This window comes from Vibrio sp. R10-SG-ISO4 (assembly GCF_059834135.1).
Window position 1 is genome coordinate 1 of sequence record NZ_JCBDHJ010000018.1, and the last position, 56605, is coordinate 56605.

Genomic DNA, 56605 nt, shown 5'->3' on the forward strand with positions numbered 1-56605 from the left:
ATAAGGCCACTTCAACGGGAAAGCATCACACAGATTGGGCTTTGAGAGAGAAAAAAAATCGGGAGTTGGGCTTAGCCGGCGAATTAGCAGTCATCGAAAGCGAAAAACAGAGGTTGATTGCCTCAGGTAGACCAGACCTTGCGGAAAATATTTATCACATAGCTTTGGTGCAATCGTCAGCTGGTTATGATGTTCGTTCTTTTGAAACTGATGGTACTGAACGTTTCATTGAGGTTAAAACAACGACTCAAGGTAAGAGTGCACCGTTCTACATTTCATCAAATGAGGTTTCTGTCTCTAGTAAACTTGGTGATAGATATTGGATTTATCGTCTGTATGATTTCCAGCCTCAAAACAAAACAGCGGGTTTTTATACTCAGAAGGGGGCGGTTGAAGAACATTTTGAGTTAGTTGCAGAAAGCTATCGTGCTTTTATGAAGTAAGTAAGTCGCTTCATGTTGCCACGTTAGAGAGACTCTTGTGGCGACATGAAGCTCTACAAATCCGTGTACTTTTTTGAGGTCCCAAATGACTTAGATATAGGGTACTTTTCTGCATTTTTAATGAGCTTTAAATTTGCAGCTTCAATGAGATCTATGTTGGTAATATCCGATATACGTAACAAATACAAAAAGATATCTGCAAGCTCTTCACTTACGCGTTCGAGTTCGTTGTCAGATAAATTGTTGCTTTTTTCTTCTGTAATCCATTGAAAAATCTCAACGAGCTCGCCGACTTCAACCGATAAAGCCATAGAAAGATTTTTAGCACTATGGAACTGGTTCCAGTCTCTATCATTCGCAAACTGACGCAGTTTCGCTCTAAGATCTCCATGACTCAGAACGTCATTCTTAATGTTCTTTGGCATAGTAACTCACCAATTGTTCGAGTTCGATGTGGATGCCTCGTTCTTTGAGAGCGTTTTTTCTTTCATCAAAAAATTGTGCGATTAATGGAATCGTATCAGCGTGATGTGAGTGATGAAACATGCTGTGGCAATTTGGGCAAAGTGAAAGAATATTCTCAGGAACATCCAAGCTCACGTCAAATTCGTCCTGTCGTTCCATGGGAACTAAATGGTGAGCTTCGACAAAATTTTCTTTGGTTACTCTAGAGGTAAATGTCACATGCTCTCGGTTTCGTTCACACTTGAATTCAGCTGTCTCAATAGCCTTTCTTGCAATATGCCCTTTTCTTGGCCAACCACCTCTTCCGCCTCCATTGCTCTCTGGTTTTTGAGGAGGGGGAATTGGCCCATCTTTTAGTTGAGCTGCGCAAGCTACCCCTACGGAATTTTGATAAGTTTCCTCATCTTCGGATGGGAGGGCACTTAATCTTAGTTTAGACTCTATGTCTTCAATCTGATGAGGATGTTGGATACTTGGAAATGGAGCACGCTTTTTTCCTGCCGCAATTACACTTAAGTGGAAGTTATAATTTGTATCACCAACAGCCCAGATCAGGTCTTTAGCTTCGTGAGTTGGAATCCACTTGAACCTATGTTTGAAGCTGACAGGTTTCTTTTTGGGGTCATACTCGTCTGGTGATGGCCACAACTTGTAGTCATCAACATAAAAATCACTAGTGATCTTGCCAAGAATAACTTTGTCTATTTGAAACTTAAAATCAGAAACGAAATCCTCGGTTAAAGCCTCATCGGGGTACATGGGGTATTTATGCTCGGTGAAAGCTTGATGATTTTTTTCCATGTATTTTCTATTTTGTGTGCGAACGCCCACGAGAAACACAACATAATCTCCAGCTTTGATTTCTGAATGAACACCACCGGTTCTTGTTCCCCAAGTCAAATTCTGCTTGGCAATAGAAAGATTTCTTTCGCTCACATCATCATTTTTTAGAATAATTGTCCAAGCTCTTGCCATTCTTATTAACCTAGTAAAGTTTTATAATTGATACTATTCTTATGAAATTAAAGGAAAAGTAAACACTTAATCTTTAGTTTACTTTACATACGGCGATTGATTTAACAGTCGCGCTAGACGGTTAAATCACTTTCTATTTTTGCCAATGGCGCTTAACAGTGCTCAAACTTATGCTTAAGCGCCTTGCGGTTTCCGACTGGGACAAGTTCAGCTCTTGGCATGCATGAATTTTTGCCGCACTTTTACTACCTTTTGGCCGTCCTAGCGTTTGTCCATTTGCTTTAGCTCTTTTGAGACCTTCGCTTGTACGTTCTTTAATGCGCTCTCTTTCAAACTCGGCGAAGGCAGAAAACATTTGCAGCATTAGTTTACCTTCTGCGCTGGTGAGATCTCGAACCGGTAGATCAAGGCTGACAACTTTTATGCCGCGTTCACTAAGAAATGTGATGGTCTGTTGGACATCAATGTTGTCACGACCCAGACGATCGAGCTTGAGCACGATTAGCTCATCTCCTGACTCTAGTCTGTCAATCAGCTTTGCGAACTTTGGACGCTCTATCGCTTGAACCGAGCCACTGATTGTTTCTTCTATAATCCGGTGTGGTTCTATCTGGTATCCGTTACTTAGAATAGCCTGCACTTGATTTTCTTCTGTCTGCTTCGCTGTTGATACTCGGCAATAGGCAAAAGTTCGTCCGGTCATAGCTGTGCACCTATGGTTCAAAAAAGGTGGTGTCATTATCTCACTTAGGTCAAAAAAGTAAACCCTATTTTTTTGACCTAAAAATGCGAGGGTGTTGACTGGTGTCACAAAACGATTGTTTTTTGCTACCCGTCAGTGCAGTGATGGCATACAGGGCAGGGTAACGTGACTAGTTCGCTTAGGTTGGTTTCGTATGGTAGGTTTCACTTGGGTGGTTCATTTATTGTGCGCGTAGGAGTAAATTCTCTCGTTGTTTTTGTTTTGTGAGATCTTCTATCTTCGTTCAAAGTGTCGTAGATGGCGTGAGTGGAGATGCCGGAGCAAATCCACTCTGCTTATGTTGGTGAAGATTATTGCTTTATTTTTTTGTAGACGATAACAAAACCGTGCATAACAGCTTCCCACTGTTCGGCGTGTTGTTTCATTACTTTACTTAGTATTTTACCGATGCTTAACGCTGCTTTCTTTTTGGCATCGTTGGGTGAGAGACCTTTATTTAGAAGAAACTGATACGGCTCACACATATGAGGTAGCAACCAAAAAGATTCATCTCGCACACATAAGCGCTCCAATGTGCTACTGCGTGCTACATCTGAAAGTGCGGCCAAAATAGAATAATACGTTGCGCTTGTCATATTTTTTGACATGTTTTTCTGTCCTTATTGCATTGTTAATGCAAAGAAATCTCCGGCATTAGAATGTAATGCAGTGGGGAGGATAGGTTTATTTACTGGTGAAAAACATGATTTTCGCTCTGGTTTACTCCAGTCAGACTCGAGCGGTCTTGATGCTTTGAATGGTGATTTTCGCTCTGGTTTACTCCAGTCAGACTCGAGCGGTCTTGATGCTTTGAGTGGTGATTTTCGCTCTGGTTTACTCCAGGTAAGGTGACTACCCTACTCGGCAAAGAGTAAACGTTTAGAGTTGTGTTATCAAGTCTGTTGTTAGCATAAGGTGCCCCGGAAGTAGGCATATACTCAAATAGAACCACGGCTTTGGCAAAATATAAAAAAGCTGCGAAGAAATAAATCTCGCAGCTCGTAAGTAGGCTGACTAGTGATTTAGCTATTGAACCCGTATAGCCCAGACCTCTGTATAGGCTAGGGTAGCCATTTCAATGGTTCGGTTTATTACATCTTGGTTATCCCACTTGCCAGTATAGGCATCAATAAACTCCTTAACTTGGGCGAAATTAGAACGCTGGTAGATCGGCAGTTTGTCATCAATAGCGCGATCGGCTGCCTCTTCGTTTAGCTTTTGTGCTAATGGCAGTAGGTTGCCAACCAAACCTATTTCACTTGGTTCTCCATTCGCCTGTGGAAGTATATGCTCAAGTGTTATGTCTTCTGGTGTAAGTTCATTGTTAGTTTTTTTATACATTTCAATTTTGCTTAAAATGTATTGAATAACCTTTTTATCCTTGGTGTATCCCTTGTAGAAAGAGAGTTCTTTAAACTTATCTTCAAACGTTGTTGGATCAGGAACTCGTTCTTGTAAGCGCTCTCTTAAAGTCTTAAGGGCTGCTTTAGCAGCACGCTTGTCTTTTGCGTCTTGTAGATCGCGGGCAGCCTTTGAATAACTGCCTTCGACACCTGAAGGCCTCAGTGAACATACGGCATTGAACTTGAAGTGGAAGTTCTCTAAGAATGTCAGGGTGTCCTCAAGGTCGACTCTCTTTACAATGCCTCGCTTTTTAGCCTTTAGAAGACTTAGTAGGAAAGGCCGTTGTTGAGCTAGCCCAAATGTCTTAAATGCAGACAGCGTATTGTAAATGTGCCGATCTTCTTTTTGTTTAAAGTCCTCAGCTAAAGGTGAAGATATCTTCACATACAGCTGGGCATCTTGATGTAGTTCATCGATAAAGGATTTCGCATCGATCTGACCTTTAGCCCATAGCTGTTTAAAGTTCTTGTAGACATTCTCGGCGCTAACATAGGAGTATTTTGAGATCCACCAATGCCGCACAAATGTCTCTAGACTTCCTACCCCGTCACGGCTTGAAATTACGTTTCGAATCGATTTCCAGGTAGTTTTCGCGTCATCATCTGGGTGAACACCATTCAGTTCTTTGAACAGTTTATTTTTGATCAGGTCAACAAAGCTTAAGTTCATGCCTCTGGCATTCAAAGTTTCAAATATGGTATATGCTTCCTCTTCCTCAGTTACAGTGATGAAAATCACCTTTAGGTATTTTACCACCTGATCACGAAGTGCTTTAAGGTAAGCCTCATAGTCAGTATCGGAAAGTGTTTTCTTACCGATAATTTCGGCGGTAGCCTCTCGACTAGTTTGCTGATAAAACTCTTTGTATGAGGCTAATAATGTACGTTCTTCAATTGACTCAGGTTGAATCGTCGCTTTGTCAATGTGTTGGATTGACTTTTGAAAAAAAGGTTTCGGTGTTTCATTTTCTAACTTGAAATAGTAGTTGCCATCGTCATCCTTACCGGCGATGTAGTTATCGTATATGGATTCCGCTATTGCCTTCTTTTTGATCTCTAAAAATCGGTCACATAATACAGACAACAGAATGGTTATCGTAGTTAAACGCTGCTGACCATCTACGATCTGGAGGACTGACGATCTGTCATCACCAACCAGTACTAGAGCACCGATGAAGTACTCTTCATGTGAATAGTTACCGTTCTCATGCTTAATGTTGATAACGATGTCGTCCCAGAGCTCTTTAACTTGTTCTTTGTTCCAGGAGTATTCGCGCTGAAATCTCGGTACAACGTATTTACGTTTCACTGAGAACAGATCGGATATCGTTCTTGTGTATGCGTGTAGTTCCATGTGTTGCCTTCTGACTAAAATGAAGTTTATCTATTAGTGTTAATAAGTTACCGCAACTTATACTAGCCGTTTCGAACTCGATTAGGTAGATAAATTCAAGACAACGTAGTACTGTCTCATCAGGTTATGTACTGCTTATACTAACTATCCAACTTCGTGGTATATCATTACCAAGGCTCTAAATCTCCTTATCGGTAAGAGCAAAAAAGGTGAGCACTGAGCCGGTCAGAACGGGTTCATTAATGGCTTGTTGGGGTTCTTTCATAGCGTGTACCCTGTTGTGTTGTGTTGTGTTGTGTTGTGTTGTGTTGTGTTGTGTTGTGTTGTGTTGTGTTGTGTTGTGAGCAGTGCCATGTGGTCATACTCGACACACGTTCTATTGACTCTACTTGCCTGAATTTTGAAATTTCATCCCGCACTCGATCACGGTTTCTTACCAATGAAGCCGATATTTCTAGGACTTTCGTTTTTGACCGGTGACTGGCTTACTCACCTGATGAGCTGTTGTTAAGTCGCTGTGAGACACGCAGGACGTGCTTTCAACACTCGATGGTTATCTTGTAGTCAGAGCCGTCTTCGCTCATAGAGGGGCTTACAGCGCGCTTGGTTAAACGTTCAGTCTTCACGTCATCAGTGATGTCATTTAATAGTTGCTTGTAATACTGATAGCGTGTCTTCGACAGCCGCATCAGATCACGGTTCAGGTAGTAGTTGTGGTCTTGCTTCATCAGGTAGTTGCAAACACGAATGGCATCCTTATGTGTGGGGACGTTTCTCATCACTGACTGGGCTTTGCCCCTGACGTGTACGTAGTCTTTACCGCCGGACAATTTGAGTGCGTGTTTGATGTGCTTCTTCTTCAAACCCTTGTGGACAAGAAGAAAGTGAAAGTGCTCAAACTCCTTCTCTGTGGTTTCTTCCGTGAGGAACATCATTGGTGGCTCTTGGTTGACCTTGTCAGCGATAGCCTTCAGGTTGCGGTTGATGCGTGCTCTCATCCAGTTCAGCGGCTTCTTCTGCTTTCGGTATTCTTCACGGATACTATCTGACATATTTAGTGTCACGTGGTGAATGTGATAACCGGGTAGTGTTATTGCTGCGTCTGCTACCATGATGCTCTTATCGTAGCGACTGGTCTCATCCCACTCTGGTAATGACCTACGGGTATTGCGTAGACGAGGGTAACCACTTCTATTACCCATAATAACTAGGTGACGTACCAGGTGTTCGAATTTTTCACCCTGATGCCTGCCCGCGAGGCCAGATATCACAAGCAGTAGGCGCGTTCTGGCTTCACGCAGCGATTCCAGTGTGTTTTTACAAATTTCCGGGATCCGTGTGCTCTTTATTCGTACTGCCAGTGGTGTCTTTCTCTGCTCGGTCTCACACCACTCACGCTGCTGACTGACTAGCAGTTCAGCGCGCTTGATGAAAATGAGCTCTGGGCGAATCGTGAATGTTTTGTGTTCAGATCCTGCCATGATATAATTACGCATGTATCAGGTACTTCTATCAACTGTGGTACATCAAGAAGCCAGCGTTGCCGCGCTGGCTTTCGTTTATCTAATCGACGGTAACACCCATCGCTTTCGCTTCTTCATCCTGCTGTGCGCGTATTTCGTCTATTTGCTCTGGCAGCATCTCGGTCACAACCAGCTCCGGCAGCTCTTCAACGTCCATTGATGGTGCTGACATCGCCAGTATCGCGCGCAGGTTATCGGTACTGAGTTTGTGTGCCGTGGCAACGCTTGACAGGACTCGTGCCTTCGCTCCAGACTCCTTCAGGTTCGTGGGTGTCATACCTTTGACTTGTTCAAGCAGAGTAGCGACCTCCTCCCTGAGACTGGCAGCGATAGCCAGATCATCGACAATCAGTGATGCAAGCTGCTTCTTGGCGAAATCACTCGATAGTGCGGAGTGCAATGACTCTGAAGCTGCGGTGACCAGCTCTGCATGGTGCTTACCCGGCTTTACAGACGGATCATCCGCGATGCGTTTCACCGTCGACAGACTCACACCCGCCTGACGGCTGGTTGCCGCTTTGCTGAAGCCTGCCTCTAGGTAGGCAATGACCTGTGCTTTGATGGCAGGGGAGATACGCATACTCATCCATACCTCCTACTTCGACATTGCTGCGAGCTCGGCAAGCATGTCATCGAACTCAGGGTCGGTACTATCAGCGCTACCGCCTGAAGAACTGAGCATCGCTTTGGCTTCGTTAAACAGCTCTTTCACCAGATCACGTTCCTCTGTGAGCTGTTTGAACTTTGATGTTGCATGGGCAATGTTGGTCTCCTTTTCGACAAGCAGCATCCCGAGCCGGATAAACATTCTGACCACCTGTGAGTCGGTAAGCTGGTAGTAGTTGCCCCATAGCTTGACGACTTCCAGGTACTCTTTGCTGATGCGGACGGTTTTAGTGCTCATATTGGGATACCTCGCTTAGTGTTGTAGTGCGGTTGTTTGGTCAAAAGAATTCATGCAGTGGAAATCTAGCTCTGCATTGATGGCTTCAAGGTGCTGGCTTTGCAGTGAGTAGTGCTTACTTTCACCATCGAATAGCCACTCCAGATCACTGAGTTGTTCCATTTCGGGGGTGATGGTTTCAGCGGTGATTCCGGCATCTTGGTAGGCGGCAAGTCTGAACACACTGGCGACGTGATTTAGCCTCTCCATTACGGTTTCATCGCATCGCCACGTATATACCGACGGTGGCAACAAAGGGCTGTGAATCAGCTCACCTTGCTTGTCGACCGAGAAGTGCCTCAGTTCGATGAGTTCGGTGGTTGTGGTATCCACAACCGTCATGATTAGATGCTTGTAGCGCCCATCGTAGAAAATGTTTAGGCTTTGCATAGATTGTTACTCCCTAATGGTTGATGGTTTCTTTCTCTTCTTAAACCGGTTGTAGTGGACAGCGCGGAGGTCAACCTGAAGATCAGCGTTGTCCAGAGCTTCTTTCATGTCGTGAAGGCGATCGGTGAGAGCCTTCAGCGGAATACGGTCACGGTGGTTGTAGTCAAAGGTGGTTACATCACGCCATCGTTCAACATCAATTCCGTAGGTCTTTGCGAAATCGAGTCCGTGACCGACGATGTTCTTAATGACCTCTAGTGTCGTAGGTTCACCGGTTCGGTCCAGCTTGGTATGCAGCAGAGACGTCACCGTATTGTGGCGAAGACTGTGAAAGCTAAGGCGCTCTTTATCACTGGTACTTTCGACTCCCATACGCTTCATGTAGCCGTTTTCAGGTACGTTGAAAAAGCGGCCAATGGTGTCACTGTATTTCGACTCTTTGGTTTTAAGCTTCATATCCGGGAATAGCCGGTTGGGGTGCTGGCGGTGAGGGCGCTGGATGCACTGCTCCCGGTAATCGAGTAGCCCAGCCTCAATCAAGCGTTGGGGTATTGGGAAGAAGCGTGCTCCTGCTTCGCTTTTGGTCTCGTCGATATTGATACACCAGAAGCCTTCTATCTCCACGAAGTCGTTGATCTCCAGTTCACCGATCTCGCTTGAACGCATGCCGGTTGTCAGGCCAATTAACGGTACCCAGAAATGCCAATCCTTCGGTTGCTCCCTGCTACGCTTCACATCACTGTAGAGATAACCATCGATAAACAGGGTGGTGAGCTGTTCAGGTGAGAAAGGGATGGCCTCCTTCTTCGTCTCTTTCTTGCGCTTTTCAGAAGTTTCCAGCATGTCGCTCAGATCTTCCTGAAAGAAGCGCTTCTTCTTTGCCCAGCGAAATAGCTCTCTAGGGTGCTTAAAGGTACTGCTGATCCCTTCACCTGATAGCTTATCGCCTTCAAGGATGTGAATGTTCTCCCTGAACCAGTCAGGCCGTTGGTGTTTGTCCTCTGGATAATCAAAACCCTGTTTTTCGAAATTCTTGGGGATAAGGTGGATCACATCTGAGTAGTGGTTGATGTGCTCGTGCGTCAGTTCACTCAGTGGAATACGGTAACCTACGATATCAAGAAAGCGATACAGGTAGTTCCGGCGTGCTTTTTTGGTCTTTTCCTTGTTAGTGCTGTCGGCCTGCTCGAAGGCTAGGAACTGTTCAACCAGCGCTTCCAGCGTGATCTCACTGTTACTTAGAACCCCGACGGGTGTGGCTGGAATGGTTGCTGGATTTGTGGATGCACGCTCTTTGTATGCAGCGGCAACGCCTCGGTATTGCTCAGCTCGCGCTTTTTCTTTGGTCAACGCTTGTGCTTGCTCTTCTTGCTGCCTTTTCAGCGCAAGGCGCTCTTTACGCAACTGATAAATGACGTCATCACGTTCATTGAATTGGTCATAGAAACGTTGCTTCTGCTTCCATTCCTGGATCTTGTTCTTTAGGTTTTTACCGACCTCACTCATTTCGCTAATCCCTTGTTTGTCATGAACTATAGAGTGCAATGACAGTATCAGAATCCGAATGGATTGATATAAGTCGAGATAACGGTCCAGAGCGATTTGTGAGTTTTTCGTTGCGAGTGAGATACGGATCTCTTTTGGTGCGCAGGGAATAGAACGGATACTCAATGGAAAGACCATCCGGAAGTAATACACGTGGTAGCGATTTTGAGTGAGGTAGGGCAGTTTGTTCACCATTGGATCACCTATTTGGCATACCCGATAGCGACAATTAGATACAAAAAAAGCCTGAAAAATCAGGCTTTTATTGAACGTTTGGTGGAGCTGGCGGGAGTTGAACCCGCGTCCGAAAATCATTCATCTTTGGTACTACATGCTTAGTCGATCTTTAATTTCGCCACCCACCTGCGAACCGACACGCGAATGAATGACTAACCTGAATTATAATTCGCCGTTCATCTCTCAGGTGGGAGAATCCGGGCTAGCGCGTTTGGGTTTGATCCCTCGTTGGTCCCCGTCTTACGTGCGGAAGCTAGGGCGAGAGAGCTCTCAGCAGGGTATTAAGCTGCTAGTGCGTAGTTTTCGTCGTTTGCGACTATTTTTTTGCGGTTTGTTAACGAGGCCTACCGCACCTCGGCATGCACCTTAGACTGCAAAATTCCCGTCGAATCCTGAATCAGCCCCAAGGTTGTTGATGCATAGTACCAGATTAGTGATGCCTGTCTAGCACTATGCGTTTAAGTGGTTAAGATTAGCGCAGCGCGCTTTTCATTACTCGAGCTTTTTGACGCTGCCAGTCGCGATCTTTGATGTCATCACGTTTGTCGTGTAGCTTTTTACCTTTTGCTACGCCGATTTTCATTTTGACCCAAGATTTAGACCAGTAGAGAGACAAGGCGATAAGCGTCATGCCTTCACGGTTGATGCGTCCGGTTAAGTTGTCGAGCTCTCGACGGCTCATAAGTAGTTTTCGCACACGAGTCGGGTTCGCCACTACGTGTGTCGATGCCTGATTTAGAGGAGTGATCGTCATTCCACTCACAAAGGCTTCACCGTTACGCATAAATACGTAACTTTCTGAAATATTGGCTTTACCTTGGCGAAGGGCTTTCACTTCCCACCCTTGTAGCTCTAGACCTGCTTCGATCTCATCTTCGATGAAGTATTCGTGGCGAGCCTTTTTATTGAGCGCGATGGTATTGCTACCCGCTTTTTGTTTTGAGTTTTTCTTTGCCATAATACGGTCATTATAAAGAGGGTTGAGTGCTTAGCAAATCCCTTTGTTTGCGCTGAGTGCAAATAAAAGTAAAATTATCGCCAGCTTGATGCCCAAGCTTAGTCGTAAGGAGTCAATATGAAGCAAGTCAGTCGCTCAGCGCTGGTATCTTTTAGTGCAGAGCAGATGTATGAGTTGGTCAATGACGTGGCGAGTTATCCCGAGTTTCTTCCAGGCTGTTCCGGTTCTCGAGTGATTGAAGAGAGCCAGGATGCCATGGTAGCGTCGGTCGATGTGTCTAAAGCGGGTATCAGCAAGACATTTACTACCTCAAACACGTTGCGCTTTGGCGAGGCGATCATCATGAATTTGGTCGATGGCCCATTCAAAACCTTGAAAGGGGGGTGGTATTTTACACCGCTGGATGAGCGAGCCTGTAAAGTAGAGCTTAAGTTAGAGTTTGAGTTTTCCAGCAAAATGATTGAGATGGCCTTTGGTAAAATCTTCAATGAGTTGACGAGCAATATGGTCAATGCTTTTACCGCAAGAGCGAAACAGGTTTATAACTGCTATGAGTATTGAGTCTGATATGATCCATGTTGAGGTGGTGTATGCGCTACCCAATGAGCAGCGGGTCTACACTTTGGTGGTCAACAAGTCGATGACGGTTGAGGAAATCATCAAGCAATCTGGCGTTTTGGAACGCTATCCCGATATTGACCTAACAAAAAATAAAGTTGGGGTGTTTAGTCGCAATGTGAAGTTGGATGCGACTGTCCGAGACAAAGATAGAATCGAAATTTATCGACCTTTATTAGCGGACCCGAAAGAGATCCGACGCAAGCGAGCAGAACAAGCCAAAGCGGCCGGAAGCGCAGATCCAGTGACAGGGGGCAAAAAGAACCCGCTTAGGAAAGAACAGGCCTAATCAAAAAACGCTGACATCTTGTCAGCGTTTTACGTTTTTGCGCGAATAGCGCCTCAACGAATAGGCACTTTATTAATTGATACTTTCAAAAAAATCGTCACTGGCGGTGAAGTCGCCAGTCACATCAACCAACTGACCATTGCCATTGAAGTTGACCACTAAGTTTTTCTGAATCGAGTCATGGTGGCCTTTTGTGTGATGGTAAATATAGTACCAAGTGTCAGGGTAGCCATTTTCAACCAACATCGGTGAGCCCATCACATAACGTACTTGCTCTTTGGTCATACCGAATTTAAGTTTTTCTACCGCTTCTTGCTCAACATAGTTGCCCTGGTTGATGTCAATGCGATACACCAGCTTCTCTAATAATGAACAGCCAGTCAGGGTTGTGATCGCGAGTGGTAATGCGATAAGCCACTTAGTTAGTTGCATACGAGTATTCTTACTGCAGAGGGTTCTAAAACTGAGCCGATAATAAACAAGCTTGCTTGTAATGTAAAAAGCTCATCGGCATTTGAACTGTTTCAGACCATGATTTTTGAATTAGGTTGCAAATTCGAGCCAAAATTCCTGAGCTAGGGAACTTTGGCTACCTAACCTGAGCGCGATCTATTGTTGAGTCACCCTAAGCGGCGACTAGGAGCTCTTTTGCATTGGCTAAGGTTGAGTCGGTAATTTCACTTCCACCTAACAAGCGGGCAAGCTCGCTAATGCGCTGATTGCGATCGAGAACACGCATCTGTGTCTCCGTTTTACCTGCTTTAGTGTTTTTGGCAACAAACAGTTGCTGGTGACCACATCCGGCAACCTGCGGTAAGTGAGTCACACAGAGAACCTGGGTAGATTCGCCTAATTTTCGCAGCATTTTACCGACTACAGCGGCGGTTGGCCCACTGATACCGACATCCACTTCATCAAAAATGAGGCTTGGTGTGTCGACTTTCTGCGCGGTAATGACTTGAATGGCTAGGGAAATGCGTGAAAGTTCCCCCCCAGACGCCACTTTGGCAATCGGTTGAAGTGGTTGGCCGGGGTTCGTTGAGACTAAGAAGCATACTTGGTCGAGGCCAAGTGGTGAAGGATGCGCCGTATCACTGACCACATCGATACAAAACTTCGCTTTTTCCATACTCAACTCGTGCATGCTGGCTGAAATCAGCTTGTTGAGCTCTTTGGCGTATCGTGAACGTGATTTACTCAGTTTTTCTGCGTGCTCGACAAAAGTTGCAAAAGTCTGGCTCACCTCATTTTCCAGTTGCTCGAGTTTTTCATCGGAGCAGTCTAGCGCGTCGATTTGTGCCAACAACTCTTGGTGATGTTGATATAAAGCTTCAGGCATCACATGGTGTTTACGTGCGATAGACATCACTTTGGAGAATCGCTCTTCTACATAAGCCATGCGCGCAGGGTCAACGTCAATATTGTCGAGGTAGTTGCGAAGCTCATTGTTGGCTTCTTCAATCTGAATCAGGGCTTCCGCCAGCATATTAGGCAGTGCAGCCAACTTATCGTCGAGTTCTGCAAGTTGAATCAAGGACTGACTGGCTGATTGGAGAATACCAAGCGCATTAACTTCTTCACCTTCGTAAATAAGCTCAATGGCTTGTTGGCAGGTGGTGGCGAGCTCTCCGCTGTTGGAGAGGCGTTTGTGTTCTTGTTCGAGCTCTTCATATTCTTCCTCCCCTAGAGAGAGTTCGTTTAACTCTTTAATTTGGTATTCAAGCAACTGTTTTTGCGCAAGGTTAGCTGCGCTATTTTCTTTAAGTTGCTTGAAATGAATGTCCGCCTGACGCCAGAGTTGGTAAGCATTACGAGTGCTTTTGAGCAAGTGTATATGCCCAGCGTACTGATCGAGCATGGCGAGTTGGTGCTCAGGTTTCATCAATTGATGATGCGCGTGTTGGCCATGAATATTGATCAGCAGTTGTCCGAGCGACTTGAGCTGAGAGAGAGGGACTGGGCTACCATTAATGAAGGCTCGTGAGCGGCCTTCTTTGCTAATGATACGACGCAAAATGCAGTCGCTCCCATCGAGCAGGTCGTTATCTTCTAGCCATCGTGTTGCGTGAATATTGTTTTCTAGTGAGAACGCGGCACTGACTTCCGTTTTATCTTCACCTTGGCGAACCATGCTGGCTTCCGCTCTGCCACCAAGGCATAAGCCGAGCGCATCGATCGCAATGGACTTGCCTGCGCCCGTTTCACCTGTGATGGTTGTCATTCCTTTAGAGAGTTCAAGTTGTAGAGATTTTACAATCGCAAAATTATTCACACTTAGATGAGCCAGCATTTTTAGCACCTGTTTAAATGAACAATACTGTATAAGAAAACAGTATATACTGTTTCTTTATACAGTAAAGATGGTGGCAACAAATTTTGTGAGGGCGATTAAAAAAGGTTGATGTGTGTACATCAACCTTTCAAGTGTTCATCTCTATTTAGGGCCGCTTGTTAGAAAAGCTTGCTGGACCAGCCCAGTTTGTTTCTCAGCACATGATAGTAGCTGTATTCCGTTGGGTGGATAAGTTTCAGGACGTTCGGGCTTTGATAAATATGGATTTCATCCCCCGGTGAGACGGGCAACGATACTTGGCCATCACAACTGACTTCCTGTGTGCCTCGGTTATCAGGCGACACCAGTAGCTTGATACGCCGTTTTCCGTCAACGACCAAAGGTCGACTCGACAAGGTATGGGGAAACATAGGGACAAGCGAGATAGCGTTGAGACTAGGCGACAGAATTGGTCCGCCTCCAGAGAGAGAATAAGCTGTAGAGCCGGTCGGCGTTGAGACTATGATGCCATCCGCACGCAGAGAAAACGCGAAGCTATTATCGATATAAACTTCGAATTCAATCATGTGCGCAATTTGCCCGGGGTGAAGTACCGCTTCGTTTAGCGCAGCGTTGTGGCTTTTAACTTGGCCATGACGATGGACTTCCGCTTCAAGTAAAAAGCGCTCTTCTTCAATGTAGTCTCCCGCTAGCACGGTTTTCAGCGCAGCTTGAAAGTCTTCGGGATTCAAGTCCGTCAAAAAGCCGAGATTTCCTCGGTTCACACCAATGACGCGCACGTCAAAGCGTGACAGCACACGAGCGGCGCCTAGCATGTTGCCGTCACCACCAACGACAATCGCCAAGTCTGCGACGTTACCCAGCCGAATCAAACTGGCGAAATCTTGTTGCGGTAGGTCATCTAAGATCTCGCTGAGGCGATCATCGATAAGAACCTGATAACCTTCTGATCTTAACCAAGTGTACAGTTCTCGGTGCGTTTGGATAGCCTGCTGATCTCTGGGCTTACCAATGATAGCGATCACTTCAAAAGGTTTTTTCATAAGTTTTCCGCACTAAATAGGCTTGAATCGACAATCTACATCCCCATAATAATGGCAAGTTAGCTAATTGTGCGAATTTTTTGTATTTGGTGGTGGCAAACTGAGCCGTTAAGTACAAAGAACATTGAATTCTGGAGAGACCATGAGCAACGAAGAAAATAAGATTAAAGAAGAAGAGCTTGATCAAATCATCGAAGAAGCGGAAAAAGCCGAAGCGGCAGCACAAGAAGTGGAAGCTGAGCTTGAAGAGATGGGTGATGAAAAAGACGCGAAGATTGCTCAACTAGAAGCGGCGCTACTGACAAGCGAAGCGAAAATTCAAGAACAGCAAGACGGTGTATTACGTGCGAAAGCAGAAGTTGAAAACATGCGTCGCCGTACGGAAACCGAGATCGACAAAGCGCGTAAATACGCATTGAATAAGTTTGCTGAAGAGCTGCTACCGGTGATTGATAACCTAGAGCGTGCGATTCAAGCGGCAGACGGTGAGAATGAAGCGGTCAAGCCGATACTTGAAGGTGTTGAACTGACGCACAAAACATTTGTCGATACCGTGTCTAAGTTTGGTTTGAAAGAGATCAACCCAGAAGGTGAAGCGTTCAACCCTGAGCAGCACCAAGCGATGTCCATTCAGGAAAGCCCTGATCATGAATCGAACACGGTGATGTTTGTGATGCAAAAAGGGTATGAGTTGAACGGACGCGTGATTCGCCCTGCCATGGTGATGGTAGCGAAGTAAACCGAAATGGTAGCGAAATTATCGCGACATCATGTGCGATAGAGTAGCGAACAAAGCGAGGCTTCGGCCTCGCTTTGTTGTTTCTAAACAAAAATTACGATTTTTTTCATTTTGTCCCTTGAAAAGGTAATTCCAGACCTTATCTAAGGGGCATAGAGAAGCAAACATGATTATTTTTGTTTGTGAGCAAGGGTTGAAACCCGATTCTCCATCCCCACATAGGGGATATAGCACAACGAAAATAGAATTTATTCGGAGATAGCCTGATGGGTAAAATCATTGGTATTGACTTAGGTACTACTAACTCTTGTGTTGCTGTATTAGACGGCGACAAACCACGCGTGATTGAAAACGCAGAAGGTGAACGTACTACTGCATCGGTAATTGCTTACACAGACGGCGAGACATTGGTTGGTCAGCCAGCGAAACGTCAAGCAGTTACTAACCCTGAAAACACGCTATTTGCAATCAAGCGTTTGATCGGTCGTCGTTTTGAAGACGAAGAAGTTCAGCGCGACATCGAAATCATGCCATACAAGATTGTTAAGGCTGATAACGGTGACGCTTGGGTTGAAGTGAAAGGCCAGAAAATGGCAGCACCTCAAGTTTCTGCTGAAGTTCTGAAGAAAATGAAGAAAACAGCGGAAGACTTCCTGGGTGAAGAAGTGACAGGTGCGGTCATCACTGTACCGGCTTACTTTAACGATGCTCAGCGTCAAGCAACCAAAGATGCAGGCCGCATTGCAGGTCTAGAAGTAAAACGTATCATCAACGAACCGACAGCGGCAGCGTTGGCATACGGTCTAGACAAGAAAGGCGGCGATCGCACTATCGCGGTTTATGACTTAGGTGGTGGTACGTTCGATATCTCTATCATCGAAATCGATGAAGTTGAAGGTGAGAAAACGTTCGAAGTTCTTGCAACCAACGGTGATACTCACCTAGGTGGTGAAGACTTTGATAACCGCCTTATCAACTACCTCGTTGAAGAGTTCAAGAAAGAGCAAGGCATCGATCTTAAGAAAGATCCTCTAGCGATGCAGCGTGTGAAAGAAGCGGCAGAAAAAGCGAAGATCGAGCTTTCTTCGACTTCTCAAACTGACGTAAACCTACCATACGTGACAGCGGATGCGACGGGTCCTAAGCACATGAATGTGAAAGTGACGCGTGCGAAACTAGAATCTCTAGTTGAAGACCTCGTTCAACGTTCACTTGAGCCACTAAAAGTCGCACTAGCGGATGCGGATCTTTCAGTGAATGAAATCACTGACGTTATCCTAGTCGGTGGTCAGACTCGTATGCCTATGGTTCAGAAGAAAGTTGCAGAGTTCTTCGGTAAAGAAGCTCGTAAAGACGTAAACCCTGACGAAGCCGTAGCTATGGGTGCTGCTGTTCAAGGTGGCGTACTTGCGGGTGACGTGAAAGACGTACTGCTACTTGACGTTACACCTCTGTCTCTAGGTATTGAGACAATGGGGGGCGTAATGACTAAGTTGGTTGAGAAGAACACCACTATCCCAACCAAAGCGAACCAAGTTTTCTCAACAGCGGAAGACAACCAGAACGCGGTAACCATCCACGTTCTTCAAGGTGAGCGTAAGCAAGCGATGTACAACAAGTCTCTAGGTCAATTTAACCTAGAAGGCATTCAGCCTGCGCCACGTGGCATGCCACAAATCGAAGTGACTTTCGACCTTGATGCGGACGGTATTCTACACGTGTCAGCGAAAGACAAGCAGACTGGCAAAGAGCAGAAGATCACTATCCAAGCGTCTGGTGGTCTAAGCGATGAAGACATCGAGAAAATGGTTCAAGAAGCAGAAGCGAACAAAGAAGCGGACAAGAAGTTCGAAGAGCTAGCGACTGCACGTAACCAAGCGGACCAAATGATTCACGGTACTCGTAAGCAAGTAGAAGAAGCGGGTGATGCGCTTCCAGCTGACGAGAAAGAGAAGATTGAAGCCGCGATTTCTGAGCTAGAAACAGCACGTAAAGGCGAAGACAAAGAAGCGATCGACGCGAAAGTTCAAGCACTGATGACTGCGGCTCAGAAACTGATGGAAATCGCTCAGCAGCAAGCTCAAGCGCAAGCACAAGGTGGCGAGCAAGCAAGCAGCGACGCTCAAGACGATGTGGTTGACGCAGAGTTCGAAGAAGTCAAAGACGACAAGAAGTAATTCTTGATTCGGACTTAACTTAACTATGATGCGGGCGTTTGAGGAGACTCTTACGCCCGTATGTTTGTACATTATGTCCATCTAACTAAAAGTGTCTTTTTGGTGTGGGATCGCTAAAATCCAGAGCCATTAGTTAGGTAGATATAACACCAAGCGGTGTTGACCGTTTGCAGTAATAAATTTGGTGACGAGAAACATGTCAAAACGTGATTTTTACGAAGTATTAGGCGTAAGCCGCGATGCATCAGAGCGTGATATCAAAAAGGCGTACAAACGCCTAGCGATGAAATTCCACCCAGACCGTAATCAGGGTGATGACAGCGCTGCAGATAAGTTTAAAGAAGTAAAAGAAGCGTACGAAGTTCTGCTCGATCCACAGAAGAAAGCCGCTTATGACCAGTACGGCCATGCAGCCTTTGAACAAGGCGGTATGGGAGGCGGCGGCTTCGGTGGCGGTAGTGCCGATTTCGGTGACATCTTTGGCGACGTGTTTGGTGACATCTTTGGTGGCGGTCGTCGTGGCGGCGGTCAAGCTCGCGCTCAGCGTGGCGCTGATTTACGCTACAACATGGAATTGACGCTTGAAGAAGCCGTACGTGGTGTGTCGAAAGAAATTGAAGTTCCTACGTTAGTCCATTGTGACAGCTGTGAAGGAAGCGGCGCGAAGAAAGGCACATCACCTGAAACATGTGGTACTTGTCATGGTCATGGCCAAGTTCAGATGCGCCAAGGTTTCTTTGCGGTTCAACAAACCTGTCCGACCTGTCACGGTAAAGGCAAGATCATTAAAGACCCATGTAATGTGTGTCATGGTCAAGGTCGTAAACAGAAAAGCAAAACCCTTAACGTTAAGATCCCAGCCGGTGTGGATACTGGCGATCGCATTCGTCTTTCAGGTGAAGGTGAAGCGGGAGAGATGGGCGCGCCAGCGGGCGACTTGTATGTACAAGTACACGTGAAAGAACACCACATCTTTGAGCGTGATGGTAATAACCTCTACTGTGAAGTGCCTGTGAGCTTTGCTATGGCAGCGCTCGGTGGTGAGGTGGAAGTCCCAACATTGGACGGCCGAGTGAGCCTTAAAGTGCCAACGGAGACACAAACTGGTCGTATGTTCCGTATGCGCGGCAAAGGCGTAAAAGGTGTTCGTGGTGGTGGTATTGGCGATTTGATTGTCAAGCTTGTGGTAGAGACGCCAGTGAACCTCAGTGCCCGTCAAAAAGAGCTACTCAAAGAGTTTGAAGAGTCTTGCGGTGGCGAAGCGGCGACCAAGCACAAGCCGAAATCAGAAGGCTTTTTCAATGGTGTGAAGAAGTTTTTCGATGACTTGACCAGCTAACGCACAAGCTGAATTCAAAGCGGTAACACAGCAAAAAAGGTAGGAAACCGAAGGGTTATCCTACCTTTTTTACAATGTGCAAGCGAAGGTGTTACAAAAACATCAGTAACGTTAGCGCAACACCGACACTCAGCCAGTTCAACTGGTTTAATGACATAGTCTTATCCGAATGTAACGCTGTAATAATGAATTTTTATGTGGCCAAACCCAAAGCGATGGGAGTTCGTCAGTGGCGCGAAGGCAACGATTTAAATCTTACTGTCTCAATATTACGATTAAATTACATACAGACGATTTTTTATGCAGCCTTGCTCAATAGTCGATCTAAGGCTCGGCTCGATAGTAGACGTTTTAGCCACCAAAGCACTCGCGTTGGTGTGGTTATTCTGTAGCGGATTTTGGGTTTATTGGACTCCAATGCATGAACCACAGGCGCAATACAGGCAGAGGCGGGAAGAGCATAGCGGTTGCTTGAAGTATCGTTGCCAAGTCTTGCTAATTGTTGCTCATAATGCGCACGATGCGCGCTCTCTTCCACCTTAATCCAGCGTTGAAATGCCACCAAGGCGTTGGCGCGAAACTGCGTCTCTATGGGACCTGGTTCGATGAGGCTGATGTGAATGTTGGTGTCGGCCAGTTCCAGTCTGAGTGTGTCTGTCCACCCCTCAAGAGCAAACTTGGAGGCGTTGTACGCGCCGCGATATTTCATCGCTGCAAAGCCAAGTACCGAGCTGTTTTGTACGATTCGCCCAGCGCCTTGCGCTCTCATTATCGGCAGAGCCAAAGAAACAAGATGATGCCAGCCAAAAAAATTGCTTTCAAACTGGGCGCGCAGGGCTTCTGTCGGGAGATCTTCCAATGCCCCAGGTTGACCGTAGGCCCCATTATTGAACAGAGCATCAAGTCGGCCGTTGCTTAATGCTAAGGCTTCATGAAAGCCTGTTTCGATACTTTGTGGATCAGAGAGATCCAGTTGCACCGACAGCAACCCTTCCTGTTTCAATCGCTCGACGTCTTGTGCTTGACGACAAGACGCGATGACTTGGTATCCTCGCTGATGAAGGGCGTGGGCAACCGTATAGCCTATGCCGCTCGAGCAGCCTGTAATCAAAATGTGTTGAGTCATGTTTGTCGTATTTATGATCCGTTGTTAGCGCCCAACGGGCTGCAAAAGGTGTTTGAGGGCGGGCTCAAGTCGTGAATATTGGAAAGTGAAGCCCAGTTCGGTGAGCTTTTTGGGTTTCGCGCGGATGCTATCAAACAGTAAGGTCGCACTCTCGCCCATCACCAGTTTCATTACCCATGCCGGTGTAAAAAGCACATGCGGCCGTCGCAGGCAACGAGCCAGCGTCTGACTAAACAGAGTATTGGTGACAGGGTGAGGCGCAGTGAAGTTGAACACGCCTTGGGCATGTTCGGTATCCAACAAGTAGACAATGGCACGCACCATATCCATCAGGTGTATCCAAGGCATATACTGCTTGCCAGTACCTATTGGGCCGCCTAATCCGAGGCGATAGGGGGGCAGCATTTTCTGCAGTGCCCCACCATCAGGACCAAGTACAATACCTGTTCTCATCAAACACACTCGCGTGTGCTGAGATTGTGCGCGCAGAGCGATCTGTTCCCAACGTGCACAGACTTGATGAGCGAAATCGTCATTGCTTTGCACTTGCAGACTTTCGTCAAACGGATGCGCTTGTTGGTCACCGTAGTATCCCACCGCAGAGCCACTGAGAAATACCGAGGGCGGCGCGGTGCTTGCGTGAATCAAGGCGACTAACTGCTCTGTCAGTTGCCAGCGACTCTCACAAATTAAGGATTTTTGGGTGTCAGTCCAGCGTTTGTCGGCAATGGGCTCTCCGGCTAAATTGATGACGGCGTCGAAGGGATTGAGATCATGAAAGTCGTCCAAACTGTCGATGAAGGAGAGATTGCCTTGTTTTAGGTGGGCGAGGACTTGCCGAGCGCGCGAGGGAGATCGGGTCAATACTGTCACTTCATGAGTGGTCAACTGCTTAAGCAGCTCTCTGCCAATAAACCCGGTTCCTCCGGTGAGCAAAATTTTCATTGCTGTCCCTTCTTTTTGATTTCTCGAATCATTATAGCGATCTCAAGCATGAATAGATCGCTCTTCACTCGGTTTGACCGCATCTTTGCTTATTGGCTCACTCGCCAACTCACAAAATGAAACATTCGTGCGTTCTATCGGGAGAGATGCCAGATTTATCACACTTAAGGATGAATTCCTTTGCCATGATAAATAGTGTGGATTTCATCGCAGCGGAGAGAGTATGGAAGCAATAAGGACACTATTTCGTTCTTTAATGGGCAGCTTACGTGACTTACTGCCCATCATCGCTGTGATTGCTTTTTTCCAATTGGTCGTTTTGCAAGAGCCACTTCCCAACCTCCCTTCAATCGTATTTGGACTCGTGTTGGTGGTACTTGGGCTGAGTTTTTTTATTTTTGGCTTAGAGATGGGGCTGTTTCCCATCGGTGAATCCATGGCGCAAGCGTTCGCGCGCAAAGGGAGTGTCTTTTGGTTGCTGCTGTTTTCGTTCTGTTTAGGGTTTGGGACCACCGTTGCTGAGCCTGCTCTGACGGCTGTTGCTTCAGAAGCCGCAGAAGTGGCGGCGCAAGGAGGGATGATTGCCGACAGGCCGGAGGCGATGGATGGTTACGCCAATGGCTTACGGTACACTGTCGCCCTCTCGGTGGGCTTTGCGATCATGTTAGGTGTGCTGAGAATTTTAAAAGGTTGGCCCATTCAGTATCTGATCATTGGTGGCTACATTGGTGTAGTGGTACTGACGATGTTTGCGCCGGAGAGCATCATTGGCGTCGCTTACGACTCCGGCGGTGTTACGACCTCCACCATTACGGTTCCTCTCGTCACGGCACTAGGGGTTGGGCTTGCAAGCGCGATCAAAGGACGTAACCCCATGATCGATGGGTTTGGCTTGATTGCGTTTGCCTCATTGCTGCCGATGATGTTCGTCATGGTATACGGCATGGTGGTGGCATGATGGAATGGCAACACTTTTTTCATACTCTGCTTGGTACCATCACCGATGTGGTGCCGATTGCGACCATTATTTTCGGATTCCAGTTTGCCGTGTTACGACGCCCGGTCACCAACCTTGCTAAGGTATTGCTCGGTTTTATCTATGTCATTCTCGGCTTATCTCTGTTTCTTATTGGTTTGGATCTTGCGTTGTTTCCGCTTGGCGAGACGATGGCCACTCAATTAACGGCGCCCAGCTTTATCGATCAGTTTCGAGACAACCTAACCGCACCACTAGAGTGGTTTGACTACTATTGGGTCTACTTGTTTGCCTTTTTTATCGGCTTTAGTACCACTATTGCAGAGCCGTCACTGATCGCCGTTGCCATCAAAGCCAATCAAGTCTCGGCGGGCAGTATCAGTGTCAATGGGTTGCGTATCGCGGTGGCGCTTGGGGTTGCGTTTGGTATCTCGCTTGGCAGCTACCGAATTGTGGTTGGCGATCCTATCCACTACTACATCATCGTTGGTTACATTGTGGTGGTGATTCAAACCTTTTACGCCCCTAAGCTGATTATCCCATTGGCTTACGACTCTGGCGGCGTAACGACCTCAACGGTCACCGTACCTTTGGTGGCCGCGCTTGGTCTAGGGCTTGCTTCTACCGTACCGGGCCGAAATCCAATGATCGATGGCTTTGGTCTTATCGCCTTTGCCAGCTTATTCCCCATTATTTCAGTCATGGGCTATGCACAAATGACAGATTGGCTGAATAAACGCGCCAATCAGGAGGATGAAACTAATGCGCTTTAAACTCATTATTGCGTTTGTCGAAGACAGCAAAACCGATGTGGTGCTTGATGCGGCGCGCACTGCGGGCGCTACGGGGGCCACGGTCATTAATAATGCCCGTGGCGAAGGATTAAAACAGAAGAAAACCTTTTTTGGTTTGACGCTCGATGTGCAAAAGGATGTGCTGTTGTTTGTGGTCGAGGAGCACCTATCGAGACACATACTGGAGACGATCAACGAGGTTGGAGAGTTTGATCAAACCTCTGGGCAAGGCATCGCGATTCAAATTGATATTGAAGATGCGGTGGGGGTCGCCCACCAAGTAGAAACATTGACCAAAGTGGTGGAGGATGAGTTATGAACAGTCATGATCGAGTGCAAGTGCGGGATGTGATGGCCAATACTTATGTCATCATTGATGGTTTGACGACCGTCAAAGAGGGAATCCAGCTTGCGCGCCAACACCAAGTCAAAGCGCTGGTGGTTGATAAGCGGCATGAAGGGGATGAGTACGGCATTGTGCTGATGAACGACATCGCGAAAAAAGTGTTGGCGCAGAATCGCTCGGCAGAGCGGACGAACATCTATGAAATCATGACCAAGCCTGCACTCTCCGTCAGCCCTGATATGAATGTGAAATATTGCGCGCGCCTCTTTGAGCGTTTTGGTATCAGCCGTGCCCCTGTGATCGAACATGGCCAGATTATTGGGATGGTCAGTTACAACAACATTGTGATTAACGGCATGATCAATGATGACGATGTGTAGCTCAGTGCGTACAATAGCCTTATTTACGTTAAGGGTACGCATTAGGTGACAATTTTTATCGCGTCAGACATACACGGCAGCCTTCCTGCAGCCGAAGCACTGTTATCAGCCTTTTCAGCATCGGGTGCTAAGACTTTGGTGCTGCTTGGGGACATACTGAATCACGGACCAAGAAACCCGATCCCCGAGGGTTACAACCCGGCCGAGGTTGCCAGTCGGCTCAATGAGTTTGCCGCGCAGATCATTGCCGTGCGTGGCAACTGCGACAGTGAAGTGGATCAGATGTTGCTCGATTTCCCTATTATGGCCGATTACGCCTGGCTGGTCTTGGAGTCGGGCACTCGACTGTTTTTAACCCACGGTCATCTGTACAACGCGGACAAGCGTCCAGCTCTAAGCCCCAATGATGTGCTGGTTCATGGTCATACTCACATCCCAGTGGCGCAGCGAGATGGTGAACACTTCGTCTTTAACCCAGGTTCGGTGACCTTCCCTCGTAACGGCTTTGCGCCTAGCTACGGACTTTATGACGATGGCGAGCTGAAAACCGTCACTTTTGACGATGAGTGCATCGTTAGCTGTCAGCTGTAAACACGGAATATTTGAGAATAAGGCTAGTACACCTTTGGGCTACTTGGTATCACTGTGGCCCAAATCTCTTTGTGGATCGATGATGTCGCGAACTCGTTGTTTCAACACTTTCGCTTCTGGGAAGCCACTATCGCGCTTTCTTTCCCACACCATCACGCCATTGCAGTGAATTTCAAATCGGCCACCGGTGTCTGGGTGTAATGACAGCGTATCGATCTCTTCACTAAAGGTGTGCAGTAGCTCCTGGCTGAGCCAAGTGGCACGCAGCATCCAATTGCATTGGCGACAGTAGTAAATATCAATGTGTGCTTTTAGCATATGTTCTCCACAAAGAAGGGAGCTGAAGCTCCCTAGAGGTATTAATTGGTGAACAGCACCGTCGAGCCGTGGCTGAGGCTGGTCAGAAGCAAGGTCTTCTCATTGACAATATCTATGCGGCGGCTTTGCTGAGCATCCATCCTGAAGATCTGTGTGATAAGCTCTAACTGCTGCTCGGAAAAGTCGCGCGTTTGCGCAGAAGAGACATCTTTGAACTCACTTGGAGTGATCAGCAAGTAATTATCACTGATGTCCCACTTACCGCTTTCCGAGATATTGATGATGCTTTCTAGTGAGTCGGTATCTGGAAAAAGGCGGACGGTAGAGACGCGGATGTAAGTGTTATTAGGTAAATATTTAACGTTTGAAACCACGTCCACTTTACGCAAAGGACCGATATCTTGTTCGTGGCGCATTTGGTCAATTAGGGTGACCATTTTCGATTGCCATTCACTTGAGGTGAGGATTTTCTCAATTTTGATATCACTGCCCCAGTAGAGCCAACTACTTAACGCAGCAGAGATAATGGCGAGGCCAGCGGCGATTCTATGATTCATGGGTAACTCCTACTGGCATACTCGAGAGAGATCGTCTTGCTCGGCAACAATGCGCAAGGTGATGTTTTCACCTGATTGTTGAAGAGAGTGAATGTAGTTCAAGACTAACTGATTGTTTTGACCACCCGTAGCGATCACCTCTACAGGCGCTAAATCCCCTTGGCGTGTTTCGTTGTAGCGTTTGACGCACTGCTCGATAGAGGGCATCCACACGCTTAAATCTGGGTGGTTCAGCGGCGTTCTCACCGGTGTGCTATCGACCACTGTCAGCTCACGGAACTGCGTTTGCGCCGGTTTTGCTAGCAGGAGAGCAAGGATAGGCAGCATGACGGTAATGACAAGCAATACCATCATCAAGGGCTTGTTGTTGGTTTTAGGTTTCTTGGTGTCCACCGTGCCGGCAGTGGTGTCAACGGTCTGGGACAATGACGCTGTTACATTCTCGTTGGTGTCGAACCCTGAAACGTTAGTATCTTGGCTGTCGTCCATCTCCTCGAGATCGTCACTGGTGACTTGAGGCAACGCTCTTTCAACCGGACAGATCAACTGGTAGCCGCGTTTAGGCACTGTTTTAACGTATTGAGGCGACTTGGTGGAGTCTTGCAATAGCTTTCTTAGTGTAGAAATGGCTTGAGTAAGGCTAGAGTCGTCGACTTCAAACCCTTGCTCTCGCCACACGAAATCGTGCAGCTCGTTGCGGGAGACAACTTCATTGGGTTTTTCTGCCAATAAAAGGAGAATGCGACTTTCATTGCTGCCCAGACGAATCACCTCGTTGTCACTCTCTTTATCGGTCAGAGAGTTGGTGTTTGGGTCAAACGTGAATCGGTTCGCGAGGTTGAACTTAGTACCTATGTTGCTCATTGAGGTTGGCCATTTCTATAAAAAGGTTCAAGTAACGTAATGCGCATCCATTCGCCACCAAGCAGTGCTGATTGAACAAAACAGCGCAAATCTTGGCGTCTCTTTATGATTTATTCATTTTTAGATGTGCAAGAATAATCAAAATAAAACCAAAAAAACACTGTTTTTATGTTTTTTGACCTTGAATTTACACTCTCCACCCTCATCTTAACTGTCAGATTTAGCGCCAATATTCCTGCGAATAGGCAGGTGGCCTTGGAATAAAAAGCACCAAATGTGGAGTTATCATGAGCGAAACAGCAACGAATAACAAAGAAACTCGTGGTTTTCAGTCTGAAGTCAAACAACTGCTTCACCTGATGATCCATTCTCTCTACTCAAACAAAGAGATCTTTCTTCGTGAGTTGATTTCTAATGCTTCAGACGCATCGGATAAACTGCGTTTCCAAGCCTTGTCCAATCCCGATTTATATCAAGGTGACGCCGAATTGGGTGTAAAGCTCTCTTTTGATCAAGAAGCAAACACGCTGACCATTTCCGATAACGGCATCGGTATGAGTCGTGATGACGTGATTGAACACCTAGGTACCATTGCCAAATCGGGCACTGCAGAGTTTTTCTCTAAGCTGTCGGAAGAGCAAAGCAAAGATTCGCAATTAATCGGTCAATTTGGTGTGGGTTTCTACTCCGCCTTTATCGTCGCAGATGCCGTGACCGTGCGCACTCGCGCAGCTGGCCTGGCTGCCGAACAGGCGGTGCAATGGCACTCAGCAGGTGAAGGTGAGTACACCATCGAAGATATCGTCAAAGAGCAGCGCGGTACCGACATCATTCTTCATATGCGTGAAGAGGGTAAAGAGTTCCTAAACGAATGGCGTTTGCGTGATGTGATCAGCAAATACTCCGATCACATCGGTATTCCAGTCTCAATCCAAACGGCCGTTCGTGATGATGAAGGCAAAGAGACCGACGAGAAGAAGTGGGAGCAGATCAACAAAGCGCAAGCACTATGGACTCGCAATAAGTCGGACATCTCAGAGGAAGAGTACCAAGAGTTTTACAAGCACGTATCGCACGATTTTGCCGATCCGCTAGTATGGAGCCACAACCGAGTGGAAGGTAAAAACGACTACACCAGTTTGCTTTACATTCCATCAAAAGCACCTTGGGATATGATGAACCGTGACCACAAATCGGGTCTTAAGCTGTATGTGCAGCGTGTGTTTATCATGGATGATGCAGAGCAGTTCATGCCGTCATACCTGCGCTTTGTACGCGGCTTGATCGATTCCAACGATTTACCACTCAACGTGTCACGTGAAATTCTTCAAGACAACAAGGTGACTCAATCCCTGCGTAATGCGTGTACCAAACGTGTTTTGACCATGCTTGAACGCATGGCTAAGAATGACAGCGAGAAATATCAGTCATTCTGGAAAGAGTTTGGCTTGGTGCTCAAAGAGGGCCCAGCTGAGGACATGGCGAACAAAGAGAAAGTAGCCGGTCTGTTGCGTTTTGCGTCCACGGAAGTGGACTCGGCAGAGCAAACGGTTGACCTCGCTTCTTACGTTGAGCGTATGAAAGAGGGCCAAGATAAGATTTACTACCTCACCGCAGACAGCTACGCGGCGGCGAAGAACAGCCCTCACCTTGAGCAGTTTAAGGCCAAGGGCATTGAAGTTATCTTGATGTATGACCGCATCGACGAGTGGCTGATGAACTACTTAACTGAGTTCGATGGTAAGCAGTTCCAGTCGATTACGAAAGCGGGTCTCGATCTTAGCCAGTTCGAAGACGAAGCGGAGAAAGAGAAACAAAAAGAGACCGAGGAAGAGTTTAAGTCGGTTGTCGAGCGCACTAAGGCTTACTTAGGCGATCGCGTGAAAGAGGTTCGCACCACCTTTAAACTCGCATCGACGCCAGCGGTCGTTGTTACCGATGATTTCGAAATGGGGACACAGATGGCCAAACTGCTGGAAGCCGCAGGTCAAGCCGCGCCAGAAGTGAAGTACATTTTGGAACTTAACCCAGAGCACGCGCTGGTTAAGCGTATGGCGGATGAGGCCGATGAGGAAGCCTTTGGCCGTTGGGTCGAGGTACTGCTTGGTCAAGCCATGCTGGCAGAGCGTGGTTCGATGGCGGACCCGTCTCAGTTCCTTGGCGCCATCAATACCCTTTTGACTAAAGGATAATGGCATAACGTCGTGCAAAAGCCCGTATCTTCCGGGCTTTTTGCGTCTATTGGTTCGAATCTGCAGGAAATTGTGAGGACCTTGCACTCAAAATGCATAAAAACTCATGATATTGCAGGCGAATGTGAGTGTTTAAGCATTCTTTAGTCGTAATAGGCGCGTTGAGCCTAAATTGTATGATAGAATGCCAGCTTGAAACCGATCAAACAGGCGTGTAATGTGCACGCCTGTTTTACTGTTTATTATGACAGTATCTATTGTAAACCGTGTTTGTATGAGGACGTTGTCCATTGTGCCTTGCAAGACGCAACGGCTGATTATGACAACCGTTATACCGAAACTTACCGATGATCTGGCTCCAAGTGGCAAGCCGCTGTGAGCTTCGGTATAAACCATTATTATCTTAAGAGGATTTAACATGCGCATCATTCTTCTAGGTGCTCCAGGTGCAGGTAAAGGCACACAGGCTCAATTCATCATGGAGAAGTACGGTATTCCACAAATCTCTACTGGTGACATGCTGCGTGCTGCGATCAAAGCAGGGACAGAGCTTGGTAAACAAGCGAAAGCTGTGATTGATGCTGGTCAACTAGTATCGGATGAAATCATCCTAGGTCTTATCAAAGAGCGTATCGCTCAAGACGACTGTGAGAAAGGCTTCCTTCTAGACGGCTTCCCTCGCACTATCCCTCAAGCGGATGGCCTGAAAGAGATGGGTGTTGATGTTGATTACGTGATTGAGTTTGATGTCGCTGACGATGTGATTGTTGAGCGTATGGCGGGCCGTCGTGCTCACCTAGCGTCAGGCCGTACTTACCACGTTGTGTACAACCCACCAAAAGTGGAAGGTAAAGATGACGTGACGGGTGAAGACCTTGTGGTTCGTGATGACGACAAAGAAGAGACCGTTCGCGCTCGTTTAGGTGTCTACCACGATCAAACTGCGCCACTGATCGAATACTACGGGAAAGAAGCGGCAGCAGGTAACACTAAGTACTTGAAATTCGATGGTACTAAGCAAGTGGCGGAAGTGAGCGCTGATATCGAGAAGGCATTAGCATAATAGGCAATACCTATTATCATCACTTTTGTGAAATTTGTTATAGTGAAGCGACCTAATCAGGTCGCTTTTTTTATATTTCTCTTGAACTTAACGCGGCTAGGCAACGTATCTTTCAGACAATTAAGACTGGATTCAACACAGGATCGGCAGACTCTATGCAGAATAAAAAACAACAAGGTGTGCTATTGGTGAACTTGGGCACACCCGATGAACCCACCGCACCAGCCGTGAAGCGCTTTCTAAGTCAGTTCCTTCATGATCATCGAGTCGTCGACATGAGCCGCTGGCTGTGGTGCCCTATTTTACATGGTGTGATATTGCCCATTCGCTCGCCCAAAGTCGCCAAGTTATATCAAAGCGTGTGGATGGAAGAAGGGTCACCGCTGATGGTGTACTCTAAGCGACAAGCGGCGCGTCTGGCTGATTTTTTATCGATGCCAGTCGAGCTTGGCATGACTTATGGCAATCCTAGTTTGCAATCTGGCGTTGAGGCACTGCTTGCACAAGGCGTCGAAGAGATCATTGTGCTGCCTCTTTACCCTCAGTATTCCGGCACCACTACTGGCGCGGTCAACGATGGCTTAGCGAAAGCCTTTAAAACGATGCCCGTGTTACCCAATTATCGAATGTTGCGCGATTATCACGATCATCCTCTGTATATCAAAGCGCTGGCGGCCAGTGTTGAAGCCTCTTGGCGCCAACATGGGCGTGGGGATTACTTGCTCTGTTCGTATCATGGCATCCCTAAACGCTACGCCGATAATGGTGACATCTATCCACAGCACTGTTTGCGAACCACTGAGCTTTTGGGTAAGGCGCTGGGATTAACCAGTGAACAAATTGGCACCACGTTCCAGTCGCGCTTTGGTCGAGAAGAGTGGCTTCAGCCCTATACGGACAAAACCATTGAACAGTTGCCGAGCGCTGGCATCAAAAAGCTCGATATTATGACCCCTGCCTTTTCTGCCGATTGTTTGGAGACCTTAGAGGAGATTTCCGAGCAGTGTCGTGAGTTGTATGAAGAGCATGGGGGAGAGCAGTTTAATTTTATTCCTTGCCTCAATGATGATGAGCTGCATATCGAGATGATGGCAGCCTTAGTTCAAGGAGAATAATGAGAGGCGATGTTAAGCCAGCCAAGAGCCTGATGTGTTCTTGACTGGCTTTTTTACACCTCATGTCAGCCCCTTGATGGTGACTGACTCACTTTTTACTCTTTCGCTTCATAATGACGGTATTCAAATACCTGCCCTTGCTCATTGAACGCATACACTGAATAGGCGTCGCTTTTCTCTCCATATTCCATACCGGGTGAGCCCATCGGCATGCCTGGCACCGCTAATCCTTTTGCCCTTTTGGGGGGATTGGCGAGAAACGCTTGAATGTCACTGGCGGGGATGTGGCCTTCAAATACATAACCGTCGATTTCTGCGGTATGGCAAGAGGCAAGCTGCGAGCTAATACCTAGCTGTTCTTTAATTGGGTTCATGTTGTCATGCAGTACTTCTTTGACGGTGAACCCTGCCTGCTCCATGTGTTTAGTCCACTCGCTACAACAGCCACAGTACGGCGATTTATGGTTGACCACATCGGCTGCCAGTACCTGCGGCGCTATAGTGAGTAGGGCGGTCAACATTGAGGTTTTCAGCAATCTGTTCATGAGCGATCTCCAAGCTGAGTTGAGGTTTTAAAAAGTCGAAGTCGATTGGCGTTGCTGACAACAGTAATCGACGATAAAGCCATCGCTGCGCCAGCAATGACTGGGCTGAGCAAGAAACCAAAGAGTGGGTATAACACGCCAGCGGCGACGGGAATGCCCAGTGAGTTATAGATGAAAGCACCAAATAAGTTCTGTTTCATGTTTTTGAGAGTGGCTTTAGAGAGCTCGATGGCCTGCACCACCGCCATCGGCGAGGCGTTGAGTAACGTCATTTGCGCGCTTTCAATTGCCACATCACTGCCACTGCCCATTGCAATACCGATGTCTGCTAAGGCGAGCGCGGGTGCATCGTTGACGCCATCACCGACCATGGCGACACGTTGACCGCGCACTTTCAGTGACTCAATATGCTGCGCTTTTTGATCTGGCAGCACTTCGGCGATGACGTCATCAATACCGAGCTGCTTTGCGATGGCGTTGGCGACATGGGCGTTGTCTCCAGTCAGCAGCACAGGGGTAATCCCCATATTTTTTAAAGTGGTTATCGTTCGCGCGGAATCAGGTTTAATGCCATCGGCGATCGCCATCACACCGACAACCTGCTCATCCAAAGCAATAATGATTGGCGTGTAAGCCTGGTCAGCCGCCCGTTTGATGTCTGCGTCGGCGAGGCTAAGATCCCAGCCTTTTGCCTTGGCATAGTTGAGAGAGACAGCACTTAGAGATTGCTTTTGATAGTGTCCGGTCACCCCTTGTCCGCGTAGGTTAGTGAAGTGTGTGATAGGCAGCGGTGTGATGTGTGACGCTTGGGCGTAGTGCACGATGGCTTTTGCCAATGGGTGTTCCGAGTGACGTTCGATACCTGCGCTGAGACCTAAAAGCGTCTCGTCATCGATATGGTAGCGGGCGTGAAACTGCACTTCAGGTTTACCTTGCGTCAAGGTGCCCGTTTTATCAAAGACGACCGTATCGATGCGACTGGCCGACTGCAACACATCCGCATCTTTAATTAAGATCCCTAGCTCCGCTGCTTTACCAATCCCAACAGTCACAGACAGTGGCGTCGCAAGGCCAAGCGCACATGGGCAGGCGATAATTAATACTGTGGTCACCGTGACCAGCATATAGCTGGCTTTGGGCTCAGGTCCAACAAAGAACCAGACTGCGGCCGCAATCAGAGCAATCGCGACGACGATAGGCACAAAAACGGATGAAATCTGATCGGCCAGTTTGGCAATCTGCGGTTTACTGCTTTGCGCGTCTCTGACTAATTTGATGATTTTTGCCAGCATGGTGTCACTGCCTACGCTGGTGGCTTGATACAGCAAGCTACCATCTTGGTTCAAGGTACCGGCATGTACGGTGTCACCGCTGCGTTTGAAGACTGGGATCGGCTCACCGGTAAGCATTGACTCATCGACATAGGACTCCCCGTCAGTGACAACGCCATCGACCGCGAACTGAGCCCCAGGCATGACGCGCAGCATCATACCTTGGGTGATCTGGTCGATAGGGATGGTTCGTTCACCTTGCTCGTCGACCAACAGCGCGTCGTTACTTTGCAAATTGATCAGGGCTTTAAGCGATTGGGTAGTCTTGGCTTTCGCTTTCGCTTCAATATAGTGGCCGAGCGAAATCAGGCCGATAATCATGGCACTGGCTTCAAAGTAGACGTGTCTTGATGCAACAGGGAACCACTGTGGCATGACAACCACAAGCATCGAAAAGAGCCAGGCAGCGCCAGTCCCCAGAGCGACTAAGGTGTCCATGGTCGCTCGTTTATGGCGCAGTGCCGCGATAGCGTTAACAAAAAATCCTCTTCCTGCACTCGCCAGTAGCGCAAAACAGATCAAGCCAACAACGCCCCACGCCCATTGGTCGCCGCGGTTTTGGATCATCATACTGCCACCGAGAACGCCCCATAGCATGAGCGGCGCCCCGACGATTAAACCGGCCAGTGCGCTACGCTTGTGCTGCGCTTGCTGCTTTGCCAAATTTGCCGCTTGCTCGTCCTGCTGGGTGTTAGGATCGGCGATATGTGTGGCTTGATAACCCGCGCTCTGGCTCGCTTCTACAAGATCAGCCAGTATCTGTGCGCTTTCTCGTTTGCTGAATACTGAGGCGGTTTGCTCGGCTAGGTTAACGCTGACTCTGTTCACGCCCTCGACGGAGAGTAAGGCTTTTTCCACTGAGCTGACGCAACTGGCGCACGTCATCCCTGAAATAGCGAAATAGAGGTGGTGCTCATTACTATCTCTTTGCGCGGTGCTCTGCGGTTCATCGCGACTCTCCTTGATAGGCTCTTCACCGATAGGGTCTTGACCAACTGTGTCTTCCAATATGAGCGGGGAGTCTTTAATCGGCACAGCATCGTAACCCGTTTCTTGTACTAGGGCGATGATCTCGTCTGCTGTGAGTAGACCGGTCACGGTGAGCTTGGTGGTGGAGATGTCGACATCACCGATAGACGGATGGGATTCGAGCGCCGTTCGCAGCTTGGCCACGCATCGGCCACAGTTTAGCCCTGAGAGTGAAAACGCACAGCTTGTTCCTGATTGATAGCCTAAAGACGCCACCGTTTTCGCCAGTTCGCCAAACGGGACGTGACTTTCGACTTCAATGTGTTTTTTCGATACGTCGAGGACGGTGAGCGCATGATGCTCTATCAGCGCTCGCTCTACTTTGCGTGCGCAGCCCATGCAACTCAAACCTTGTAATGGAATATCAAACCTGTACATAGCGACGGCCTTTCACTGTTATTCGATGTGAGTTTGATAAGCATAAACCTTCCCTCAGGGGAAAGGTCAAGCATTGGAGCCCGAATGACGTCAAATTCTTTGAAATCAACGTATTAAACAAAATCAGTGACTTGCATCAAGTGAGATCGTGTTCACCCTTTTTTTACTATAAATATAAAGTGAGCTAAATAAACGCAAATAGGCTTTGACGGCGTTAACAATCTCACCGCTTTGCAGGGAGAAAAAGCTCAAAATTGCCGTTTTTATCGCTTTAGGTTTTTATTAACCCATTGAAATATCGTTGATTTAGATATTCTCTCAATGACTAATTTGAAGTGAGTCGAAAAATAATTTGGTTTGTTTTTTAAGGCAAAAAAAGTTTGCCAAGATGAGCCCGTCCATAAAGAGTCCTCACCACTGTGAATTCATCAGCGCGGTGGTGAGGCAAGAGAAAAATTCAAAAAATGACTATATAGGGGTTAATCTTATGTCTCACTTTAAAAAAACGTTTCTTAGCGCAGCAGTTGCTGCGGCGACTCTGACTGCGGGCGCTGCACACGCTTACATGTTAGGTGACCCAAATGATGCCAATGTTGAAGTGTATGGTGTGGTCTCCATTTCAGCGGTGGATTACGGCGCATCAAATGATGCAGGGCCGGATGCAGGCTGGGCACTAGAGAATGAAACGCGTGTTGGTTTTCGCGCTGCGAAAGTGATGACGGACAGCGTCACGGCATTTGCTCAAGTGGAATCGGGTTGGGTTCTGGATGACGGCGCTAAGCTCGGCAACCGTGATACCTTCGTTGGCCTACGCGGCGATGATTGGGGCTCCGTGCGTTTTGGTCGTATGTTGACACCTATGTATGAATTGGTGGACTGGCCATACTCAGCATCAAACTTAGGCCGCACATTCGACCGCGCATGGCGCAGCGGTGAGCGTTACCACTTTGACCGTAAGAGCCAAATGTTCCGCTACGATTCGCCAGTGTTTGGTGAGATGGTGAAATTTAGCTTGGCCGGTGGTAACGGTAGCGAAAATCACGAAGATTCGAACTTCTTTGGTGGTTCTATCTCTATGACGCCAATGGATATGTTGACCCTGCATGCGGCGTTTGAAACCGCAGAAGGAACGACGTTTGAAGGTGGCGAATCTGGCATTTGGGATACGAACAACCCAGATCCAAATGGTCAGCCTTCATGGAAACCAGGAGTTGCAGCATCAATTGGTGACACAGATGCGTACTTTGTCGGTTTTGAGCTTCGCCCACTCGACAACTTCAACCTATTAGGTGCCTACAAGTCTGGCTCTTACGACTCGACCAACAATGGTGGCGGCTACGGCTACAAAGAGCGTGAAATCGACGCTTACTCCATTCAAGCGAACTACTACTTTGGCAATGCCAATATTCGTGTCGGCTACGCGGATCAAACCGGTAAGCAAGATGGCCGAAAAGATAAGGATCTGGATTCTACCTCTATCAGTGGTGAATTCGGTTACTCATTTAACTCTGTCTACACCTTCGTTCGTTTAACACAACAAGACGACGCAGCGTTTGATGACGATTTGATGATTCGTATCGGTACCGAATGGGTATTCTAATATAGAGCAAGAAAGGCAAGGCGGGCTCTGTCCGCCTTTTGTCGTTTTTGTACTTTTTGCCACTGCTATGTATTTGCCATTATAAAAATAGGGAAAGATCGTGATGAGATCATTAACGCTGCTGAGTTTGTTTGTCTGTCAGTCACTGTGGGCCAACGTGCAATTGACGACCGAGGGGCGAGTGGAGGTATTAGCGCTCAACTCAACCGATACCATTGTTCATGTTAAACCGGGTGAATGGCAACTGCCCAACGGCACCAATCAACTGTTAGTGCGAGTCAGTGGGATGATTGACACCAACGGAGGTAAACAGAAGTTTAATGGCTTACCTCTAGTGGTCACATTTGAGGCGCACGATCAAGCGGTGACCATTGCAGAACCCTTTGTTATCCGCGATCAAAGAGGGGTAGAGCGGTATAAACGGGCACCGAGTGTCCATTTACACGTCAATGGCCAGCCTTTGCCGTATCAATCGGATGAAATCTACGACCAGAGTTTTTCTCTGACCAAAAACTACGATGAAATGTTAGCAAGCTACAACGAACTTGGTGATGGTAAAGCGCAGCTGCGCACCTCAACATTAAAATCAACTGCGACAGCTGCTACGTCTCCAGCGCCATCCGACGTTGTTCTAGAAGCGACGCCGAGTTTGACGGATAAGGAGGAATCGACACGTACATCGCGGTTGCAACATGATTTTCTCACGCTTCCTGCTTCAGAACGCCAAGAGTTTCTCTCTTGGGCAGTAAAACACCTTAACCACGGATTGTAGATTTACATATCGGTGCTAAAATAACGCGCAATTTTGGCGTCACACTCCGCGCAAACGGAAGGCGGCGCAGTCATTCAGACAATCAAGGTATTTTACATGACGGTTAAAACTCGTTTTGCTCCAAGCCCGACAGGCTACCTCCATGTGGGTGGCGCTCGTACTGCTCTTTATTCTTGGCTCTACGCAAAAAGCCAAGGCGGTGAATTTGTACTTCGTATTGAAGACACCGACCTTGAGCGTAATTCACAAGAAGCTGTCGATGCAATTCTTGAAGGCATGCAATGGATGGGACTTGAGTGGGATGAGGGCCCGTACTACCAATCCAAGCGTTTTGATCGTTACAATGAAATGGTCGACAAACTGCTGGCTGAAGACAAAGCGTACAAATGTTACGCACCGAAAGAGCTGCTTGACGAAATTCGCGCAGAACAAGAAGAAGCAAAGCAGATGCCGCGCTACGACGCTAACCACCCGAAAATTATCGCTGCCAACGCGGCAGCAAAAGAGGGTGATCCGTGTGTGATTCGTTTCCGCAACCCGAAAGAGGGCAGCGTAGTGTTTGACGACCAAATTCGCGGCCGCATCGAAATTGGCAACGATCAGTTGGATGATCTGATTATCCGTCGTACGGATGGCGCGCCAACCTACAACTTTGTGGTTGTTGTCGACGATTGGGACATGGGCATCACTCACGTTGTTCGCGGTGAAGACCATATCAACAACACGCCTCGTCAAATCAATATTTACAAAGCGCTAGGTGCACCCGTGCCAACGTTTGCCCACTGTGCCATGATTTTGGGTGATGACGGTGCGAAGCTGTCAAAACGCCACGGTGCGGTCTCTGTGATGCAATATCGTGATGAAGGTTATCTGCCGAATGCACTCAATAACTACCTAGTGCGTTTGGGCTGGTCTCATGGCGATCAAGAGATCTTCTCACGCGAAGAGATGATTGAACATTTCTCCTTGAAGGCGATTTCTAAGTCAGCTTCTGCGTTTAACACAGACAAGTTACTTTGGTTGAACAACCACTACATCAAAACCTCCGATCCAGCGTACGTTGCAACGCATCTTCAATGGCATTTGGATAACCAAAAACTCGATATCTCAAATGGCCCTGCGATCACAGATGTGATTCAACTGGTCGGCGAGCGTTGTCACACATTAGTGGAACTGGCTGAGCAAATTCGATACTTCTACGAAGACTTTTCGGAGTTTGAAGCCGGGGCGGCGAAGAAGCACCTTCGTGGCGTTGCCAAAGAGCCTCTGCAACTTGCTCTAGAGAAAGCCAAAGCCCTGACAGAGTGGACAACCGACAACATCAAGCAAGCGATCATTGCGACTGTGTGTGAAGAGCTTGAGATCGGCATGGGTAAAATTGGTATGCCGCTGCGCGTCGCTGTGACTGGCGGTGGTCAATCACCATCAGTGGATGCCGTGATGGAGCTTATCGGTAAAGAACGCGTTGTCGCTCGTATTGAATTGGCACTTGCTTTTATTGCTGAGCGTGAAGCGAACGCGTAAATCGCGCGTTAAGTAGATCAAGACACTAGCCGCAGTGGTTAATCTCTGCGGCTTTTTTGCATCTATGGGGTGTTCACTAGTTTTGGGTTTCTTTGTTTAACTAATCACTGACTTATCAATATAATTTTTCACGCCATTTTAACCTTTGAGACAAGACATTTGGTCATTCTTCACATATTCTGAAAGGGTGTCTTCCAATGGAAGTGGTGGTCAATGGACCGCGCATTAAGGAGAAAATAAATGAAAATAAAAACAGTAGCAGTGGTTGTAGCAAGTGCTTTCGCTTTCTCTTCAGCGCCTTCATTCGCTGATGTGTATTTAGGGGGTAAAGTCGGTAAATCTTGGTTAAATGATGCGTGTGATATGACCGCAGATTGTGATGATGATGCCATCACTGGTGGTGTGTTCGCGGGTTACCAATTTGTGGACTGGCTTGGCCTAGAAGCCGGTTATGACTATCTCGGTAAATACACCGCTGATGGTATTGCTGACGAGTCCGCCAGCGCGTTTACCCTTGCGCCGAAACTCAGTGTACCTCTGACCGATGTGATTTCACTCTACGGTAAAGTCGGCGGTGCTTATGTCGATTATGGAAGTGAGAATGATGCCTCATTCCTAGGTGCAGTGGGTGTCGAGCTCAATGCGAGCAAGTCCACTGGTGTGCGTATTGAATATCAGCGCTTGACTGACGTAAATAACAACTCAGCTCGTGCAGCCGTGAACTCTGCTACGATGAATTTCGTTTACCGTTTCGGTGCGAGTGAGCAGCCGATGACAACGGAAGAGCCCGTCGCCGAGGTGATGGCGGCAGAGCCGGTGCAAGAAGTGGTCGCCGAGCCTGCAACCAAGAAATTTACCGCCCAGTTGGTTGATGCCGGTATCTTCGAAGTGAACAGCGCTGAGCTAAAGTCAGAAAGTGTCGCGATGCTCGACAAACTTGTTGCCATGATGAAGCAGTATCCGCAATCTACCGTTACCATTACAGGTCACACGGACTCCACAGGTTCAGCGGCGTACAATCAGACGTTGTCAGAGAAGCGTGCCCAAGCGATCGCCGGCTTGCTTGAAAATGAAGGCATCGATGCTTCGCGCATCACTGCAGAGGGCAAAGGTGAATCTAGCCCTATCGCGTCAAATGAGACCAGCGAAGGTCGTCAAAAGAACCGTCGCGTCGAAATCAACGTTCCTGAGTTTGAATACGAAGAGTAAGTTGATCACTATGTTGATACTAAAGCCTTGGCATCTGCCAAGGCTTTTTACGTTATGGCTTGAGAACGTAGTTTGATTATTTGAGAGCGATACTCGTTAAGCGGCCCATGAACTCGAGTATTTCCAGATTATCCTTATTGGCTTCCAATAGGGCTTTTTTGGTTTTGGTGTAGGCACCCAAGCGACCATGCTTTTTGATAGAACAGACGACACTTTTATAGATTAAACGGCCATTGTCATCGTAGTTTCTCCATGCGGCGATATAGCATTCGTCTCTCGCCTCCGGATCGTGTTTTGTGGGTCGAGGTTTATAAATAATTTTAGGTTCCAGTGAGTGGGGGAGACGCGTGATCAGATAGGGGTCTTTGAGGAGGCGACGCCAGAATTTGCCCCACATTTCGCTACCCAGCTCATTTCTCAGGCGAATCGCTTTTTGCAGCCCTTTTTTTTCACCGATACGAACATAACCAACCGAACGGTGCAACACCTTATCATCCGGCGTATGGATATGAATTTTGTAGGCGGTTTTCGCTTTTGAAATAAAACGATGACCTGTATTGGTAATGAGGTTGCTTTTTGTCATTGTGCGGTTATCTACAACTTTGTTAATTACTAGTTTAGAAGAGATTCGCCGCAAGGGAAAATAGAGAGTAAAAGTAATTGCGCAGAGGCTCACAATGAAAGCAAAAGAGCGAGTGGATACCCGCTCTTGAATATTGGCGCTCCCGACAGGATTCGAACCTGTGACCTGCCCCTTAGGAGGGGGCCGCGCTATCCAGCTGTGCCACGGGAGCTCAGGGGTATGATACCCCAAATTATGCTGTTGTTAAGGGGTAACACTATGATCTGATTTACTTTTGAACATCGCTAGAGCAGTTTGTGCATCACATCGCCAATTTGAATGCTGCCCAGTAGCTCGGGTTGGTCAATGGTAAGCTCTGCTTCGTTTTCATACACACGAGATACCGTCAGTGTGATGTCCGTTTCTGTGACTTTATTGCGTGGTAACCCACGTTGGTCGATGAAAGAACCTGTATGCCATAGCTGCAACTTGTCGCCTTCGACGACGCCATGTACACGACCGAGATCCATGGTGATGGTGTTGCCCCACTTGGCGACTACTTCAGGTAAGGTGATTTTACAAGAGATTTCAGATTCAAGATCCAACATGATGTTTCGGCTTACGCGCAACATCATACTGCCGTAGGTCGACGCCCAAAAACGCGCGCTCTTAGTATCCACTTGGCTGGTTTTAGGGAACGGCCATTTTGCCACTTCACGATAGTTGCGATGGTAAATCTCATTACCCGTTTTGCCGTCGTACACTGTCATCTCGAGTGAGAACTGTCGGTTGATGATGTCGTCTTGCAGCAATTTTTGTTCAATGGTCGCTGTCAAGTCGTTGATAACGCCGCCAATGATGTACTGCGCGCCAGTATCTTGCGCGATCATTTTTAATCTTTCTGGGTAGTCTTTGCTTATCGCAAAATCTGTTGTGCCTACGGAAACAAAACTTGCCGATTCATTGTCGAGTTGGCGGTTGATGACTTGGGCAAAGTCGTCCCCAACGCTATAGATTTGCCCCATAACTGCTTGTTGTGGTGAGGCCAAGTCGATATTACCGACAAGAACGGTCTTCTTATACTGGCTCACGTGGCAACCTGTTGCCGATGGGTAGATATCAATACGCGCTTTGACAAACATCGTGCCTTTTCTAACCCGTTGCTCCTGAATCAGAATGTAGCGAACTTCACTGTTTGTAAATTGATACTCCTCCTGCTCACTTTCTAAAAAAGGGCGCAAGTTACTAATGCTACCGATATCAGCACCTGAGAAACTCACTGCTTTATAGAGGGCATCTTCTAACGCATGGAGTCTCGCTACCTCTTCTGATGACACCACGGTTGCAACGCCGGTAACCTCATACCAGCCCGCATTCGCCAGTGAAGAAGCGAGACTGAGATAGAGGCTAGAAATAACTATCAGAAGTGTTTTTTTCATGTTCGATTACCAACTTGGTTCGTTTTTTGCTTAGTTAATCTTAGCTGATTTAGGCGTTGTGATTCTAACTGATTACACAATTAGAAAAGCAAAGAGCGTTCCACTTTTTCAAAGACAGCCATTGGAACGCAGAATGCCTAGGGTTATCGGAGATGAGAGAATGAAAAAATGGTTATCGCTTGTACCAGCAGTGTTGCTGACTGCTTGTGCTTACGCTCCAATCTATAATGGTAAGGAAGCTTACCGAGGTTCACAGTTTATGTTGATGGAAAGTCCGCGTCATACTCTTGACTTCTTTGTTGAGAGCATGACTGACGATCTGATGATTTCAAACACGAGCGTATCAGCAAGAACACCTATTGCCGTCACCTCTTTTGTTGACTTGCAAAACATGGATGCGACGAACTGGCTAGGGAACTCGGTCTCGGAAGGCTTTATTCACCAGTTCCAACGTCGTGGCTTTAAAGTGGTCGATTTCAAAACGACAGGGTCGATTCAGGTCACATATTCGGGTGATTTTGCATTTAGCCGCGATTGGAAGGATCTTGCCCAAGAACAAGATATTCAGTACGTGTTAACAGGCACCATGCTTCGTCAAGAAGGGGGTGTGATTATTAACGCTCGTGTTGTGGGTATGCAGTCCAGAGTTGTTGTCGCCACCGCGCAAGGCTTTTTACCAGCAGATCGTATTGGTCGAGATCTAGACACACTCAATAGTATTCGAACTCAGGATGGGGTGCTCATTCGCTCAGATCCGACAATGACTCAGCCTTACACCGTGATCTTGAGACCATAAGGAGAAGATGCGATGAAGAAAATAATGATGTTGCTGTTCTCCTTCTATATGGTAGGTTGCCAGCCGATTCAAAATATGCGCGCTGATGATTGGTTGTCTGCAGTGGGTTATGCGAGCATCAGTGAACAAAAAGGTCGTGATGAAGAAGAGAAACAAGTTCGTGCTATGCGAGCATCCAAAATGGATGCTTATCGAGAACTAGCAGAACAAGTGTACGGTCTTCGAGTGAGTGCGCGCGCTGACCTTACTGATCAGCGTCTTGGCACTGAGCTCACCTCTGGTGCAGTCGATGGCGTCATCCGTGGTGCCGAGGTGGTACGTAGCTACAAAGTGGGTGACAGCTATGTGACAGAGCTTCGCCTTGATGTGAAAAAAATGGATCGACTGCGAGACTACGGGGAAGTGCAGCAAGTTCCAGAAAAACGCCAGCAAACGTTGTTCTAGCCCCATTTTTTCTCTGATTTCCGATATAAAAACGGCGCTCGTATGAGCGCCGTTTTTATATCGTTCTAGCTGTGTAACGTGATAGCGACGTTAGGCTTTGATATTGGTGCCAAGGGTGGTGACGTTACTGGTTTGCCCTTCGGCAGTGTACGTCATGCCAAGCTTACCCTGGGACTGTTTCATGAGGTTGTTGAGTTTATTGAAGCTCAATTGAGCACGTTGCAATGCTTCACCGTTGACGGCATTAGCCTGCTGGCAATCAGAGATGATGCTGCGGATCTTGTCGACCAGAGGGCTCAACTCTGGATCGCTCGTCAGCGTCTCAACATCGAGGTGTTTCTGAATGCGTTGATCGGTTTGTTGAAGCTTAGAGATAAGATCAACCTTCGCTTTCGCAACCTGTTCGATATCTTTAGAGACGCGACTGGCTATCGCCACTTTTTCTTGCTCTAACAGTGCCGACAATTCGGTTGCGCTTTGCAATTGGAATTCTACAAGCCCTTTTAACGCTGCCATGGTGGTATTGTTTCTTCAGTTCCAAATTCAGTGGTTAAAAACCACCAAGCTCTTTTTCGAATTTCATCATGTTGTCAGCCAGCTTTTCCGGATCCACGGAATAAGAGCCGTTTGCAATCGCTTCTTTGATTGCCGCCACTTTTGCTTTGTCAAAGCTGGGTTGACTTGCCATTTGATTATGCATCTCGCCCACCGCTTTACCTTGTGTGCTGAGGGACACCGAATCTTGCGCTACACCCGACTTGCTCGGAGAGTCACTTGTACTGGATGTTGCGTTCGTTTCACTGCGCGAGGGGCTACGAGTGGACGTGGTTAACGTCTGCCCTGCACGAATGTTATCAATACCTGCCATGTTTGAGCCTTTTAATTAGAGGATGACCTGTACTGTCACTATCGACGACAGGGCGAATAACTTTAGTGCTTTTTCAACCAAAGTTAAAAAATAACCGTAACTTCTGAAATGCCTGTTACTCTGCCTTCAATTATACGGTTGGATTTACTATTTTTCACTCTTATCTGCTCACCATGAGATCCATCTGTCAAAGCCACGCCTTTGGTGGTGATGGTCATACCAGACTGTACGGCGCGAATGGTGACGGTTTCATTGCGGCACACCACGCAAATATCACGGTTTTCGACTACGTCACCCGCGTTCATGTTTTTTTTTGCTTTGGCGCCAATGACCGCATCGAGCGAGGAAAAACCTTGCCGTCTGAAGCGTTGCAAATCGACCATGCTGATTGTAATGTCGTGCGCTGCGATGATTTGCCCACGGGAAATTGGGCTCAGTAGAGTGACTTGTGGACCGGTTCTCGTCAGGCGAACAGGCACATAGACCCGCCAGTTATCCGCTTCACACTCGACTTGGACGGTAATATTACTGGCCATCGGGTTGGTGGAGCTAGAGGATGCCAGGAGCGGCTCGGGGCAATCTGTGGCAAAAATACGACTATCGATGGGGGCGGCGTCTGCCTCCAAAGTACCACCTGTCGGCCATTCAACATTGGCTAATATGTACTCTTGAGCGGCATTTTGTATGGCAAATATCTGAGCTTCGGTAGCGGAATTGACTGAAAAGCTAAAGAAAATACACAAAACACCGATAGACGTATAAACTCTTTTAAATAAAGCTCTACACTTAGTGAAAGAACAACTAGTGGAAATTGAACAAAACTGTGATTTTAGGTTCTTCATTCTGTTTCCTAGAATTTCTTAGCTTGTAGTAGACTATCATTTTTTGACACGAAAGTTTTAGATGGAGATGAGCTTATGACCGGTATTCTTGATTCTGTGAATCAGCGTACGCAACTCGTCGGTCAAAACCGATTGGAACTCCTTACCTTCCGCCTGATGGGGCGTCAGCGTTATGGAATAAACGTATTTAAAGTAAAAGAGGTGCTCCAATGTCCTAAGCTTACTTCTATGCCAAATCTGCACCGTTTGGTGAAAGGGGTCGCCCACATTCGTGGCCATACGGTTTCTGTCATTGATTTAAGTTTAGCCATCGGTGGACGTCCGACCACAGATGTAGAAAAAGCTTTCGTTGTCATTGCCGAGTTCAACCGCTCTATTCAAGCGTTTTTGGTCACCTCTGTCGAGCGCATCATCAACATGCATTGGGAAGCGATCTTGCCGCCGCCAGATGGCGCGGGTAAAGCAAACTACCTCACCGCGGTCACCAACATCGATAACGAGTTGGTAGAAATCCTCGACGTAGAGAAAATCCTTGCAGAAATCGCGCCGGTTGATGAAACCATGGATGCATCCATCGGTGAGGAAATCGCCCAAGCAGAGACAGAAAAACAGATCGTTCGCCGAATTCTCATTGCCGACGACTCCACTGTGGCACGTAAGCAGGTAGAAAGAGCGATTACTTCAATTGGCTTTGAGGTCATTGCGGTTAAAGATGGGAAAGAAGCGTACGAAAAGCTGGTGGAAATGGCCGCGGAAGGCAGTATTTATGACCAGATTTCCTTGGTGATCTCAGACATCGAAATGCCAGAGATGGATGGATACACATTAACGGCCGAAATTCGCCGCAATGCCGATTTGAAAAATTTGTACGTTATCCTTCACTCATCACTCAGTGGTGTCTTTAACCAAGCGATGGTTGAGCGGGTAGGCGCCAACTCATTTATTGCGAAATTCAATCCTGATGAGCTAGGTAATGCAGTGAAATCTGCGCTGACTAACTAAAGAGAACTGAATGACAGCCATAACAATAAGCGATCAAGAATATCGTGATTTCAGCCGTTTCCTCGAAGCGCAATGTGGCATTGTGCTTGGGGATAGCAAGCAGTACCTCGTTCGGAGCCGCTTGAGTCCGCTGGTGACCAAGTTTAAGTTGGCCTCTTTGTCTGACCTGTTGAGAGATGTCGTCACTGGGAGAAACCGTGAGCTGCGTGTTGCCGCTGTAGATGCGATGACGACCAACGAAACCTTATGGTTTCGTGATGGTTACCCATTTACAGTATTGGCCGATAAGCTTCTGCCTGAAGTGGCCGCGAATAAGCGCCCAATCAAAATATGGTCAGCGGCTAGCTCGTCGGGTCAAGAGCCCTACTCTATGGCAATGACAGTGTTGGAGACACAGCAACGCAAACCAGGCTTGCTACCGAGTGTCGCCATTACGGCAACGGACATCTCATCTAGCATGTTGGATATGTGTCGAGCGGGTATCTATGACAACCTTGCGCTAGGGCGAGGTCTCTCACCCGAGCGTCGTCGTACCTTCTTTGAAGATGCCGGAGATGGCCGAATGAAAGTGAAAGACAACGTGAAGCGTTTGGTGAATTTTCGACCACAGAACTTAATGGAAAGCTATGCGTTATTAGGTAAATTTGACATTATATTTTGTCGTAACGTGTTGATCTATTTCTCGCCGGATATGAAATCGAAAGTGCTCAACCAGATGGCCAATAGTCTTAACCCCGGTGGTTATTTGTTGCTTGGAGCATCGGAGTCACTCACTGGGCTGACCGACCGTTTTGAGATGGTACGTTGCAATCCAGGCATTATTTACAAGCTCAAGTAGTTTTCTCACTCTCACTCAAATCCCAGCCTTGTGGCTGGGATTTTTTTTCTGCCATACTGTGAATACCTATCCGTAGCAACAATGCCTATGTGTAGCAATGATGACATCGACAAAGACGGGTTCCCAACTGACCTGAAATTGGCTCGGTAATTGCTAAACAAAACGTGAGTGTCTCGTACACTCGATAAAATGGCTAAACAATGGCAATCCTAAAAGTTGGTACGCTAATTGCTAAATCATTTAATAGTATCGGTCAGTTCTTTGAGTAGAGGTCAACATGGCTATTTCTTTCGACAATGCACTAGGTATCCACCAACATACGGTGGGTGTACGTGAGCGTAATGCTGAGGTGATTTCCACCAACATCGCGCAAGCCAATACGCCTGGGTATAAATCGAAAGGGATGGACTTTCAAAAGGCATTACAGGCGGCAACGTCGGGGGCAAGCATTAGTCTTAGCCGTACGGATGGTCGGCATATTCCTGCCTCTACTCAGGTGACAGGGGAAGTCATGTATCGTCTTCCAACCCAACCTGACACGGGTGACGGCAACACGGTGGATGTGGATTTAGAGCGTAACTTGTTTATGCAAAACCAAATTAGACACCAAGCGTCACTGGACTTCCTAGGCAGTAAGTTCAAGAACTTAACCAAGGCAATCAAAGGGGATTAATAGATGAGCTTATTTAACGTTTTCAATGTCACTGGTTCTGCGATGAGCGCTGAATCTGTTCGTCTAAATACCACCTCGAGCAACTTGGCGAATGCGGACAGTATCTCAAGCTCTGCGAAAGATACCTATAAGGCTCGCCATGCAGTATTTGGTGCTGAGTTAAGTAAGGCAAAGTATGGCCGCGACCATATGGTGCCAGTGAAGGTAATGGGCATCGTTGAAAGTGATAAACCGCTCACCGCGGAGTACAACCCTGACCACCCACTTGCCAATGATGAAGGGTATATTTACAAACCTAACGTCAATGTGATGGAAGAAATGGCCAACATGATTTCTGCTTCTCGTTCATACCAAACGAATGTTCAAGTGGCAGATGCAAGCAAACAAATGCTGCTGCGTACGCTGCAGATGGGTCAATAAGGATAGGAGGTAGCGTATGGCCGATGGCATAAATAATGTTGGTCAAAACGGCTTGTCCTATATCGACCAGCTTAAACAGCTTCAAGACAAGAATAAGCCTAATGAGACCACAGGTAAGCAAGATCTTAAACAAGAAGACTTCTTATCACTACTCACGAAGCAGCTTGCTCAGCAAGATCCGTTTAAGCCGGTCAGTAATGACCAGATGATTGCGCAAATGGCGTCATTTGCGACGGTAGACGGGATTGGCAAAATGAACACTCAGTTCGAAACGCTCAATACCTCTATGACGTCGAACCAAGCGCTTCAAGCCTCATCATTAGTAGGACGTGATGTATTAGTCCCTGGTGCTTCGGGTGTGAAGAAGGACACTGGCAGCATGGCTGCGATGGTCAAGCTTCCGCAATCCGTAGACAACATGATGGTGCGTATTGAAGACCAAATGGGCCAACTTGTTCGAACCTTCGATGCTGGTGCTAAGCCTGCGGGCGACAACCGAGTCGAATGGGACGGCAAGGATCAAAACGGTAATCCATTGCCGGCTGGCAAATACAAGGTGAGAGCCGCGGGTTTGCTGGATGGAGAATCGAAAGAGTTTGAGGTATCAACCTATGCAAACGTCAATAGTGTTCTCTTAGGTAAAGGCGATGGTAACGTACTACTCAATCTGGCTGGCTTCGAGTCGCCAGTTCGACTTGCTGAAGTACTAGAAGTTGGCAAAGCGTAACGTGTTAGTGATAAACGACGCTAGCTAGATAGGAGATTTTGGAATGTCATATGTTGCACTTAGCGGGTTATCCGCAGCTCAGTTAGATCTGAACACTACCAGTAACAACATTGCGAACGCAAACACGTTCGGCTTTAAAGAGTCGCGTGCAGAGTTTGGCGATGTGTACTCAAATTCACTCTTTACCCATGCGAAAACAACGCCAGGGCAAGGCGTGCAGGCAGCACAGGTTGCTCAGCAGTTCCATGAAGGTTCCAGTATTTATACCAATAACCCGATGGATTTGCGTGTATCTGGTACGGGGTTCTTTGCCGTCGCAAAAGACAGATTAACCCCAACATCCAATGAACTGACTCGTAACGGCGCGTTTCATTTGGATAAAAACAACTACATGGTGACCGCTAATGACGAGTTCTTACTCGGTTACCAAGTCAATCCAGATACCGGTGATGTTCTCTCTTATGAGCCTTCGCCACTTAACATTCCAAAAGAGTTTGGTAAGCCAAAGCAAACAGCAAACATTGAAGTAGGGGTGAACTTACCTGCGGGTGGGGATTTGAAGGACCCAACCTTGTTTGATTATTCCGATCCCGAGACATACAACCGCTCAACGTCCTCGACGATTTATGATTCGATGGGCCAGTCGTACAAACTGACGACCTACTATCTAAAAGATCAAAATCAGGCGAATACGTGGCAGACATACTACACGGTGACGGACAGTGCTGGTGAGAAGCCACTGAACATCGTTGGTGGTGATGCAACGAGTCCTACGGGGCATGTCGGTCACACTATGCGTTTCAATAATGATGGTACGCTAGCCAGTTTAAACAATGGGCAGAATATCGTCTCCGAGCCTTTGGGGGCGGGTACTAACCCGATTGACTTGAACGGTGCAGATATCAACCAAACATTGTCGTTTGGCCTTGATAGTGCCACTCAGTTTGCGGCTCCATTTGAATTGACCAAGTTTGACGAAGATGGCGCAACTACTGGCTTCTTGACTAAGGTTGACTTTGATGAAAACGGTAGTGTCCTTGGCACATACTCTAACGGTGAGAATATCACCTTGGGACGTGTCGCGTTGGTTCGAGTAGCCAATGAACAAGGCCTAGATAAGAAGGGGGGAACTCAATGGGATGCCACTCAAAACTCTGGCGCCAAAGTATGGGGAGAATCGAACAAAGGCTCATTTGGTACAATCAATAGTGGTGTGCTTGAACAGTCCAATATTGATATGACTCAAGAGCTGGTGGATCTGATTTCAGCCCAGCGCAACTTCCAAGCGAACTCACGTTCACTTGAAGTGCACAACCAAACTCAACAAAATATCCTTCAGATTCGTTAATCGAATCACACGCAATCTTCTGAATAGCAAACTAACGGCAATCGTTGGTTTGCTATTGTTGCCTCTAGCGGCAATTGCCGCTCCAATCTTATTCTATATTGCCATTTCTCTTTGCAACTGATTGATAATATTTGCTTATTTTTATTGGCACGCCAATTGCTTTAAATGATCTAAATTGTGATTGTTGGAGCAAATTATGGATCGTGCACTGTTTCTCGCTATGAGCGGAGCAAAGCAAAATATGCAAGCGATGCAGCTAAGAGCGAATAACTTGGCAAACGTCAGTACCACGGGGTTCCGTGCTGATTTGGCGCAAGCCCGCTCAATGCAAGCATACGGCGACGGTTTGCCAAGCCGCGTATTTAGCATGACAGAGCGACCAGGCCATAATTTTCAGCAAGGCAGTGTGATTACCACTGGGCGAGATCTCGATGTCACTATTGAAGGTCAAGGTTGGATTGCCGTTATGGACAAGACGGGCAAAGAAGGCCTGACTCGAAACGGTAACCTCAACATTGACGTCAATGGCTTGCTTACCAATGGTAATGGCAACTTGGTTTTGGGCGAGACAGGCGCACCGATCACCCTACCGATTCCGTTGAGCAAAGTGGAAATCGGTACTGATGGGACGATTTCTGTTGTGCCACAAGGCGCCCCAGCGGATGCGATCGAAATCGTTGATCGCATCAAACTGACACGCAACGACAACCAATCACTGTACAAAGATGTCAATGGCCTCTTCCGCGCCAAAGATCCCAATGCAGCTTACGAGGCGGATGCCGGCGTAAAGCTGCTCAAAGGCGCGTTAGAGGGCAGCAACGTGAACGCCATCGGTGAGATGACCAGCTTGATTGATCTTCAACGACAATTCGAAATGCAGGTCAAGATGATGAGCACAGCAGAAGACATGGACAAAGCGTCTGATTCTCTGCTTCGTATGAGCTAAGACAGTTTCTAGGAGAGAATTATGCAACCGGCATTATGGGTAAGTAAGACGGGCTTAGATGCTCAGCAAACCAATATTTCGACCATTTCCAACAACTTGGCTAACGCCTCGACGGTGGGTTTTAAGAAAAGCCGTCCTGTGTTTGAAGATTTGTTCTATCAAAACATCAACCAGCCGGGTGGTCAATCTTCGCAAAATACCGAATTGCCAAGTGGTTTAATGCTCGGCGCGGGTTCTAAGGTCGTGGCAACTCAGAAGGTGCATACCCAAGGGAATACGCAAACGACCAACAACAGCCTCGATATGATGATCGAAGGCGACGGTTTTTTCCAAATATTGATGCCGGATGGCAACATCGGTTACACGCGCAATGGTCAGTTCACAGTCAACAGTGAAGGTGTGATTGTCACGTCTGGTTCGGGGTATTCCTTAGAGCCTGAAATCACGATTCCAGACGACGCCATCAGCATTACTGTTGGTACGGATGGGGAAGTCTCTGTGCGCGTGAGAGGTCAGCAAGATAACCAAGTCCTAGGGCAAGTTACTACGGTTGATTTTATCAACCCAGGTGGTCTTGAGCCTATTGGTCAAAACCTCTACTTGCCAACCGGTGCCAGTGGTGACCCTCAAGAAGGCGTACCGGGTTTTGACGGGTTTGGTGAAGTGCGTCAATCGATGCTAGAGACCTCAAACGTGAACGTGACGGAAGAGCTGGTCAACATGATTGAAGCGCAGCGCGTGTATGAAATGAACTCAAAAGTTATCTCTGCCGTCGATAAGATGATGAGCTTCGTAAACCAGCAATTGTAATGGGATTAGGGTGGTTAGCATGATGAGAGTCATAACTGTATTACTTGTGATAACCATGGCGGGTTGCTCAGCGTTTGACATGCCATTGGAAACGCCTGAAGAGATTCAAGGGACCACAAGCGTTGATGCTGTCGAAGGCGATAAGTCGCAAGATGAAAGCTCTGGCATTATTGACACCCTCCGAGGACGTAGTGACCCTGTCGCTGGCGATCCCGCTTGGGCACCGATTCATCCCAAGCATGAGCCGGAGCACTACGCAGCGGCAACCGGTTCGCTGTTTAATACCGGTAAAATGACCGTCAGTTTGTACGACGATTCTAAACCGAGAGGCATCGGTGACATCATCACCGTCACTTTGGATGAAAGTACCAAAGCGGCGAAAAGTTCAGACGCTGATCTGTCAAAAAATAATGATGCGTCGATGGATCCGCTGGAAGTGGGTGGTCAACAGCTGACCATTGGCGACTACAACTTTTCGTATAACTTAAGCAATGATAATTCGTTCAGTGGCAGCGCGGCGGCGAACCAAAGTAACAGCATTTCAGGCTCGATTTCGGTCGAAGTGATTGAAGTTCTGGCGAACGGAAATTTGGTGATTCGCGGTGAAAAGTGGTTGACCCTCAACACAGGGGACGAATACATCCGCTTAAGCGGCACCATCCGTCCGGATGACATCGACTACGACAATACCATTGCGTCAACGCGTATTTCGAATGCCCGAATCCAGTACTCTGGTACGGGAACGCAACAAGATATGCAAGAACCTGGATTCTTGGCACGATTTTTTAATGTCGCTCTTTAATCCCGTTTGATGTCGATGTTTTGGCATTGCGTTAGAGAAAAAGGTGTCCCCATGAAAACGTTGTTTGTCTTCCTAATTAGCTCGCTGCTTGTTGTAACACAAGCTCAGGCTGCGCGTATTAAAGACGTGGCTCAAATTGCCGGTGTTCGTAGTAACCAACTTGTCGGTTACGGGTTGGTCACAGGTTTGCCGGGCACAGGAGAATCGACACCCTTTACCGATCAAAGCTTTAACGCCATGCTGCAAAACTTTGGCATTCAATTGCCGCCCGGCACTAAGCCAAAGACCAAAAACGTTGCCGCTGTGATTGTGACGGCTGAGTTGCCGCCCTTTTCTAAGCAAGGCCAGACGGTAGATGTGACGGTTTCCTCGATAGGTTCGGCGAAAAGCTTGCGTGGCGGTACACTGATGCAGACCATGCTCAAAGGTCTAGATGGGCAAGTGTATGCGGTGGCGCAAGGCAATTTGGTGGTGAGTGGCTTTAGTGCGACTGGCGCTGATGGTTCTAAAATTGTCGGCAACAACCCGACAGCAGGTATGATTTCTAGTGGAGCCATCGTTGAGCGAGAAATCCCATCGCCGTTTAGTCGCGGTGATTACATCACGTTTAACTTGCTTGAATCTGATTTCACCACTGCTCAGCGTATGGCGGATGCCGTTAATAACTTCCTGGGTCCTCAGATGGCCTCAGCGGTGGATGCCACATCGGTGAAAGTGCGTGCGCCTCGCGATGTCACTCAGCGTGTGGCCTTCTTATCAGCGATTGAAAACCTCGAATTTAACCCCGCCGATGGTGCAGCGAAGATCATTGTTAACTCACGTACAGGAACTATCGTTGTCGGCCAGCACGTGCGCTTAAAGCCGGCTGCCGTGACTCATGGTGGCATGACAGTGGCAATCAAAGAAAATCTCAACGTGAGTCAACCGAATGCGTTTGGTGGTGGTGAGACGGTTGTCGTCCCCGACAGCGATATCGAAGTCACCGAAGAACAAGGCAAGATGTTTAAGTTTGAGCCTGGATTAACTCTAGACGATCTGGTTCGTGCAGTGAATGAAGTCGGCGCGGCGCCGTCTGATCTGATGGCAATCTTGCAAGCGCTTAAACAAGCGGGCGCGATTGAAGGTCAGCTGATCATCATTTAACGGGGGCGATATGATCAATAACGGAAATGACATCGGTTTTATTCATGATATCGCCAACCTAGACTCACTGCGCCGTAAAGCGGTCAATGGTGAGGAAGGGGCAGAGCAAGAAGCGCTCAACGCCGCCGCCAAACAGTTTGAAGCGATTTTTACCTCTATGCTGTTCAAATCGATGCGTGATGCCAATTCAACCTTTGAATCCGGCTTGATGGACAGCCAGAACCAACAGTTCTATCGTCAGATGATGGATGATCAGATGGCGAGTGAATTGAGTGCCTCTGGCTCACTCGGCCTAGCCGACATGATTGTGGCACAGCTTTCCACAGGCCAAGTGGACAATGAAACGGCGAACAACCGCAACCCTGATTTTGAAGCCATGATGGACAAAGTCTCTCGTATTCGTGAAGAGCGTGCCAATGCCCCTGCTGAAATCCGTGCTACTGGAGAGGAGCAAGCGAATACATTCGACTCTCCAGAATCGTTTGTAGCGTCGATGTCGCCTTATGCGGAAAAGGCCGCTCAGGCACTCGGCGTGGACTCATCATTGCTACTTGCTCAAGCGGCGCTCGAAACCGGCTGGGGCCAAAAAGTCATCAACAGTTCGCGTGGTAGCAGTAACAACCTCTTCAATATCAAAGCAGACCGCAGCTGGGCAGGCAATAAGATGTCCACTCAAACTCTTGAATATCATCAGGGGGTGCCAGTACAAGAGCGAGCAGCATTTCGTTCTTACGCTAACTTTGAAGAGAGTTTTAACGACTATGTGCGCTTCCTCAATCAAAACCCTCGCTATACCACAGCGCTCAAGCACAATGGCGATGATGAGGCGTTTATTCGCGGCATTCATGATGCCGGTTATGCCACAGACCCCGATTACGCGGATAAAGTGCTGAGTGTCAAACGACGTATTGATAGCATGTAATGGCTTGACCGGTAGGGTCTCTCAGCAGACCCTATCACCACCCACCACCCACCACCCACCACCCACCACCCCTAATCCAATCAATCTTATCCCATACACTCTCGAAAACTAACCCTGGCACACATATTGCTATTTAAGTCCATAGGCAATCAGTAAACACTGATAAATAAAGGTTTCTTGGGGGCAATATGGCGTCTGATCTTCTGAATCTTGGTTCGCAAAGCGTACTGACGGCTCAGAGACAATTGAACACCACAGGGCACAACATCTCGAACGTGAATACCGAGGGTTATAGCCGTCAGTCGGTGATACAAGGCACAAACATGCCGCGTCAATATGGCGGGGAAACCTACGGTATGGGCGTGCATGTGGAAAAAGTTCGCCGCTCATGGGATCAATTTGCCGTTAATGAACTCAATGTCTCGACCACCAATTACGCGCACAAAGTCGACGATGAAGCGAACTTAGAAATGCTGTCGAACATGCTCTCCTCAGTTGCCTCGAAAAAAATCCCAGAAAATCTCAATGAGTGGTTTGATGCGGTGAAGTCGCTTGCCGACAGCCCTAATGATGTCGGGGCACGTAAAGTGGTGCTCGAAAAAGCCAATTTGATCACCCAAAACCTCAATGATTTCCATGAGACCATTCGCCGTCAGTCGGATGTGACCAACAAAAAACTCGATCTCGGTGTCGAGCGAATGAATCAACTGGCGCTTGAAATACGTGATTTGCATCGTTTGATGATGAGAACGCCTGGGCCGCACAACGATTTAATGGACCAACACGAAAAGCTGGTGGCAGAGCTGTCTGAGTACACCAAAGTGACCGTGACTCCGCGCAAGAATGCGGAAGGGTTCAACATCCATATCGGTAACGGGCATACCTTAGTGTCAGGAACGGAAGCGAGTCGCTTAACCATGATCGATGGTTACCCAGATGTTCATCAGCGCCGTTTAGCCATGATTGAGGGTAAAGGCATCAAAGCGATTACCACCAAAGATATTGATGGCAAAATGGGCGCTATGCTCACGATGCGTGATGACAAGATCCCACAACTGATGGATGAGCTTGGCAAACTCGCCACGTCGTTTTCTTATGAAGTGAATAGATTGCAATCTCAAGGTCTTGATCTTAGGGGGGAAATTGGTGGGCTGATTTTTACTGATGTCAATTCAGACATCATAGCCAAGTCACGTGTGGTGACAGCCTCAAATTCTAATGCGGACTTAGCCGTGTATATTGAAGACACCACTCGGCTTGAAGGTGGCGAGTATTCGCTCCAGTATCACGACGGTGATTACATCATTACTCGCCCATCCGGTGAGCAGTTTGCCATACCTCAAGTAGGTAATGCACTGCAAATTGATGGCTTACGTATTGAAATCAATCAAGATTTAGCACAGGGCGAACGCGTGTTGATTCGTCCGACCCGCAGTGGCGCTGCGCAAATGAAAATGGCCACCAATGATCCGACCGCGATCGCCGCGCAGAGTTATGAAGCTTCGACCACTTTCGCGCAAGGTAAAGCGAAATTCAATATCGAAGAAGTAGGGGATTTACGCGAGTTTGAAGTGGTGGTATCGCCGGATGGGAAGCAGTTTGCCGTCACGGACACAAAAGGCAAAATTCTCTTGCCGCCCCAAGATTACCCACCGTTTGGTCCTGTCGAGGTTCAAGGTACGATTTTTGAACTGACCGATGGGGCATTGCCGAACGATAAATTTACGGCAAACCTTGTCCCTTCCGAGGGGGACAACGGCAACTTGCTCAAAATGCAAAACATCCAAACCGAGAAAAAACTCAATGATGGTGAGTCGACCATTCTCGATATCTATCACAACCTCAACACCAACGTCGGGTTACAGATGTCTACCGCATCACGTTTAACCGATGTTTCAAGGTTAGAGAAAGAGGCGGCACAAGAGCGTGTGGCGTCTATCTCCGGAGTGAACTTGGATGAGGAAGCCGCCAACATGATGAAGTTTCAGCAAGCGTACATGGCGTCTTCACGCATCATGCAAGCGGCAAACGACACCTTTAACACGATTTTGGCATTGCGATAGGGGGCGTAAATGATCAACCGTATTTCCAGCTTCCATAATTATCAGTCGGTGCAAAACGATCTGCGTCGTCAAGAAGCAAAAGTCCATCATAACCAAGCGCAGCTTGCTTCAGGTAAGAAGTTGATGCGCGCCAGTGATGATCCCTTGGCCACGCATTACATCCAGAATATCGGTCAGCAGAAAGAGCAATTGCGCCAATACACCGATGCCATCGTGCTGACGCGTAATCGGCTTGAGCACCACGAAGTGATTATTTCCAATGCGGAAGAGTACGCCGATGAAGCAAAACGAACCGTGATGGAAATGATCAACGGTGCGCTGTCCCCTGAAGACCGCATCGCGAAGCGTCGAGAGCTTGAGGAAATCAGCAATAACTTCCTTAACTTGGTGAACGTTCAAGATGAATCGGGCAACTATATTTTTGCCGGGACTAAGCCGAAAAACCAACCCTTCTTTCGGGATAAAGATGGCGCTGTGGTGTACGCAGGCGATGACTACCAACGCAAGATGAAAATCTCCAACACGCTTGAAATGCCGATCAACGATCCAGGTAGCAAGCTGTTTATGGAAATAGATAACCCCTTCGGTGATTACTCGCCGGACTACAACCTGGGTGATACCTCTGAGTTGCTGCTTGAGCGCGCGACTAACTTTAATCCTGATGATGACTCGAGCTATAAGGTCACGTTTGTTGACATGCCCGGTGGTAAATATGGCTATCAACTCGAGCGCGACGGCAGTGTGGTTCAGGCCGATACCTTTGATCCGGCGAAAGGGATCAAGTACGAGGCGTTGACGATCCAGGTAAAAGGCCAAATCGAGAAGGGCG

General features: G+C 47.6%; 59 protein-coding genes, 1 tRNA gene and 1 other RNA gene (1 of these 61 cut by a window edge). 33 read left to right on the plus strand and 28 right to left on the minus strand.

Annotation, left to right across the window (positions count from 1 at the left end; translation table 11 throughout):
* The coding region (locus AC6R03_RS12805; protein ID WP_500653665.1) for a protein NO VEIN domain-containing protein at positions 1–443 on the plus strand (443 nt) is incomplete at its 5' end.
* Between the two features lie 53 nt (positions 444–496).
* Here the strand turns inward: AC6R03_RS12805 and AC6R03_RS12810 are convergent.
* From AC6R03_RS12810 to smpB, 12 genes are all read right to left on the minus strand, one after another.
* A complete protein-coding gene (locus tag AC6R03_RS12810; RefSeq protein WP_500630464.1) occupies positions 497–868 on the minus strand; it encodes a nucleotide pyrophosphohydrolase in 372 nt (123 codons plus the stop codon).
* Positions 852–1883: an HNH endonuclease gene (locus AC6R03_RS12815; RefSeq protein ID WP_500630465.1), complete on the minus strand. Its 1032-nt coding sequence runs from the start codon at positions 1881–1883 to the stop codon at positions 852–854. The genes AC6R03_RS12810 and AC6R03_RS12815 overlap by 17 nt, the downstream gene beginning before the upstream one ends.
* A gap of 133 nt (positions 1884–2016) precedes the next feature.
* A complete protein-coding gene (locus tag AC6R03_RS12820; RefSeq protein WP_500630466.1) occupies positions 2017–2586 on the minus strand; it encodes a recombinase family protein in 570 nt (189 codons plus the stop codon).
* A gap of 350 nt (positions 2587–2936) precedes the next feature.
* A complete protein-coding gene (locus AC6R03_RS12825) occupies positions 2937–3233 on the minus strand; it encodes a hypothetical protein (RefSeq protein WP_500630467.1) in 297 nt (98 codons plus the stop codon).
* 418 nt (positions 3234–3651) lie between these two features.
* On the minus strand, positions 3652–5382 hold the full coding sequence (locus AC6R03_RS12830) for a DUF262 domain-containing protein (RefSeq protein WP_500630468.1): 1731 nt from the start codon (positions 5380–5382) through the stop codon (positions 3652–3654).
* A 539-nt stretch (positions 5383–5921) separates the two neighbouring features.
* Complete coding sequence (locus AC6R03_RS12835) at positions 5922–6863, minus strand: hypothetical protein (RefSeq protein ID WP_500653666.1); 942 nt, start codon at positions 6861–6863, stop codon at positions 5922–5924.
* An 82-nt stretch (positions 6864–6945) separates the two neighbouring features.
* A complete protein-coding gene (locus AC6R03_RS12840; protein WP_500630470.1) occupies positions 6946–7491 on the minus strand; it encodes a hypothetical protein in 546 nt (181 codons plus the stop codon).
* Between the two features lie 9 nt (positions 7492–7500).
* A complete protein-coding gene (locus AC6R03_RS12845; protein WP_500630471.1) occupies positions 7501–7809 on the minus strand; it encodes a hypothetical protein in 309 nt (102 codons plus the stop codon).
* A 15-nt stretch (positions 7810–7824) separates the two neighbouring features.
* Positions 7825–8238, minus strand: coding sequence for a hypothetical protein (locus AC6R03_RS12850; protein ID WP_500630472.1), 414 nt, complete (start codon positions 8236–8238; stop codon positions 7825–7827).
* Between the two features lie 6 nt (positions 8239–8244).
* Positions 8245–9978: a hypothetical protein gene (locus tag AC6R03_RS12855; protein WP_500630473.1), complete on the minus strand. Its 1734-nt coding sequence runs from the start codon at positions 9976–9978 to the stop codon at positions 8245–8247.
* A 79-nt stretch (positions 9979–10057) separates the two neighbouring features.
* Positions 10058–10425, minus strand: a transfer-messenger RNA (tmRNA) gene (ssrA, locus tag AC6R03_RS12860).
* A 67-nt stretch (positions 10426–10492) separates the two neighbouring features.
* Entirely contained in the window at positions 10493–10978 is a 486-nt protein-coding gene (gene smpB, locus AC6R03_RS12865) for an SsrA-binding protein SmpB (RefSeq protein WP_334551285.1), read from the minus strand.
* Between the two features lie 117 nt (positions 10979–11095).
* On the opposite strand from smpB, the gene AC6R03_RS12870 reads away from it, so the two are divergent.
* The gene (locus AC6R03_RS12870) at positions 11096–11539 is read left to right on the plus strand and encodes an SRPBCC family protein (RefSeq protein ID WP_500629248.1); all 444 of its coding nucleotides are present in this window, start codon (positions 11096–11098) and stop codon (positions 11537–11539) included.
* Positions 11529–11885 (plus strand): RnfH family protein, encoded by a 357-nt coding sequence (locus AC6R03_RS12875; protein ID WP_334551281.1) that lies wholly within the window; start codon positions 11529–11531, stop codon positions 11883–11885. Before AC6R03_RS12870 ends, AC6R03_RS12875 begins: the two co-directional genes overlap by 11 nt.
* 72 nt (positions 11886–11957) lie before the next feature.
* Here AC6R03_RS12875 and bamE read toward each other — a convergent pair whose 3' ends face one another.
* From bamE to nadK, 3 genes are all read right to left on the minus strand, one after another.
* A complete protein-coding gene (gene bamE / locus AC6R03_RS12880) occupies positions 11958–12317 on the minus strand; it encodes an outer membrane protein assembly factor BamE (RefSeq protein ID WP_334551279.1) in 360 nt (119 codons plus the stop codon).
* 193 nt (positions 12318–12510) lie between these two features.
* Positions 12511–14175: a DNA repair protein RecN gene (gene recN / locus AC6R03_RS12885; RefSeq protein WP_334551278.1), complete on the minus strand. Its 1665-nt coding sequence runs from the start codon at positions 14173–14175 to the stop codon at positions 12511–12513.
* 161 nt (positions 14176–14336) lie between these two features.
* A complete protein-coding gene (nadK, locus tag AC6R03_RS12890; RefSeq protein WP_500630474.1) occupies positions 14337–15221 on the minus strand; it encodes an NAD(+) kinase in 885 nt (294 codons plus the stop codon).
* A gap of 142 nt (positions 15222–15363) precedes the next feature.
* Here nadK and grpE point away from each other — a divergent pair, with 142 nt between their 5' ends.
* From grpE to dnaJ, 3 genes are all read left to right on the plus strand, one after another.
* Complete coding sequence (gene grpE, locus AC6R03_RS12895; protein WP_334551275.1) at positions 15364–15960, plus strand: nucleotide exchange factor GrpE; 597 nt, start codon at positions 15364–15366, stop codon at positions 15958–15960.
* 266 nt (positions 15961–16226) lie between these two features.
* Entirely contained in the window at positions 16227–18137 is a 1911-nt protein-coding gene (dnaK, locus tag AC6R03_RS12900) for a molecular chaperone DnaK (RefSeq protein ID WP_500626179.1), read from the plus strand.
* Positions 18138–18333: 196 nt separating this feature from the next.
* The gene (dnaJ, locus tag AC6R03_RS12905; protein WP_500630476.1) at positions 18334–19476 is read left to right on the plus strand and encodes a molecular chaperone DnaJ; all 1143 of its coding nucleotides are present in this window, start codon (positions 18334–18336) and stop codon (positions 19474–19476) included.
* 298 nt (positions 19477–19774) lie between these two features.
* Here the strand turns inward: dnaJ and AC6R03_RS12910 are convergent, their stop codons facing one another.
* The gene (locus AC6R03_RS12910) at positions 19775–20602 is read right to left on the minus strand and encodes an SDR family oxidoreductase (RefSeq protein WP_500630477.1); all 828 of its coding nucleotides are present in this window, start codon (positions 20600–20602) and stop codon (positions 19775–19777) included.
* A gap of 24 nt (positions 20603–20626) precedes the next feature.
* Positions 20627–21547 (minus strand): TIGR01777 family oxidoreductase, encoded by a 921-nt coding sequence (locus AC6R03_RS12915; protein ID WP_500630478.1) that lies wholly within the window; start codon positions 21545–21547, stop codon positions 20627–20629.
* Between the two features lie 223 nt (positions 21548–21770).
* Between AC6R03_RS12915 and AC6R03_RS12920 the strand changes: the two genes are divergently transcribed.
* From AC6R03_RS12920 to yfcE, 5 genes are read left to right on the plus strand one after another with little or no spacing between them, the layout of a single operon-like run.
* On the plus strand, positions 21771–22505 hold the full coding sequence (locus AC6R03_RS12920) for a DUF1538 family protein (RefSeq protein WP_500630479.1): 735 nt from the start codon (positions 21771–21773) through the stop codon (positions 22503–22505).
* Complete coding sequence (locus AC6R03_RS12925; protein ID WP_500630480.1) at positions 22502–23296, plus strand: DUF1538 domain-containing protein; 795 nt, start codon at positions 22502–22504, stop codon at positions 23294–23296. Before AC6R03_RS12920 ends, AC6R03_RS12925 begins: the two co-directional genes overlap by 4 nt.
* Positions 23286–23636, plus strand: coding sequence for a P-II family nitrogen regulator (locus tag AC6R03_RS12930; RefSeq protein ID WP_334551262.1), 351 nt, complete (start codon positions 23286–23288; stop codon positions 23634–23636). The genes AC6R03_RS12925 and AC6R03_RS12930 overlap by 11 nt, the downstream gene beginning before the upstream one ends.
* The gene (locus AC6R03_RS12935; protein ID WP_500630481.1) at positions 23633–24043 is read left to right on the plus strand and encodes a CBS domain-containing protein; all 411 of its coding nucleotides are present in this window, start codon (positions 23633–23635) and stop codon (positions 24041–24043) included. The genes AC6R03_RS12930 and AC6R03_RS12935 overlap by 4 nt, the downstream gene beginning before the upstream one ends.
* A gap of 45 nt (positions 24044–24088) precedes the next feature.
* The gene (yfcE, locus tag AC6R03_RS12940; protein WP_487903716.1) at positions 24089–24634 is read left to right on the plus strand and encodes a phosphodiesterase; all 546 of its coding nucleotides are present in this window, start codon (positions 24089–24091) and stop codon (positions 24632–24634) included.
* A gap of 39 nt (positions 24635–24673) precedes the next feature.
* Here yfcE and AC6R03_RS12945 read toward each other — a convergent pair whose 3' ends face one another.
* Genes AC6R03_RS12945 through AC6R03_RS12955 form a run of 3 tightly spaced genes read right to left on the minus strand, consistent with a single transcriptional unit; the run spans position 24674 to position 26373 of the window.
* Complete coding sequence (locus AC6R03_RS12945) at positions 24674–24952, minus strand: Rdx family protein (RefSeq protein ID WP_487903508.1); 279 nt, start codon at positions 24950–24952, stop codon at positions 24674–24676.
* 41 nt (positions 24953–24993) lie between these two features.
* The gene (locus AC6R03_RS12950; protein ID WP_487903509.1) at positions 24994–25509 is read right to left on the minus strand and encodes a regulatory protein ToxS; all 516 of its coding nucleotides are present in this window, start codon (positions 25507–25509) and stop codon (positions 24994–24996) included.
* A 9-nt stretch (positions 25510–25518) separates the two neighbouring features.
* On the minus strand, positions 25519–26373 hold the full coding sequence (locus tag AC6R03_RS12955) for a winged helix-turn-helix domain-containing protein (RefSeq protein WP_500630482.1): 855 nt from the start codon (positions 26371–26373) through the stop codon (positions 25519–25521).
* Between the two features lie 287 nt (positions 26374–26660).
* Here AC6R03_RS12955 and htpG point away from each other — a divergent pair, with 287 nt between their 5' ends.
* The 3 genes from htpG to hemH all read left to right on the plus strand — a co-directional run bounded on the left by htpG (position 26661) and on the right by hemH (position 30743).
* A complete protein-coding gene (htpG, locus tag AC6R03_RS12960; RefSeq protein ID WP_500630483.1) occupies positions 26661–28565 on the plus strand; it encodes a molecular chaperone HtpG in 1905 nt (634 codons plus the stop codon).
* A 418-nt stretch (positions 28566–28983) separates the two neighbouring features.
* Positions 28984–29628: an adenylate kinase gene (gene adk, locus AC6R03_RS12965; protein ID WP_334551248.1), complete on the plus strand. Its 645-nt coding sequence runs from the start codon at positions 28984–28986 to the stop codon at positions 29626–29628.
* A gap of 155 nt (positions 29629–29783) precedes the next feature.
* On the plus strand, positions 29784–30743 hold the full coding sequence (hemH, locus tag AC6R03_RS12970; RefSeq protein ID WP_500630484.1) for a ferrochelatase: 960 nt from the start codon (positions 29784–29786) through the stop codon (positions 30741–30743).
* Positions 30744–30838: 95 nt separating this feature from the next.
* Here the strand turns inward: hemH and AC6R03_RS12975 are convergent, their stop codons facing one another.
* Complete coding sequence (locus AC6R03_RS12975) at positions 30839–31288, minus strand: DUF411 domain-containing protein (RefSeq protein ID WP_500630485.1); 450 nt, start codon at positions 31286–31288, stop codon at positions 30839–30841.
* Entirely contained in the window at positions 31285–34026 is a 2742-nt protein-coding gene (locus AC6R03_RS12980; RefSeq protein WP_500630486.1) for a heavy metal translocating P-type ATPase, read from the minus strand. The genes AC6R03_RS12975 and AC6R03_RS12980 overlap by 4 nt, the downstream gene beginning before the upstream one ends.
* Before the next feature lie 487 nt (positions 34027–34513).
* On the opposite strand from AC6R03_RS12980, the gene AC6R03_RS12985 reads away from it, so the two are divergent.
* The 4 genes from AC6R03_RS12985 (at position 34514) to AC6R03_RS13000 (ending at position 39131) form a co-directional block, all read left to right on the plus strand.
* A complete protein-coding gene (locus AC6R03_RS12985; protein WP_500630487.1) occupies positions 34514–35626 on the plus strand; it encodes a porin in 1113 nt (370 codons plus the stop codon).
* A 103-nt stretch (positions 35627–35729) separates the two neighbouring features.
* Positions 35730–36398, plus strand: coding sequence for a DUF2057 family protein (locus tag AC6R03_RS12990; protein WP_500630494.1), 669 nt, complete (start codon positions 35730–35732; stop codon positions 36396–36398).
* Between the two features lie 96 nt (positions 36399–36494).
* A complete protein-coding gene (gltX, locus tag AC6R03_RS12995; protein WP_500630488.1) occupies positions 36495–37922 on the plus strand; it encodes a glutamate--tRNA ligase in 1428 nt (475 codons plus the stop codon).
* Positions 37923–38168: 246 nt separating this feature from the next.
* Positions 38169–39131 carry an OmpA family protein gene (locus AC6R03_RS13000; RefSeq protein WP_500630495.1) on the plus strand — a complete coding sequence of 321 codons (963 nt, stop codon included), beginning with the start codon at positions 38169–38171 and terminating at the stop codon, positions 39129–39131.
* A 76-nt stretch (positions 39132–39207) separates the two neighbouring features.
* Here AC6R03_RS13000 and AC6R03_RS13005 read toward each other — a convergent pair whose 3' ends face one another.
* The 3 genes from AC6R03_RS13005 to AC6R03_RS13015 all read right to left on the minus strand — a co-directional run bounded on the left by AC6R03_RS13005 (position 39208) and on the right by AC6R03_RS13015 (position 41132).
* Positions 39208–39714: a Fe3+-citrate ABC transporter substrate-binding protein gene (locus AC6R03_RS13005; RefSeq protein ID WP_500630489.1), complete on the minus strand. Its 507-nt coding sequence runs from the start codon at positions 39712–39714 to the stop codon at positions 39208–39210.
* Positions 39715–39848: 134 nt separating this feature from the next.
* A tRNA-Arg gene (locus tag AC6R03_RS13010) sits at positions 39849–39925 on the minus strand.
* A gap of 73 nt (positions 39926–39998) precedes the next feature.
* Positions 39999–41132 (minus strand): flagellar assembly protein FlgT, encoded by a 1134-nt coding sequence (locus AC6R03_RS13015; protein WP_500630490.1) that lies wholly within the window; start codon positions 41130–41132, stop codon positions 39999–40001.
* Positions 41133–41292: 160 nt separating this feature from the next.
* On the opposite strand from AC6R03_RS13015, the gene AC6R03_RS13020 reads away from it, so the two are divergent.
* Together AC6R03_RS13020 and flgP are read left to right on the plus strand one after the other, a co-directional pair.
* Positions 41293–41928 carry a FlgO family outer membrane protein gene (locus tag AC6R03_RS13020; RefSeq protein ID WP_500630491.1) on the plus strand — a complete coding sequence of 212 codons (636 nt, stop codon included), beginning with the start codon at positions 41293–41295 and terminating at the stop codon, positions 41926–41928.
* 12 nt (positions 41929–41940) lie between these two features.
* The gene (flgP, locus tag AC6R03_RS13025) at positions 41941–42372 is read left to right on the plus strand and encodes a flagellar assembly lipoprotein FlgP (protein ID WP_500630492.1); all 432 of its coding nucleotides are present in this window, start codon (positions 41941–41943) and stop codon (positions 42370–42372) included.
* Positions 42373–42462: 90 nt separating this feature from the next.
* Here flgP and AC6R03_RS13030 read toward each other — a convergent pair whose 3' ends face one another.
* The 3 genes from AC6R03_RS13030 to flgA all read right to left on the minus strand — a co-directional run bounded on the left by AC6R03_RS13030 (position 42463) and on the right by flgA (position 44082).
* Positions 42463–42888, minus strand: a complete 426-nt coding sequence (locus AC6R03_RS13030; RefSeq protein WP_500653667.1) for a flagella synthesis protein FlgN — start codon at positions 42886–42888, stop codon at positions 42463–42465.
* Positions 42889–42922: 34 nt separating this feature from the next.
* Positions 42923–43240: a flagellar biosynthesis anti-sigma factor FlgM gene (gene flgM / locus AC6R03_RS13035; protein WP_500627887.1), complete on the minus strand. Its 318-nt coding sequence runs from the start codon at positions 43238–43240 to the stop codon at positions 42923–42925.
* Positions 43241–43323: 83 nt separating this feature from the next.
* Positions 43324–44082, minus strand: coding sequence for a flagellar basal body P-ring formation chaperone FlgA (gene flgA, locus AC6R03_RS13040; protein ID WP_500631833.1), 759 nt, complete (start codon positions 44080–44082; stop codon positions 43324–43326).
* Between the two features lie 75 nt (positions 44083–44157).
* Between flgA and AC6R03_RS13045 the strand changes: the two genes are divergently transcribed.
* The 13 genes from AC6R03_RS13045 to flgL all read left to right on the plus strand — a co-directional run.
* Positions 44158–45084, plus strand: a complete 927-nt coding sequence (locus AC6R03_RS13045; RefSeq protein WP_334551197.1) for a chemotaxis protein CheV — start codon at positions 44158–44160, stop codon at positions 45082–45084.
* Between the two features lie 10 nt (positions 45085–45094).
* Positions 45095–45922: a protein-glutamate O-methyltransferase gene (locus AC6R03_RS13050; RefSeq protein ID WP_487903745.1), complete on the plus strand. Its 828-nt coding sequence runs from the start codon at positions 45095–45097 to the stop codon at positions 45920–45922.
* A gap of 277 nt (positions 45923–46199) precedes the next feature.
* Positions 46200–46595, plus strand: coding sequence for a flagellar basal body rod protein FlgB (flgB, locus tag AC6R03_RS13055; protein ID WP_334551195.1), 396 nt, complete (start codon positions 46200–46202; stop codon positions 46593–46595).
* Between the two features lie 3 nt (positions 46596–46598).
* Positions 46599–47015 carry a flagellar basal body rod protein FlgC gene (gene flgC / locus AC6R03_RS13060; protein WP_487903744.1) on the plus strand — a complete coding sequence of 139 codons (417 nt, stop codon included), beginning with the start codon at positions 46599–46601 and terminating at the stop codon, positions 47013–47015.
* A gap of 16 nt (positions 47016–47031) precedes the next feature.
* Positions 47032–47742, plus strand: coding sequence for a flagellar hook assembly protein FlgD (gene flgD, locus AC6R03_RS13065; RefSeq protein ID WP_334551193.1), 711 nt, complete (start codon positions 47032–47034; stop codon positions 47740–47742).
* A gap of 43 nt (positions 47743–47785) precedes the next feature.
* Positions 47786–49090 (plus strand): flagellar hook protein FlgE, encoded by a 1305-nt coding sequence (gene flgE / locus AC6R03_RS13070; protein ID WP_500631834.1) that lies wholly within the window; start codon positions 47786–47788, stop codon positions 49088–49090.
* A gap of 196 nt (positions 49091–49286) precedes the next feature.
* Positions 49287–50036, plus strand: coding sequence for a flagellar basal-body rod protein FlgF (gene flgF, locus AC6R03_RS13075; protein WP_334551190.1), 750 nt, complete (start codon positions 49287–49289; stop codon positions 50034–50036).
* Positions 50037–50057: 21 nt separating this feature from the next.
* Complete coding sequence (flgG, locus tag AC6R03_RS13080; protein WP_500631835.1) at positions 50058–50846, plus strand: flagellar basal-body rod protein FlgG; 789 nt, start codon at positions 50058–50060, stop codon at positions 50844–50846.
* Positions 50847–50868: 22 nt separating this feature from the next.
* Positions 50869–51648 carry a flagellar basal body L-ring protein FlgH gene (flgH, locus tag AC6R03_RS13085; RefSeq protein WP_500631947.1) on the plus strand — a complete coding sequence of 260 codons (780 nt, stop codon included), beginning with the start codon at positions 50869–50871 and terminating at the stop codon, positions 51646–51648.
* Between the two features lie 51 nt (positions 51649–51699).
* The gene (locus tag AC6R03_RS13090) at positions 51700–52791 is read left to right on the plus strand and encodes a flagellar basal body P-ring protein FlgI (RefSeq protein WP_334551187.1); all 1092 of its coding nucleotides are present in this window, start codon (positions 51700–51702) and stop codon (positions 52789–52791) included.
* A 10-nt stretch (positions 52792–52801) separates the two neighbouring features.
* On the plus strand, positions 52802–53713 hold the full coding sequence (flgJ, locus tag AC6R03_RS13095; RefSeq protein ID WP_500631836.1) for a flagellar assembly peptidoglycan hydrolase FlgJ: 912 nt from the start codon (positions 52802–52804) through the stop codon (positions 53711–53713).
* Between the two features lie 188 nt (positions 53714–53901).
* The gene (flgK, locus tag AC6R03_RS13100) at positions 53902–55776 is read left to right on the plus strand and encodes a flagellar hook-associated protein FlgK (protein WP_500631837.1); all 1875 of its coding nucleotides are present in this window, start codon (positions 53902–53904) and stop codon (positions 55774–55776) included.
* A gap of 9 nt (positions 55777–55785) precedes the next feature.
* On the plus strand, positions 55786–56605 hold the 5' portion of the coding sequence (gene flgL, locus AC6R03_RS13105; RefSeq protein WP_500631838.1) for a flagellar hook-associated protein FlgL. Its footprint extends 374 nt past the window's final position; the window shows 820 of its 1194 coding nt (coding positions 1–820); it begins with the start codon at positions 55786–55788; its stop codon lies beyond the right edge, outside the window.

Excerpts from the sequence above, each read along its gene's own strand:
- AC6R03_RS12810 (WP_500630464.1), bottom strand. The coding sequence starts at position 868 with ATGCCAAAGAACATTAAGAATGACGTTCTGAGTCATGGAGATCTTAGA.
- AC6R03_RS12815 (WP_500630465.1), bottom strand. The coding sequence starts at position 1,883 with ATGGCAAGAGCTTGGACAATTATTCTAAAAAATGATGATGTGAGCGAA.
- AC6R03_RS12820 (WP_500630466.1), bottom strand. The coding sequence starts at position 2,586 with ATGACCGGACGAACTTTTGCCTATTGCCGAGTATCAACAGCGAAGCAG.
- AC6R03_RS12825 (WP_500630467.1), bottom strand. The coding sequence starts at position 3,233 with ATGTCAAAAAATATGACAAGCGCAACGTATTATTCTATTTTGGCCGCA.
- AC6R03_RS12830 (WP_500630468.1), bottom strand. The coding sequence starts at position 5,382 with ATGGAACTACACGCATACACAAGAACGATATCCGATCTGTTCTCAGTG.
- AC6R03_RS12835 (WP_500653666.1), bottom strand. The coding sequence starts at position 6,863 with ATGGCAGGATCTGAACACAAAACATTCACGATTCGCCCAGAGCTCATT.
- AC6R03_RS12840 (WP_500630470.1), bottom strand. The coding sequence starts at position 7,491 with ATGAGTATGCGTATCTCCCCTGCCATCAAAGCACAGGTCATTGCCTAC.
- AC6R03_RS12845 (WP_500630471.1), bottom strand. The coding sequence starts at position 7,809 with ATGAGCACTAAAACCGTCCGCATCAGCAAAGAGTACCTGGAAGTCGTC.
- AC6R03_RS12850 (WP_500630472.1), bottom strand. The coding sequence starts at position 8,238 with ATGCAAAGCCTAAACATTTTCTACGATGGGCGCTACAAGCATCTAATC.
- AC6R03_RS12855 (WP_500630473.1), bottom strand. The coding sequence starts at position 9,978 with ATGGTGAACAAACTGCCCTACCTCACTCAAAATCGCTACCACGTGTAT.
- smpB (WP_334551285.1), bottom strand. The coding sequence starts at position 10,978 with ATGGCAAAGAAAAACTCAAAACAAAAAGCGGGTAGCAATACCATCGCG.
- AC6R03_RS12870 (WP_500629248.1), top strand. The coding sequence starts at position 11,096 with ATGAAGCAAGTCAGTCGCTCAGCGCTGGTATCTTTTAGTGCAGAGCAG.
- AC6R03_RS12875 (WP_334551281.1), top strand. The coding sequence starts at position 11,529 with ATGAGTATTGAGTCTGATATGATCCATGTTGAGGTGGTGTATGCGCTA.
- bamE (WP_334551279.1), bottom strand. The coding sequence starts at position 12,317 with ATGCAACTAACTAAGTGGCTTATCGCATTACCACTCGCGATCACAACC.
- recN (WP_334551278.1), bottom strand. The coding sequence starts at position 14,175 with ATGCTGGCTCATCTAAGTGTGAATAATTTTGCGATTGTAAAATCTCTA.
- nadK (WP_500630474.1), bottom strand. The coding sequence starts at position 15,221 with ATGAAAAAACCTTTTGAAGTGATCGCTATCATTGGTAAGCCCAGAGAT.
- grpE (WP_334551275.1), top strand. The coding sequence starts at position 15,364 with ATGAGCAACGAAGAAAATAAGATTAAAGAAGAAGAGCTTGATCAAATC.
- dnaK (WP_500626179.1), top strand. The coding sequence starts at position 16,227 with ATGGGTAAAATCATTGGTATTGACTTAGGTACTACTAACTCTTGTGTT.
- dnaJ (WP_500630476.1), top strand. The coding sequence starts at position 18,334 with ATGTCAAAACGTGATTTTTACGAAGTATTAGGCGTAAGCCGCGATGCA.
- AC6R03_RS12910 (WP_500630477.1), bottom strand. The coding sequence starts at position 20,602 with ATGACTCAACACATTTTGATTACAGGCTGCTCGAGCGGCATAGGCTAT.
- AC6R03_RS12915 (WP_500630478.1), bottom strand. The coding sequence starts at position 21,547 with ATGAAAATTTTGCTCACCGGAGGAACCGGGTTTATTGGCAGAGAGCTG.
- AC6R03_RS12920 (WP_500630479.1), top strand. The coding sequence starts at position 21,771 with ATGGAAGCAATAAGGACACTATTTCGTTCTTTAATGGGCAGCTTACGT.
- AC6R03_RS12925 (WP_500630480.1), top strand. The coding sequence starts at position 22,502 with ATGATGGAATGGCAACACTTTTTTCATACTCTGCTTGGTACCATCACC.
- AC6R03_RS12930 (WP_334551262.1), top strand. The coding sequence starts at position 23,286 with ATGCGCTTTAAACTCATTATTGCGTTTGTCGAAGACAGCAAAACCGAT.
- AC6R03_RS12935 (WP_500630481.1), top strand. The coding sequence starts at position 23,633 with ATGAACAGTCATGATCGAGTGCAAGTGCGGGATGTGATGGCCAATACT.
- AC6R03_RS12945 (WP_487903508.1), bottom strand. The coding sequence starts at position 24,952 with ATGCTAAAAGCACACATTGATATTTACTACTGTCGCCAATGCAATTGG.
- AC6R03_RS12950 (WP_487903509.1), bottom strand. The coding sequence starts at position 25,509 with ATGAATCATAGAATCGCCGCTGGCCTCGCCATTATCTCTGCTGCGTTA.
- AC6R03_RS12955 (WP_500630482.1), bottom strand. The coding sequence starts at position 26,373 with ATGAGCAACATAGGTACTAAGTTCAACCTCGCGAACCGATTCACGTTT.
- htpG (WP_500630483.1), top strand. The coding sequence starts at position 26,661 with ATGAGCGAAACAGCAACGAATAACAAAGAAACTCGTGGTTTTCAGTCT.
- adk (WP_334551248.1), top strand. The coding sequence starts at position 28,984 with ATGCGCATCATTCTTCTAGGTGCTCCAGGTGCAGGTAAAGGCACACAG.
- hemH (WP_500630484.1), top strand. The coding sequence starts at position 29,784 with ATGCAGAATAAAAAACAACAAGGTGTGCTATTGGTGAACTTGGGCACA.
- AC6R03_RS12975 (WP_500630485.1), bottom strand. The coding sequence starts at position 31,288 with ATGAACAGATTGCTGAAAACCTCAATGTTGACCGCCCTACTCACTATA.
- AC6R03_RS12980 (WP_500630486.1), bottom strand. The coding sequence starts at position 34,026 with ATGTACAGGTTTGATATTCCATTACAAGGTTTGAGTTGCATGGGCTGC.
- AC6R03_RS12985 (WP_500630487.1), top strand. The coding sequence starts at position 34,514 with ATGTCTCACTTTAAAAAAACGTTTCTTAGCGCAGCAGTTGCTGCGGCG.
- AC6R03_RS12990 (WP_500630494.1), top strand. The coding sequence starts at position 35,730 with ATGAGATCATTAACGCTGCTGAGTTTGTTTGTCTGTCAGTCACTGTGG.
- gltX (WP_500630488.1), top strand. The coding sequence starts at position 36,495 with ATGACGGTTAAAACTCGTTTTGCTCCAAGCCCGACAGGCTACCTCCAT.
- AC6R03_RS13005 (WP_500630489.1), bottom strand. The coding sequence starts at position 39,714 with ATGACAAAAAGCAACCTCATTACCAATACAGGTCATCGTTTTATTTCA.
- AC6R03_RS13015 (WP_500630490.1), bottom strand. The coding sequence starts at position 41,132 with ATGAAAAAAACACTTCTGATAGTTATTTCTAGCCTCTATCTCAGTCTC.
- AC6R03_RS13020 (WP_500630491.1), top strand. The coding sequence starts at position 41,293 with ATGAAAAAATGGTTATCGCTTGTACCAGCAGTGTTGCTGACTGCTTGT.
- flgP (WP_500630492.1), top strand. The coding sequence starts at position 41,941 with ATGAAGAAAATAATGATGTTGCTGTTCTCCTTCTATATGGTAGGTTGC.
- AC6R03_RS13030 (WP_500653667.1), bottom strand. The coding sequence starts at position 42,888 with ATGGCAGCGTTAAAAGGGCTTGTAGAATTCCAATTGCAAAGCGCAACC.
- flgM (WP_500627887.1), bottom strand. The coding sequence starts at position 43,240 with ATGGCAGGTATTGATAACATTCGTGCAGGGCAGACGTTAACCACGTCC.
- flgA (WP_500631833.1), bottom strand. The coding sequence starts at position 44,082 with ATGAAGAACCTAAAATCACAGTTTTGTTCAATTTCCACTAGTTGTTCT.
- AC6R03_RS13045 (WP_334551197.1), top strand. The coding sequence starts at position 44,158 with ATGACCGGTATTCTTGATTCTGTGAATCAGCGTACGCAACTCGTCGGT.
- AC6R03_RS13050 (WP_487903745.1), top strand. The coding sequence starts at position 45,095 with ATGACAGCCATAACAATAAGCGATCAAGAATATCGTGATTTCAGCCGT.
- flgB (WP_334551195.1), top strand. The coding sequence starts at position 46,200 with ATGGCTATTTCTTTCGACAATGCACTAGGTATCCACCAACATACGGTG.
- flgC (WP_487903744.1), top strand. The coding sequence starts at position 46,599 with ATGAGCTTATTTAACGTTTTCAATGTCACTGGTTCTGCGATGAGCGCT.
- flgD (WP_334551193.1), top strand. The coding sequence starts at position 47,032 with ATGGCCGATGGCATAAATAATGTTGGTCAAAACGGCTTGTCCTATATC.
- flgE (WP_500631834.1), top strand. The coding sequence starts at position 47,786 with ATGTCATATGTTGCACTTAGCGGGTTATCCGCAGCTCAGTTAGATCTG.
- flgF (WP_334551190.1), top strand. The coding sequence starts at position 49,287 with ATGGATCGTGCACTGTTTCTCGCTATGAGCGGAGCAAAGCAAAATATG.
- flgG (WP_500631835.1), top strand. The coding sequence starts at position 50,058 with ATGCAACCGGCATTATGGGTAAGTAAGACGGGCTTAGATGCTCAGCAA.
- flgH (WP_500631947.1), top strand. The coding sequence starts at position 50,869 with ATGAGAGTCATAACTGTATTACTTGTGATAACCATGGCGGGTTGCTCA.
- AC6R03_RS13090 (WP_334551187.1), top strand. The coding sequence starts at position 51,700 with ATGAAAACGTTGTTTGTCTTCCTAATTAGCTCGCTGCTTGTTGTAACA.
- flgJ (WP_500631836.1), top strand. The coding sequence starts at position 52,802 with ATGATCAATAACGGAAATGACATCGGTTTTATTCATGATATCGCCAAC.
- flgK (WP_500631837.1), top strand. The coding sequence starts at position 53,902 with ATGGCGTCTGATCTTCTGAATCTTGGTTCGCAAAGCGTACTGACGGCT.